Origin of the sequence: Streptomyces sp. MBT53 (assembly GCF_016654115.1) — a bacterium.
Lineage (GTDB): Bacteria > Actinomycetota > Actinomycetes > Streptomycetales > Streptomycetaceae > Streptomyces.
Window position 1 is genome coordinate 1 of the sequence record NZ_JAEQAZ010000039.1, and the last position, 56445, is coordinate 56445.

52 protein-coding genes and 1 pseudogene (1 of these 53 only partly in view) are annotated in these 56445 nt (G+C 69.0%); 19 read left to right on the forward strand and 34 right to left on the reverse strand.

Annotation, left to right across the window (positions count from 1 at the left end; translation table 11 throughout):
• Positions 1-11 precede the first annotated feature (11 nt).
• The 5 genes from JHN45_RS16595 to JHN45_RS16615 all read right to left on the reverse strand — a co-directional run bounded on the left by JHN45_RS16595 (position 12) and on the right by JHN45_RS16615 (position 4638).
• Entirely contained in the window at positions 12-887 is an 876-nt protein-coding gene (locus JHN45_RS16595; RefSeq protein WP_201049536.1) for an SCO1860 family LAETG-anchored protein, read from the reverse strand.
• 131 nt (positions 888-1018) lie between these two features.
• Positions 1019-2110 carry an amidohydrolase family protein gene (locus JHN45_RS16600; protein WP_201049537.1) on the reverse strand — a complete coding sequence of 364 codons (1092 nt, stop codon included), beginning with the start codon at positions 2108-2110 and terminating at the stop codon, positions 1019-1021.
• Positions 2111-2144: 34 nt separating this feature from the next.
• Entirely contained in the window at positions 2145-2951 is an 807-nt protein-coding gene (locus JHN45_RS16605; protein WP_200714956.1) for an amino acid ABC transporter ATP-binding protein, read from the reverse strand.
• On the reverse strand, positions 2948-3781 hold the full coding sequence (locus JHN45_RS16610) for an amino acid ABC transporter permease (RefSeq protein WP_200714955.1): 834 nt from the start codon (positions 3779-3781) through the stop codon (positions 2948-2950). The genes JHN45_RS16605 and JHN45_RS16610 overlap by 4 nt, the downstream gene beginning before the upstream one ends.
• Complete coding sequence (locus tag JHN45_RS16615) at positions 3778-4638, reverse strand: transporter substrate-binding domain-containing protein (RefSeq protein ID WP_201049538.1); 861 nt, start codon at positions 4636-4638, stop codon at positions 3778-3780. The genes JHN45_RS16610 and JHN45_RS16615 overlap by 4 nt, the downstream gene beginning before the upstream one ends.
• A gap of 193 nt (positions 4639-4831) precedes the next feature.
• Between JHN45_RS16615 and JHN45_RS16620 the strand changes: the two genes are divergently transcribed.
• From JHN45_RS16620 to thpD, 6 genes and pseudogenes are all read left to right on the forward strand, one after another.
• On the forward strand, positions 4832-5932 hold the full coding sequence (locus JHN45_RS16620) for an aminotransferase class V-fold PLP-dependent enzyme (protein WP_201049539.1): 1101 nt from the start codon (positions 4832-4834) through the stop codon (positions 5930-5932).
• A 64-nt stretch (positions 5933-5996) separates the two neighbouring features.
• A pseudogene (locus JHN45_RS16625) lies at positions 5997-6107 on the forward strand (DUF664 domain-containing protein); the annotation flags it as partial.
• Positions 6108-6362: 255 nt separating this feature from the next.
• Positions 6363-6872 carry a diaminobutyrate acetyltransferase gene (gene ectA / locus JHN45_RS16630; RefSeq protein ID WP_201049540.1) on the forward strand — a complete coding sequence of 170 codons (510 nt, stop codon included), beginning with the start codon at positions 6363-6365 and terminating at the stop codon, positions 6870-6872.
• Between the two features lie 46 nt (positions 6873-6918).
• Positions 6919-8190 (forward strand): diaminobutyrate--2-oxoglutarate transaminase, encoded by a 1272-nt coding sequence (gene ectB, locus JHN45_RS16635; RefSeq protein ID WP_201049541.1) that lies wholly within the window; start codon positions 6919-6921, stop codon positions 8188-8190.
• Between the two features lie 53 nt (positions 8191-8243).
• The gene (locus JHN45_RS16640; protein ID WP_201049542.1) at positions 8244-8648 is read left to right on the forward strand and encodes an ectoine synthase; all 405 of its coding nucleotides are present in this window, start codon (positions 8244-8246) and stop codon (positions 8646-8648) included.
• A gap of 5 nt (positions 8649-8653) precedes the next feature.
• The gene (gene thpD / locus JHN45_RS16645) at positions 8654-9550 is read left to right on the forward strand and encodes an ectoine hydroxylase (RefSeq protein ID WP_201049543.1); all 897 of its coding nucleotides are present in this window, start codon (positions 8654-8656) and stop codon (positions 9548-9550) included.
• A 16-nt stretch (positions 9551-9566) separates the two neighbouring features.
• On the opposite strand, the gene JHN45_RS16650 is transcribed toward thpD, so the two are convergent.
• The 4 genes from JHN45_RS16650 to JHN45_RS16665 all read right to left on the reverse strand — a co-directional run bounded on the left by JHN45_RS16650 (position 9567) and on the right by JHN45_RS16665 (position 12987).
• Positions 9567-10616 (reverse strand): aminotransferase class V-fold PLP-dependent enzyme, encoded by a 1050-nt coding sequence (locus tag JHN45_RS16650; RefSeq protein ID WP_201049544.1) that lies wholly within the window; start codon positions 10614-10616, stop codon positions 9567-9569.
• A 96-nt stretch (positions 10617-10712) separates the two neighbouring features.
• Positions 10713-11426 (reverse strand): DsbA family oxidoreductase, encoded by a 714-nt coding sequence (locus JHN45_RS16655; protein ID WP_201049545.1) that lies wholly within the window; start codon positions 11424-11426, stop codon positions 10713-10715.
• A gap of 77 nt (positions 11427-11503) precedes the next feature.
• A complete protein-coding gene (locus tag JHN45_RS16660; protein ID WP_201049546.1) occupies positions 11504-11995 on the reverse strand; it encodes a GNAT family N-acetyltransferase in 492 nt (163 codons plus the stop codon).
• Positions 11992-12987, reverse strand: a complete 996-nt coding sequence (locus tag JHN45_RS16665; RefSeq protein WP_201049547.1) for a GlxA family transcriptional regulator — start codon at positions 12985-12987, stop codon at positions 11992-11994. The genes JHN45_RS16660 and JHN45_RS16665 overlap by 4 nt, the downstream gene beginning before the upstream one ends.
• A gap of 70 nt (positions 12988-13057) precedes the next feature.
• On the opposite strand from JHN45_RS16665, the gene JHN45_RS16670 reads away from it, so the two are divergent.
• Positions 13058-14428, forward strand: coding sequence for an MFS transporter (locus JHN45_RS16670; protein WP_236583747.1), 1371 nt, complete (start codon positions 13058-13060; stop codon positions 14426-14428).
• On the opposite strand, the gene JHN45_RS16675 is transcribed toward JHN45_RS16670, so the two are convergent.
• Complete coding sequence (locus JHN45_RS16675) at positions 14388-14996, reverse strand: DUF1349 domain-containing protein (RefSeq protein WP_093625270.1); 609 nt, start codon at positions 14994-14996, stop codon at positions 14388-14390. The genes JHN45_RS16670 and JHN45_RS16675 overlap by 41 nt on opposite strands.
• A 131-nt stretch (positions 14997-15127) precedes the next feature.
• The gene (locus tag JHN45_RS16680) at positions 15128-16657 is read right to left on the reverse strand and encodes an aldehyde dehydrogenase (NADP(+)) (protein WP_201049549.1); all 1530 of its coding nucleotides are present in this window, start codon (positions 16655-16657) and stop codon (positions 15128-15130) included.
• A 142-nt stretch (positions 16658-16799) separates the two neighbouring features.
• Here JHN45_RS16680 and JHN45_RS16685 point away from each other — a divergent pair, with 142 nt between their 5' ends.
• The 3 genes from JHN45_RS16685 (at position 16800) to JHN45_RS16695 (ending at position 19599) form a co-directional block, all read left to right on the forward strand.
• Positions 16800-17573 (forward strand): IclR family transcriptional regulator, encoded by a 774-nt coding sequence (locus JHN45_RS16685; RefSeq protein WP_200678173.1) that lies wholly within the window; start codon positions 16800-16802, stop codon positions 17571-17573.
• A gap of 27 nt (positions 17574-17600) precedes the next feature.
• Positions 17601-18074, forward strand: a complete 474-nt coding sequence (locus JHN45_RS16690; protein ID WP_201049550.1) for a GNAT family N-acetyltransferase — start codon at positions 17601-17603, stop codon at positions 18072-18074.
• 64 nt (positions 18075-18138) lie between these two features.
• Entirely contained in the window at positions 18139-19599 is a 1461-nt protein-coding gene (locus JHN45_RS16695) for a penicillin-binding protein 2 (RefSeq protein WP_200713545.1), read from the forward strand.
• A 34-nt stretch (positions 19600-19633) separates the two neighbouring features.
• Here JHN45_RS16695 and JHN45_RS16700 read toward each other — a convergent pair whose 3' ends face one another.
• The gene (locus JHN45_RS16700) at positions 19634-21085 is read right to left on the reverse strand and encodes an NCS2 family permease (protein ID WP_201049551.1); all 1452 of its coding nucleotides are present in this window, start codon (positions 21083-21085) and stop codon (positions 19634-19636) included.
• A 267-nt stretch (positions 21086-21352) separates the two neighbouring features.
• Here JHN45_RS16700 and JHN45_RS16705 point away from each other — a divergent pair, with 267 nt between their 5' ends.
• From JHN45_RS16705 to JHN45_RS16715, 3 genes are all read left to right on the forward strand, one after another.
• Positions 21353-21919, forward strand: a complete 567-nt coding sequence (locus JHN45_RS16705; protein ID WP_200713547.1) for a SigE family RNA polymerase sigma factor — start codon at positions 21353-21355, stop codon at positions 21917-21919.
• The gene (locus JHN45_RS16710; RefSeq protein ID WP_200713548.1) at positions 21916-22776 is read left to right on the forward strand and encodes a hypothetical protein; all 861 of its coding nucleotides are present in this window, start codon (positions 21916-21918) and stop codon (positions 22774-22776) included. Before JHN45_RS16705 ends, JHN45_RS16710 begins: the two co-directional genes overlap by 4 nt.
• Positions 22777-22870: 94 nt before the next feature.
• Positions 22871-24553: a rhamnogalacturonan lyase B N-terminal domain-containing protein gene (locus JHN45_RS16715; protein ID WP_200713549.1), complete on the forward strand. Its 1683-nt coding sequence runs from the start codon at positions 22871-22873 to the stop codon at positions 24551-24553.
• A gap of 74 nt (positions 24554-24627) precedes the next feature.
• Here the strand turns inward: JHN45_RS16715 and JHN45_RS16720 are convergent, their stop codons facing one another.
• The 4 genes from JHN45_RS16720 to JHN45_RS16735 form a co-directional block, all read right to left on the reverse strand.
• Complete coding sequence (locus tag JHN45_RS16720; protein ID WP_200713550.1) at positions 24628-25197, reverse strand: GNAT family N-acetyltransferase; 570 nt, start codon at positions 25195-25197, stop codon at positions 24628-24630.
• 64 nt (positions 25198-25261) lie between these two features.
• Positions 25262-26203 (reverse strand): MerR family transcriptional regulator, encoded by a 942-nt coding sequence (locus JHN45_RS16725; protein WP_201049552.1) that lies wholly within the window; start codon positions 26201-26203, stop codon positions 25262-25264.
• An 81-nt stretch (positions 26204-26284) separates the two neighbouring features.
• Complete coding sequence (locus JHN45_RS16730; protein WP_201049553.1) at positions 26285-27064, reverse strand: DUF3592 domain-containing protein; 780 nt, start codon at positions 27062-27064, stop codon at positions 26285-26287.
• 163 nt (positions 27065-27227) lie between these two features.
• Complete coding sequence (locus JHN45_RS16735) at positions 27228-28382, reverse strand: right-handed parallel beta-helix repeat-containing protein (protein WP_201049554.1); 1155 nt, start codon at positions 28380-28382, stop codon at positions 27228-27230.
• Between the two features lie 237 nt (positions 28383-28619).
• Between JHN45_RS16735 and JHN45_RS16740 the strand changes: the two genes are divergently transcribed.
• On the forward strand, positions 28620-30839 hold the full coding sequence (locus JHN45_RS16740; protein ID WP_201049555.1) for a family 43 glycosylhydrolase: 2220 nt from the start codon (positions 28620-28622) through the stop codon (positions 30837-30839).
• On the opposite strand, the gene JHN45_RS16745 is transcribed toward JHN45_RS16740, so the two are convergent.
• A complete protein-coding gene (locus tag JHN45_RS16745) occupies positions 30832-31623 on the reverse strand; it encodes an HAD family acid phosphatase (protein ID WP_200713555.1) in 792 nt (263 codons plus the stop codon). The genes JHN45_RS16740 and JHN45_RS16745 overlap by 8 nt on opposite strands.
• 202 nt (positions 31624-31825) lie before the next feature.
• Here JHN45_RS16745 and JHN45_RS16750 point away from each other — a divergent pair, with 202 nt between their 5' ends.
• Genes JHN45_RS16750 through JHN45_RS16760 form a run of 3 tightly spaced genes read left to right on the forward strand, consistent with a single transcriptional unit; the run spans position 31826 to position 36973 of the window.
• Positions 31826-32188: a hypothetical protein gene (locus tag JHN45_RS16750; RefSeq protein ID WP_200713556.1), complete on the forward strand. Its 363-nt coding sequence runs from the start codon at positions 31826-31828 to the stop codon at positions 32186-32188.
• Positions 32172-36506 carry a DUF6531 domain-containing protein gene (locus JHN45_RS16755; RefSeq protein WP_374195622.1) on the forward strand — a complete coding sequence of 1445 codons (4335 nt, stop codon included), beginning with the start codon at positions 32172-32174 and terminating at the stop codon, positions 36504-36506. The genes JHN45_RS16750 and JHN45_RS16755 overlap by 17 nt, the downstream gene beginning before the upstream one ends.
• Positions 36506-36973 (forward strand): hypothetical protein, encoded by a 468-nt coding sequence (locus JHN45_RS16760; RefSeq protein ID WP_200713557.1) that lies wholly within the window; start codon positions 36506-36508, stop codon positions 36971-36973. Before JHN45_RS16755 ends, JHN45_RS16760 begins: the two co-directional genes overlap by 1 nt.
• Positions 36974-37021: 48 nt before the next feature.
• Here the strand turns inward: JHN45_RS16760 and JHN45_RS16765 are convergent, their stop codons facing one another.
• The 15 genes from JHN45_RS16765 to JHN45_RS16835 all read right to left on the reverse strand — a co-directional run bounded on the left by JHN45_RS16765 (position 37022) and on the right by JHN45_RS16835 (position 53804).
• Positions 37022-38134 carry a chondroitinase-B domain-containing protein gene (locus tag JHN45_RS16765; protein ID WP_201049556.1) on the reverse strand — a complete coding sequence of 371 codons (1113 nt, stop codon included), beginning with the start codon at positions 38132-38134 and terminating at the stop codon, positions 37022-37024.
• Between the two features lie 22 nt (positions 38135-38156).
• Positions 38157-39194 (reverse strand): pectinesterase family protein, encoded by a 1038-nt coding sequence (locus JHN45_RS16770; RefSeq protein WP_201049575.1) that lies wholly within the window; start codon positions 39192-39194, stop codon positions 38157-38159.
• A 2-nt stretch (positions 39195-39196) separates the two neighbouring features.
• The gene (locus tag JHN45_RS16775; protein WP_201049557.1) at positions 39197-40360 is read right to left on the reverse strand and encodes a pectinesterase family protein; all 1164 of its coding nucleotides are present in this window, start codon (positions 40358-40360) and stop codon (positions 39197-39199) included.
• A 48-nt stretch (positions 40361-40408) separates the two neighbouring features.
• Entirely contained in the window at positions 40409-41707 is a 1299-nt protein-coding gene (locus tag JHN45_RS16780) for a polysaccharide lyase family 1 protein (protein WP_200713582.1), read from the reverse strand.
• Positions 41708-41736: 29 nt separating this feature from the next.
• The gene (locus JHN45_RS16785) at positions 41737-42525 is read right to left on the reverse strand and encodes a rhamnogalacturonan acetylesterase (protein ID WP_200713560.1); all 789 of its coding nucleotides are present in this window, start codon (positions 42523-42525) and stop codon (positions 41737-41739) included.
• A 93-nt stretch (positions 42526-42618) separates the two neighbouring features.
• On the reverse strand, positions 42619-43956 hold the full coding sequence (locus JHN45_RS16790) for a sugar ABC transporter substrate-binding protein (RefSeq protein ID WP_201049558.1): 1338 nt from the start codon (positions 43954-43956) through the stop codon (positions 42619-42621).
• Positions 43957-44073: 117 nt separating this feature from the next.
• Positions 44074-45585: a glycoside hydrolase 43 family protein gene (locus JHN45_RS16795; protein WP_201049559.1), complete on the reverse strand. Its 1512-nt coding sequence runs from the start codon at positions 45583-45585 to the stop codon at positions 44074-44076.
• On the reverse strand, positions 45582-46427 hold the full coding sequence (locus JHN45_RS16800) for a PmoA family protein (protein WP_201049560.1): 846 nt from the start codon (positions 46425-46427) through the stop codon (positions 45582-45584). The genes JHN45_RS16795 and JHN45_RS16800 overlap by 4 nt, the downstream gene beginning before the upstream one ends.
• The gene (locus JHN45_RS16805) at positions 46427-47632 is read right to left on the reverse strand and encodes a Gfo/Idh/MocA family protein (RefSeq protein WP_236583748.1); all 1206 of its coding nucleotides are present in this window, start codon (positions 47630-47632) and stop codon (positions 46427-46429) included. The genes JHN45_RS16800 and JHN45_RS16805 overlap by 1 nt, the downstream gene beginning before the upstream one ends.
• A 49-nt stretch (positions 47633-47681) precedes the next feature.
• Positions 47682-48566, reverse strand: a complete 885-nt coding sequence (locus tag JHN45_RS16810; RefSeq protein WP_201049561.1) for a carbohydrate ABC transporter permease — start codon at positions 48564-48566, stop codon at positions 47682-47684.
• A complete protein-coding gene (locus JHN45_RS16815) occupies positions 48563-49498 on the reverse strand; it encodes a carbohydrate ABC transporter permease (RefSeq protein ID WP_200713566.1) in 936 nt (311 codons plus the stop codon). Before JHN45_RS16815 ends, JHN45_RS16810 begins: the two co-directional genes overlap by 4 nt.
• Positions 49499-49592: 94 nt before the next feature.
• Positions 49593-51323, reverse strand: a complete 1731-nt coding sequence (araD, locus tag JHN45_RS16820; RefSeq protein ID WP_201049562.1) for an L-arabinonate dehydratase — start codon at positions 51321-51323, stop codon at positions 49593-49595.
• Positions 51311-52219 (reverse strand): dihydrodipicolinate synthase family protein, encoded by a 909-nt coding sequence (locus JHN45_RS16825; RefSeq protein WP_200713568.1) that lies wholly within the window; start codon positions 52217-52219, stop codon positions 51311-51313. The genes araD and JHN45_RS16825 overlap by 13 nt, the downstream gene beginning before the upstream one ends.
• Positions 52216-52920, reverse strand: a complete 705-nt coding sequence (locus JHN45_RS16830) for a GntR family transcriptional regulator (protein ID WP_201049563.1) — start codon at positions 52918-52920, stop codon at positions 52216-52218. Before JHN45_RS16830 ends, JHN45_RS16825 begins: the two co-directional genes overlap by 4 nt.
• A gap of 134 nt (positions 52921-53054) precedes the next feature.
• Positions 53055-53804 (reverse strand): MBL fold metallo-hydrolase, encoded by a 750-nt coding sequence (locus JHN45_RS16835; RefSeq protein ID WP_200713570.1) that lies wholly within the window; start codon positions 53802-53804, stop codon positions 53055-53057.
• Positions 53805-53913: 109 nt separating this feature from the next.
• Here JHN45_RS16835 and JHN45_RS16840 point away from each other — a divergent pair, with 109 nt between their 5' ends.
• Positions 53914-54507, forward strand: a complete 594-nt coding sequence (locus JHN45_RS16840; RefSeq protein ID WP_201049577.1) for an HD domain-containing protein — start codon at positions 53914-53916, stop codon at positions 54505-54507.
• Positions 54508-54518: 11 nt separating this feature from the next.
• Here JHN45_RS16840 and JHN45_RS16845 read toward each other — a convergent pair whose 3' ends face one another.
• Both JHN45_RS16845 and JHN45_RS16850 read right to left on the reverse strand, forming a co-directional pair.
• Positions 54519-55106 carry a TIGR03086 family metal-binding protein gene (locus tag JHN45_RS16845; protein WP_200713571.1) on the reverse strand — a complete coding sequence of 196 codons (588 nt, stop codon included), beginning with the start codon at positions 55104-55106 and terminating at the stop codon, positions 54519-54521.
• A 24-nt stretch (positions 55107-55130) separates the two neighbouring features.
• Positions 55131-55556, reverse strand: a complete 426-nt coding sequence (locus JHN45_RS16850) for a DUF6010 family protein (protein WP_201049564.1) — start codon at positions 55554-55556, stop codon at positions 55131-55133.
• A 143-nt stretch (positions 55557-55699) separates the two neighbouring features.
• On the opposite strand from JHN45_RS16850, the gene JHN45_RS16855 reads away from it, so the two are divergent.
• On the forward strand, positions 55700-56445 hold the 5' portion of the coding sequence (locus tag JHN45_RS16855) for an MFS transporter (protein ID WP_201049565.1). The gene runs 541 nt beyond the window's last position; only the first 746 of its 1287 coding nucleotides appear in the window; it begins with the start codon at positions 55700-55702; its stop codon lies off the right edge, out of view.

The following is a 56445-nucleotide window of genomic DNA, read 5'->3' on the forward strand; positions in this document are numbered from 1 at the left end:
AGGTAGTTGCCTCAGCCACGACGGCGGCGCGCCATGATCACCGCTCCCCCACCCAGCGCCAGCAAGGACACCGCCCCACCCGCGATGTACGGCGTCATGGAGCTGCCCCCCGTCTCGGCCAACCCCTCCTCCACCGGAGCGCCCTGCGGCTTCACATCGGGGGCAACCTCGGGTGCCTCACACGTCGCCCGTGCCAACGTCACCGTCCCCTCCACATCGGCCACGTTCAGCTTCAACGGATTGACGGACACCTTGAGTTGGAGCGCGGTCGCAGCGGCCGTACGTGACGTGGTCGAGGTCTTGGACAGGTCGAGCCGCACCGACCCGACCCCCGGCACCTGAACCTCCGTAGGACCGCTGGCGGTCACGGTGACCCGCTTACCGAGCACCGTCACGGAACCCGGCAGATGCGACGTGGCGACCGGCGCCTTCCCCGCCTCGCACGTCGCCCTGGACGTGAGCGCGTCGACCTCGATGAGCGAGAGCAACGGCAACCCGGGGACATGGAGCCGGACATGGGCGAGATTCGTGTACCCCTCGGCCTTCGTCGCGGACACCGTCGCCTTCGCCGTGGCGACGTCCGCGCTGAGCACACTGAACGGCTGCCCACCGTTCACCCCGTCCAACTGGGCGGAGAGCGCGGTCTTTTCGGCGCTCTGCGGTGCCTGGACCTCGTTGAGGGAGACCGCGAGCGGGACGTCCACGGTCTTGTTGAGCAGGGACACGTCGAGCCCGGTACGGAGTACGACGGCGCTCGCGCGACCCTGGTCCGTGGTCGCGTGGGCGGACCCCGCGCCGGCCAGCGTCGCAGGACCGGCGGCGAGCACGGTGGCCGTGGCGACGGTGGCCCAACGGCGTGCGGGCATGCGGAAGTTGGTGCCGTTCAAGGTGTGGGACCCCCAGAAGAGACATGCTTGGGACCCGGTAAGAATTACCCACGAAGGGTGAACCGTCAGCGATCCCGCGTCACTTCACCCCATCGTGGGTTTTCCGTGAACGTATTCGAATCGGCTGGCGACTATTCGACCACCAGCCCGTTCAGCACCACTCGTCGCGGCGACACCAGGACGCGCACATCGGCGCGCGGGTCCGCCTCGTACACGACGAAGTCCGCCGGCGCGCCCTCCTCGAGCCCGGGCCGCCCGAGCCACCGCCGCGCGCCCCACGCGGTCGCCGACAGCGCCTCCACGGCCGGGATGCCGGCGGTGACGAGTTCGGCGACCTCGGCGGCGACCAGGCCGTGGGCCAACGATCCGCCGGCGTCCGTGCCGACGTACACCGGGATGCCCGCGTCGTAGGCGGCGCGCACGGTGTCGTAGCGCCGCTCGTACAGTCGTCGCAGATGGGCGGACCAGCGTGGGTACTTGGCGTCGCCGCCCTCGGCGAGCTTCGGGAAGGTGGCGATGTTCACGAGGGTCGGGACGATCGCCACGCCCCGTGAGGCGAACAGCGGGATGACGTCCTCGGTGAGGCCGGTCGCGTGCTCGATGCAGTCGATGCCCGCCTCGACCAGGTCGCGCAGCGCGTCCTCGGCGAAGCAGTGCGCGGTGACGCGCGCACCGAGCCGGTGGGCCTCGGCGATCGCCGCCTCCACGCTCTCGCGCGGCCAGCAGGCCGACAGGTCGCCGAGGTCGCGGTCGATCCAGTCGCCGACCAACTTGACCCAGCCGTCGCCGCGTTGGGCCTCCTGGCCGACGTAGGCGACGAGTTCGTCCGGTTCGATCTCGTGGGCGAAGTTGCGGATGTAGCGGCGGGTGCGGGCGATGTGCCGACCGGCGCGGATGATCTTCGGGAGGTCTTCGCGGTCGTCGATCCAGCGGGTGTCGGACGGCGAGCCGGCGTCGCGCAGCAGCAGGGTGCCGGCGTCACGGTCGGTGCGGGCCTGCGTCTCGGCGGTGGCCGCGTCGACGGGGCCGTGGGCGCCCAGGCCCACATGGCAGTGGGCGTCGACCAGGCCGGGGAGGGTCCAGCCGTCGACGGTCCGGATGTCACCGGCGTCGACGGGACGGTCGTAGGAGATACGGCCGTCGATGACCCAGAGTTCGTCGCGGATGTCCTCGGGGCCCACCAGGACCCGGCCCTTCACGTGCAGCACCGGTTGATCGCTCATGGGACGCACGATAGTTCGTCGGGTGCGGGTCCCCTCAAGGTGTGCTGTCCTCGTCCTGTACTTCAGCCATCGCGGGGTCCAGCAGGCGTGACAAGAAGTGGCGGGTGCGCTCGTGTGCGGGATCGGCGATGACCCGGTCCGGCGTGCCGTCCTCGACGATCACCCCGCCGTCCATGAAGACCACCCGGTCCGCCACCTCCCTCGCGAACGTCATCTCGTGGGTGACCACCATCATGGTCATGCCCTCGTTCGCGAGCATCCGCATGACCGCGAGTACGTCGCCCACCAGTTCCGGGTCGAGTGCGGAGGTCGGTTCGTCGAAGAGCATCACCTCGGGGTCCATCGCCAACGCCCGTGCGATCGCGACGCGTTGCTGCTGTCCGCCGGAGAGGGACGCGGGGTAGGCGGCGGCCTTCTCGGACAGTCCGACGCGTCGCAGGTTCTCGGCGGCCACCCGCTCCGCCGCCGCCTTGTCCCGGCGCAGGACCCTGCGTTGGGGCAGGGTGAGGTTCTCGGTGACGGTCAGGTGCGGGAAGAGGTTGAACTGCTGGAAGACCATGCCGATACGACGACGCACGGCGTCGATGTCGACATCGGGGTCGGTGACCTCGGTGCCGCCGACGAACACCCGCCCCTTCGTGGGTTCTTCGAGCAGGTTCACGCAGCGCAGTAGCGTCGACTTGCCGGAGCCGGACGGGCCGATGACGCACACCACCTCCCCCTGTCCGATCTCCAGGTCGATGCCGCGCAGTACCTCGTTCGTGCCGAACGACTTGTGCAGGCCGCGCACTTCGATCTCGGGGTTCCCGGGACTCTCGGAATTCCCTGACGGGGTGGTCATCGCACGGCCTCCCCGGTCTTCGTCTCCATGCGGCGCACCACGAAGCTCAGCGGGATCGTCACGAGGAGGTAGCACAGGCCCGCGACCAGGATGGGCGTGGAGTTGGCGGTCGTACTGGCCAAGTCCCGTCCGTATTTGGACAGTTCGCGCTCCTCCAGGGTGACGCCGAGGAACAGGACCAGGGAGGAGTCCTTGAAGAGGAGGACGAGTTCGTTGGTGAGAGGCGGCAGGATGATCCGGAACGCCTGCGGGACGACGATCGACACCATGGCCCGCGCCTGCGAGAACCCGAGCGAACGGGCCGCCTCCAACTGCCCCTTGGGCACCGCCTGGATGCCCGCCCGGATCGTCTCCGCCATGTACGCGGCCGACACCAGGCCGAGCGCGAGGGCGACCTTGCCGTACGTACCGCCGACGATCTCCGTGCCGGGGAAGGCGAGGGGCACGGCGACGCCGACGAAGATGAAGATCAGCAGGGCGGGCAGTCCCCGGAAGATCTCGATGTAGATCCCGGCGAGCCAGCGGTACGGTCCGACGGACGACAGCCGCATCAGCGCCACGACCATCCCCAGCACGAGTCCGAAGACGAAGCCGGAGAGGGTGTAGAGCACGGTGTTCTTCAACGCCAGCGTGATGACGTCGGGGAACATCTGCTTGGCGATGCTCCACTGCGCGAACTGGTTCTTCAGGCGCCCCCAGTCGGCGGTGACCGCGAAGGCGATCACCGCGCCGAGGAACACGGTGTACTGAACTCCCCTGGACAGCCTGCGCCGTTGACGACGCGTCAGACCCTTTGCCCTGGGATGGAGTTGGACATCGGTATCGGTCATGAGGCCGAGGGCGAGGCGGCCGAGGCGTCGTAAGGACCGATCCACTTCTCGTACAGCTTCTTGTACGTCCCGTCGGCCTTCGCGTCCTTGATCGCCTTGTTGATGGCGGCGAGGAGTTTCGTGTTGCCCTTCTTGACCGTGAAGCCGTACTGCTCACCGGTGTTGAGGTTGTCGACGACCTGGAAGGCGTCGGCGTTGGCCTTGGTCTTGAGCCAGCCCTGGACCACCGGGTAGTCGATGATGACGGCCTGGACCTGGCCGGTGCGCAGGCCGTTGAGGACGGCGTCGGAGGACTCGAAGGAGACGGGGTCGAAGCCCTTGCTCTTCGCGTAGTCCTCGCCGGTGGTCTGCGCCTGCGCGCCGAGCTTCTTGCCCTTGGTCTTCACGTCGGCGAGGGAGGTGATTCCGCTCTTCTTGTCGACGAGGACGGCCTGCGTGGCGTCGAAGTAGGGGTCGGAGAAGTCGACGTTCTTCTTGCGCTCGGCGGTGATGGTCATGCCGGCGGCGGCCAGGTCGCACTCGTCTGCGTTGAGGAAGGCGCCGGTCTTGAAGTTCTCGAAGGGGGTGTCGAGGATCTGCTGTTTCACGCCGAGGTCCTTGGCGACCAGGTCGATGAGGGAGACGTCGAAGCCCTGCACCTTGCCGTCGATCTCGGACTGGAAGGGCGGGTAGGGCAGGTGGGTGCAGGTCGTGAGCTGACCCGCCTTGACGAGTTCGACGCCACCGGCGGCGGTCTTCGAACCGCTGCCGCCGCTGTCGCTCGACGTGCACCCGGCCACGAGGACGAGTGCGGCCGTCGTGGCCGTCGCGGTGGTGGCGGCCAGGGTGCGGGTCCGGCGGCCGAGGAGCGTGTTCACGGAGGCCTCCTGTGACGGAACTGTGGCTTCCGATTATTCGGAGTGGCGGGGCGCCCCGCTCGTGGTGAGGTGTCGGCGAGGGGGCCGTACGGGCTAAGAAGTCGCCGGTCAGAGGGGCCCAGGGGCGCCGGTTACCCTCGTTCCCATCGATCCCCGGGACACCTTCGGTCCCCGCGAGTGAAAGAGCACCGCCGTGACGCACCCCTTCCTCGACCTGGCCCCGCTGAGCGCCGCGCACTTCGCCTCGATCGAGGACCGGGTGGCCCGGCTGCTCGGCACCGAGCAGGATGTCGTGATCATGCAGGGCGAGGCGTTGCTGCCGCTGGAGGGCGCGATCCGTTCGACGGCCGGTCCGGGCACGGTCGCGCTGAACGTCATCACCGGCCCCTACGGGCAGACCTTCGGGAACTGGCTGCGGGACTGCGGCGCCGAGGTGATCGACCTGGCGGTCCCGTTCCACACGGCGGTGACGGCGGACCAGATCCGGGAAGCCTTCGCCGAACGCCCGGAGATCGACTTCGTGTCCCTGGTCCACGCGGAGGCGGCGACCGGCAACACCAACCCGGTCGCGGAGATCGGCGAGGCCGTACGCGCGCACGGCGCCCTCTTCTACCTCGACGCGGTGGCCTCCATCGGCGCGGAGCCGGTACTGCCGGACGCGTGGGGTGTCGACCTGTGCGTGATCGGCGCACAGAAGGCGATGGGCGGCCCGGCGGGCGTGTCGGCGGTGTCGGTGAGCGCACGGGCATGGGCCCGTATGACGTCCAACCCCGGAGCCCCACGCCACTCCTACCTCTCCCTCCTCGACTGGAAGGCCCGCTGGGTGGACGCGGGCCGCAAGACCCTCCTCCATGCCCCGGCCCAGTTGGAGATGCTGGCCCTGGAGGCATGCGTGGAACGGATCGAGGCGGAGGGCCTGAACACGGTGATGCGCCGCCACGCGGTAGCGGCTGCGGCGACCCGGGCAGGCGCCCTGGCCCTGGGCGGCGGCCTGGAGCCGTACGTCAACAACGCGTCCGAGGCCGCCCCGGTCGCCACGACCCTCAGGACACCGCCGGGCGTCATCGCCTCGGAGCTGGTGACGAGCGCCCTGGCGACGAACCCGACCCTGCCGCTCGTGGCGGGCGGCGGCGCCCTGTCCAAGGAGATGATCCGGGTCAACCACTACGGGGTCGACGCGACGGCGGACGCGGTACGGAGCTCTTTGGCAGCGCTGGGCGCGGCGCTGACCGAGCAGGGGGCGCAGGTGGACTTGGAGGGGGCTCGGGCTGCCGTGGAAGGGGCGTGGCGGTAACCCTCGGCCGAGGCACCCCCGGGGGCTCCGGCCCCCGCCCTCGATGTCGAGGACATTGACCGGGATCGACGTCAGTCTGCGGTGGGTGCTCGTTCACACGGTCGAGGAGTACGCGCGGCACAACGGTCACGCCGATATCTTGCGGGAAAGCATCGGCGGTACGACCGGCGCCTAATTCGGCTCGGATTTCGGATGCAATTCCAGAATTCTTCTGCCCGATTTCCGCGCACCTAAACGCAAATAATTAGCGTAGATCTCGTGAGGGTTACACCCTTGTGACCCGTTACACAGGCGGCCCGTTCTGCCCTTTATCTGCGGGTCAAACCACCACATACCTTCCGCACCCGCCCGCGTGATAACACAGCACAGCCCCACACGTAACCCCATCCCTCCATGCAATTTCGAATTTCCCTCGGTAAATTCAATTTGCATGACCGCCACCCGAGCAGACCTGCACATAGACCGCCCCACGGTGGCCGACGGCGCCGCGCTCTGGCGTATTGCCAAGGACTCCAACGCCCTCGACCTGAACTCGTCGTACAGCTATCTGCTGTGGTGCCGGGACTTCGCCGGCACCTCCGCCGTCGTGCGGGACGAGCGCGGGGAGCCGGTCGGTTTCGTCACCGGGTACGTGCCGCCGGACCGGCCCGGCACCCTGCTCGTGTGGCAGGTCGCCGTCGACGCCGCGCAGCGCGGGCGCGGGCTGGCCGCCCGGCTGCTGGACGGCCTCACCGAGCGGGTCGCGGCCGAGCACGACGGGCTGACCGCGATCGAGACCACCATCACGCCCGGCAACACCGCCTCCGAACGCCTCTTCACCTCCTACGCCGAACGCCACGGCGCCACCGTGGAGCGCACGGTCCTCTTCGAGGCCGGTGACTTCCCGGACGGACCGCACGACCCCGAAGTGCTGTACCGGATCGGCCCGTTGAGTCTCTGAGGCCGCGGCCTCCGCAACCCCCCACACCCCCTTAGGAGCGATTCGCGTGACCATCACCCAGCCCGATCTCAGCGTCTTCGAGACCCTGGAGTCCGAGGTCCGCAGCTACTGCCGCGGCTGGCCCACCGTCTTCGACCGGGCCCGGGGCAGCCGTATGTACGACGAGGACGGCCACGCCTACCTCGACTTCTTCGCGGGCGCCGGCTCGCTCAACTACGGGCACAACAACCCTGTTCTGAAACGGGCGTTGATCGACTACCTGGAGCGCGACGGCGTCACCCACGGGCTCGACATGTCGACCGGTGCCAAGCGCGCGTTCCTCCAGACCTTCCAGGACCTGGTGCTGCGGCCCCGCGATCTGCCGTACAAGGTGATGTTCCCGGGCCCGACCGGCACCAACGCCGTTGAATCCGCACTGAAGTTGGCGCGGAAGGTGAAGGGCCGCGAATCGATCGTGTCGTTCACCAACGCCTTCCACGGGATGTCGCTGGGCTCGCTGGCCGTGACCGGCAACGCCTTCAAACGGGCCGGTGCCGGCATCCCGCTGGTGCACGGCACCCCGATGCCTTTCGACAACTACTTCGACGGCCAGATCCCCGACTTCCTGTGGTTCGAGCGGCTGTTGGAGGACCAGGGCTCCGGCCTCAACAAGCCCGCCGCCGTGATCGTCGAGACCGTGCAGGGCGAGGGCGGCATCAACGCCGCCCGCCCCGAATGGCTGCGCGCCCTCGCCGAGTTGTGCGAGCGCCAGGACATGCTGCTCATCGTCGACGACATCCAGATGGGCTGCGGCCGCACCGGCGCGTTCTTCTCCTTCGAGGAGTCGGGGATCGTCCCCGACATCGTCACCGTCTCCAAGTCCATCAGCGGCTACGGCCTTCCGATGTCCCTGTGCCTGTTCAAGCCGGAGCTGGACATCTGGGAGCCGGGCGAGCACAACGGCACGTTCCGCGGCAACAACCCGGCGTTCGTCACCGCGACCGCCGCCCTGGAGACGTACTGGGCGGACGGCTCCGCGATGGAGAAGCAGACCCGCACCCGCGGTGAGCAGGTCGAGCAGGGGCTGATCTCCATCACCGAGGAGAACCTCGCCGACATCAAGGAGTACCGGGGCCGCGGACTGGTCTGGGGCATCGAGTTCAAGGACCCCGAGCGCGCCGGACGGATCTGCGCCCGCGCCTTCGAACTCGGCCTGCTGGTAGAGACGTCGGGCCCGCAGGGCGAGGTCGTGAAACTGCTCCCCGCGCTGACCATCACTCCGGAGGAGTTGGACGAGGGCCTGAGCATCCTCGCCCGCGCCGTACGGGAAACCGTCTGACACCGCGCCCACCGACACCGTCTGACACCACATCAAGGAGGCGTCACAGCACCGTGATTGTCCGTTCGTTCAAGGAACTCGAAGGCACCGACCGGCACATCAGGGCCGCGTCCGGCACCTGGGAGAGCAAGCGCATCGTCCTCGCCAAGGAGCGGGTCGGCTTCTCGCTCCACGAGACCGTCCTCTACGCGGGCACCGAGACGTCGATGTGGTACGCGAACCACATCGAGGCCGTCGTCTGCGTCGAGGGCGAGGCCGAACTCACCGACAACGAGACCGGGCAGACGTACACGATCACGCCCGGGACCATGTACCTCCTCGACGGACACGAGCGGCACACGATGCGGATCAAGGAGGACTTCCGCTGCATCTGTGTCTTCAACCCGCCTGTCACCGGACGGGAGGACCACGACGAGAACGGCGTATATCCGCTGCTGCCCGAGCCCGAGGAGGTCTGACGAACATGACCACTGCCCCCACCGTCACCGACCTGTACCCCAGCCGCGGCACCACCGAGGTGTCCGTCCCGCGCAAGGACCCCGTCGTCTGGGGCTCCCCCGACGCGACCGGCCCGATCCCGACCGCCGACCTCCACTCCTTCGAGCGCGACGGCTTCCTCGCCCTGCCGGAACTCCTCCGCGACGACGAAGTCGACGTCTACCGGCGGGAGTTGGAGCGCCTCGTCGCCGACCCCGCGATCCGGGCCGACGAGCGGTCGATCGTCGAGGCGAAGTCGAAGGAGATCCGGTCGGTCTTCGAGGTGCACCGGATCAGCGAGGTGTTCGCACGGCTCGTGCGGGACGAGCGGGTCGTCGGGCGGGCCCGGCAGATCCTCGGCTCGGACGTGTACGTCCACCAGTCCCGGATCAACGTCAAGCCGGGTTTCGGCGCGAGCGGCTTCTACTGGCACTCGGACTTCGAGACCTGGCACGCCGAGGACGGTCTGCCGAACATGCGGACCGTGTCGGTGTCGATCGCGCTCACCGAGAACCACGACACCAACGGCGGCCTCATGATCATGCCGGGCTCGCACCGCACGTTCCTCGGCTGCGCGGGCGCGACCCCCGAGGACAACTACCGCCAGTCGCTCCAGATGCAGGACGCTGGCACCCCGTCCGACGAGGCGCTGACCGACATGGCCTCCGCGTACGGCATCAAGTTGTTCACGGGCAGGGCCGGTTCGGCGACCTGGTTCGACTGCAACTGCATGCACGGCTCCGGCGACAACATCACGCCGTTCCCGCGCAGCAACGTCTTCATCGTCTTCAACAGCGTGGAGAACAAGGCGGTCGAGCCGTTCGCGGCGCCGGTGCGACGGCCGGAGTTCATCGGGGCGCGGGACTTCACTCCGGTGCGGTGACCCGCCCCCTCCTGCCTCAGCCGGCGAGGACGTCCAGCAGTCGGTCGACGTCCTCCGGTGTGTTGTAGAGGTGGAAGGCCGCACGCAAGTTCCCCGCCCGGTTCGAGACTTCGACTCCCGCCGCGCTCAACTCCCCCTGCCGTCCGCCGAGTCCGGGCACCGACACGATCGGGGACCCGGGGGACGCGACGGGCTCGTGCCCGAGGGTGGCGAGGCCCGCGCGGAAGCGGTCGGCCAGGTCGAGGTCGTGGGTGCGTACGGCGGCCACGCCCAACTCCTCCAGCAGGGCGAGGGAGTGGCGGGCACCGGCGTAGGAGAAGAGGGCGGGGCTCTCGTCGAACCGGCGGGCGGAGTGGGCGAGTTCGGCGACCGGGCCGTAGCAGCTGTCCCACGGGGCCTCGCCCGCGACCCAGCCGGCGAAGACCGGGTTGAGGCCGCCGAGGTCTTCCGGGGTGACCAGGAAGGCGACTCCGCGCGGGCAGAAGAGCCACTTGAAGCCGACGGCGGCGACATAGTCGTAGGCGTCCGCGTCGAGGTCCAGCCAGCCGACGGCCTGTGAGGCGTCGACGTACGTACGCGCCCCGTGTTCGTGTGCCGCCGCCCGGAGCGCGGGCAGGTCGGCGATGCGGCCGTCGGCGGACTGGGCGGCGCTGACCGCGACGAGCGCGGTGCCGGGGCGTACCGACTCGGCGATCCGCTCCAGCGGGACGGCACGCACCTTGAGGTCGGCGCGCATGTGGAAGGGGTTCACGACGGAGCTGAAGTCGGCCTCGGCGGTGAGGACTTCGGCGCCGGACGGGAGCGAGGCGGCGATCAGTCCGCTGTAGACGGCCACCGAGGCCCCGGCCGCCACCCGGTCGACCGGTACCCGCGTCAGGCGGGCGAAGGCGGCGCGGGACGCCTCGACGTCGTCGAACATGTCGGTCGGTGTGCCGATCGAGGCCGCCTCGACGGCGGTGTGCATGGCGGTGACGGTGCGCCTCGGGAGGAGGCCGGTGCTCGCGGTGTTGAGGTAGGTGTTCTTCGGGGCGAACTCGGCACGGACGAGGCTCTCGAAGGTCTCCATGGCACCACTCTGCGGTGCCGTTCGGGCCTCGTCCATTGCGTATTTTTGCGTGAATCCTCTAAGCAACGCTTATGTGTCCACCCTGACCTGCGGCTTTCAGGCCTGCGGCACCGCGCAGCCGTCCGGGCCGCAGGCCTCCGCGTCACCGCTGTCGATCAGCTTCAGGGGCGAGTGCTCGCCCCACGCCTGGGTGAGGGCCTGGGCGAACACCTCGGCGGGCTGGGCGCCGGAGACGCCGTACTTGCGGTCGAGGACGAAGAAGGGGACGCCGTTCGCGCCCAGTTCGGCGGCCTCGCGCTCGTCGGCGCGGACGTCGTCGGCGTAGGCGGTGGAGTCCGCGAGCACCTTGCGGGCCTCCTCGGCATCCAGTCCGGCACCCGCGGCCAGTTCGACGAGGCGCTCGTCGTCGCCGAAGACGGACCGCTCCTCGGCGAAGTTCGCCTTGTACAGCGCCTGGATCAGCTCGTCCTGGCGGCCCCGCTCCTTGGCGAAGTGCAGGAGGCGGTGCATGTCGAAGGTGTTGCCGTGGTCGCGGTCACGGGTGCGGTAGTCGAGGCCCTCGGCCGCGGCCTGCGCGCCGAGGTTGTCCTCGCCCGCCTGCGCCTGCGCCTCGCTCATGCCGTACTTCTTGGTGAGCATCTTCAGCACGGGCTGGATGTCGCCCTTGGCGCGGCCCGGGTCGAGCTCGAAGGACCGGTGGACGACCTCGACGCCGTCGCGGTGCGGGAACGCGTCGAGGGCCTTCTCGAAGCGGGCCTTGCCCACGTAGCACCAGGGACAGGCGATGTCCGACCAGATCTCGACGCGCATTCTTCGGCTCTTTCCAGGACGTGTGCGGTTGACGGAGAGTCCCTCCGTTTCCCCCGTGAACGTTCCTTCGGTCCGCTTCATTCCCTGCCGAGGTCCAGGCGCATCCCCAGATGATGACCACCGTCGTCCGGATCGGCGACCCAGCCCTGACGGACGTAGAAGGCCTGCGCCCGTTCGTTGTCGACATGTACATCGAGTACGGCGGTGCGCCGGGCGTCGGCCCGCCACTGCTCGACGCAGGCCCTGTGCAGGGCCGTACCGAGGCCGGAGCGCCAGCGGTCGGGGTCGACGTGGAACTGGAACAGCGTGACCGTGTCCACCGGGTCGCCCTCCGCGGTGCGGAAGGAGGCGATGGCGACGATACGGCCGTCCTCGACCGCGCACAGCACATGGCCGTCCGGGCGTTCGACGGAGGCCAGCCAGGCGGCGCGCCAGTCGAAGTCCGACGGCGGGAGACCGTCGGGGTAGTAGGTCGACCGGGCGCGCAGGTGCAGGTCGGCGATGGCGTCGACCTCGGCCGGCAGGGCCGTGCGGATCATCAGGGTGTCGGTGTCGCGATCACTCGTCATGCGACCGATGACGTGATGTCCGCCGCTTCGGTTCCCAGGTGGCTGAACTGCGTCCGGTAGGCGCTCGGGGTCAGACCGGTGCGGCGGACCAGGTGGCCGCGCAGGGAGTCCGCCGTGCCCAGGCCGCAGGCGCGGGCCACCTGGTCCATGGGCAGGGCGGTGGTCTCCAGGAGTTCCTTGGCGCGTTCGACGCGCTGGTGGAGCAGCCACTGCAGGGGGCTGACCCCGCTCTCGGCGTGGAAGCGGCGGGTGAGGGTGCGGACGCTCACGCCCGCGTGCCGGGCCAGGTCGGTGAGGGTGAGCGGCTTGTCGAGGTTGCGCATGGCCCAGCCCCGGGTGTCGGCGCAGGCGGTGCCGCGTTCGGGCGGCAGCGGGGTCTGGGTGAACTGCGTCTGGCCGCCCGGCCGTACGGGTGCGACGAGGGCGAGGCGGGCGACCTCGTTGGCGACGGCGGCGCCGTAGTCGGTGCGGATGATGTGCAGGCAGAGGTCGATGCCGGCGGCGTACCCGGAGGCGGTCAGAACCTGGCCGTCCTGGACGTAGAGGACGTCACCCCTGAGGTCGAGGGCCGGATAGCGCTCGCGCAGCTCGTCCGCCATTCCCCAGTACGTGGTGGCGCTGCGGCCGTCGAGCAGCCCGGCCTCGGCGAGCACGAAGGCGCCGCTGCAGATCGAGGCGATCCGTTTGCCCGCTGCGGCGGCCTCACGGACGGCGGTGACCGCGGCCGGGTCGGGGTCGTAGCGCTCGCCGGTGCCCGCGAGCACCACGGTGTCGGCGGTGCCCAGCGCGTCGAGCGCCTGGCTCACCTGGAGTTTCAGCCCACCGGTCGTCACCACCGGACCGCCGTCTGAGCTACAGATGGTCACCTCATAACCAGGGGCTCCGTCGACCTCGACCTTGTCGAAGAGCATCTCCGGGACGGCCAGGTTGAACATGGAGACGGGGGACGGCGCGACGATCGCGACGCGGTGCGGGGGCCGTTTCCTCGGCATGGCCAGAACCTCCGGCTGTATGGCGTTCCGGCCACTACTCTATGCCGCCACGGTTCCGCAGCATGGGTACATGCCAACGACCACCACCCGACTCACGCCCCGCACCGGCCGTTCGACCCCGCCGTCCCCCGCGCTCACCCTCACCGCCGCCCTCCTCGGCTTCGCGCTGATCACCCTCGACGCATCCGTGGTGAACGTGGCGCTGCCGTCGATCGGACACGCGCTCGGCGGCGGGATGTCGGGCCTGCAGTGGGTGGTGGACGCCTACACCCTCTCCTTCGCCGCGCTCATGCTGTCCACCGGCGCCTTCGCGGACCGGGCCGGGGCGAGCCGGGCGTACGCGATCGGCGTCGCGGTGTTCACCCTCGCGTCGGCGGCCTGCGGCCTGGCCCCGAACCTGCCCACGCTGATCGCCGCCCGCGTGCTCCAGGGCGTGGCCGCCGCAGTGGTGCTCCCGGCCTCGCTGTCCCTCGTCCGGCAGGCCTACCCCGAACCGGCCAAGCGGGCCCGGGCGGTGGCCACTTGGGCGGCGGGCGGCTCGATCGCGGTGGCCCTCGGCCCGGTGGCCGGGGGCGCGCTGACCACGGCCTGGGACTGGCGCGGCATCTTCTTCATCAACCTGCCCCTGGGCGCGGCGGCACTGGCCCTGCTGATCCGCTCACCACGCTCGGAGCGCCGCCCCGCGCCGCTCGACCTGCCCGGCCAGGTGCTGGCGGTGGTGGCACTCACCGCCGTGACCTTCGCGGTGATCGAGGGCGGGACGACGGGAGTTGCGGCGTCGCTGATCGCCCTCGTCGCGGGCGCGCTCTTCATCCGGGTCGAACTCCGCCAGGCACACCCCGTGGTGCCCCTCGGCCTGTTCCGCAGCCGCACGGTGTCCGTGGCGGTCGCGGCGGGCGCGGCATGCAGTGTCGCCTTCTACGGCGTGGTCTTCCTCTTCTCGCTCTTCTTCCAGCAGGTACAGGGCCGTTCGGCGCTGTACGCCGGGCTGATGTTCCTGCCGATGGCCGGCCTGATCTCGGTGACGAACGTCGTGTCGGGCAAACTTGCGGGCCGCTACGGAGCCCGACTCCCCATGCTGATAGGCCAGTTGCTCGCCGGAGCCGGCGCACTCGGCCTGCTCTACGTCGACGAGCACACGCCCCCACTCCTCGTCGCCGTACTGCTCGTGCCGATGGCCCTCGGCTGCGCCCTGACGGTCCCGCCACTGACCGCCGTGATGATGGACGCGGTACCGGCCGAGCGGGCGGGCCTGGCGGCCGGGGTCCTCAACTCGGCGCGGCAGGTGGCCGGCGGGCTGGGCATCGCCGTGTTCGGGGCACTGGTCTCCGACGGTTTCACGACGGGCCTGCGGGAGAGCCTCGCGATCAGCGCGGCCCTCTTCGCGGTGACGGCCTCGCTCAGCTTCCGTCTCTCAGGTCGTCCGGCCAACTCGCCCTGAACTCAAGGTGGTCGTACGTCACGACACACCCCTCCCCCATCGGCGACTGCGTCATGAACCCGACCAGCGCCGCGTCCGTCTCCTTCTCGTCCCCGAGCGTGAAGAGCCGCACGAAGACCCACCGCTCACCGTCCCGCGAGGCATGAAAGGCAAACGCCCGCCCGGTCCGACTGACCCGCAACCACACCGAACTCCCGTCGACGGTGAAGGAGTTGGCATCGTCAGAATGCCCCCGGGTGACAACTGTGCAGACGGTAGGCACATCGGGCGAGTACTCCAGACACAACTTCGCCCAGGCCCGCTCCCCGACATGGACGTAGAGGACACCCGCGTCGAACGACCCCGCGAACCCGACGGTGACGCGGGCGATGAGCTGAAAGTCGCCATGCGGCGCCCCGAGCAGCCGGGGCGCGTCGGAGGCGGGGTCCAGCCCTTCCCCGGTAGGCGGCACAAACCGATCCTGCCGGGGCCCGGCCCACCCGGTGAGCACACCGTCCTCGTAGGACCAATGCCCATCGGGGCCATACGTACGGAGGGGAAAGGGCAGTTCGGGGAGTTCCAAGTCCATCCACTAACTATCTCAGGCCCAGGCGAAGGCTTTTCAGGGGCGCGGGGCTGTATCGATATGCGGCTCCGCCGCGTGGGCGCGACCAGCCACAACGGACCGGCACTCCGCACTCAACCGCACCCCCAATGGCGCTACCGCTCCAAACGCCCGTCATAACGCCGAGGCAGCCCAAGGGAGTTCTCGTCCCTCAACTCCAACGGCAGCAACGCTTCAGGCGTGTTCTGGTAAGCAACAGGCCGCAGCCACCGCTCAATAGCCGTACCACCAACGGAAGTCGACGTAGAAGTCGTAGCCGGGTACGGCCCCCCGTGATGCTGAGCCGCCGCCACCGCAACACCCGTAGGCCACGCATTCACCAACACCCGCCCGGCCAACGGCGTGAGTTCGGCCAGGATCTCCGCCCCACGCCCCTCTCCCGCCGCTTCCTCCGCCGACAGATGAACAGTCGCCGTAAGATTCCCGGGCAGTCGCGACAGCACGGCATTCGCCTGCGCGTCGTCGTCATAGCGGGCCACCACAGTGACCGGCCCGAAGCACTCTTCGAGCAGCAGGTCGTACGCCCCCTCAGCCGCGAGCTTCTCCGCAGGTACCGTCAGGAACCCCGGGCTCACGGTGTGCTCGCTGCCCGCGCCGGGCGTCACAGGCGAGTCCACATCGGGGAGTTGAGCCCGCTCGGCGACACCCGCGAGGAAGTTGTCCCGCATCCGGTGGTCGAGCAGCACCCCGGAGTCCGTGTCGCTGACGGCGTCGGTGAGCGACTTGACCAGTCCGTCCCCGGCGGAGCCGGACGGCACCAGCACAAGACCGGGCTTCACACAGAACTGCCCGACACCCAGGGTCATCGACCCCGCGAGCCCCGTGCCGATCGCCTCGGCCCGCTCGGCCGCGGCCGCCTCGGTGATCACGACGGGGTTGAGGGAGCCCAGTTCGCCGTGGAAGGGGATCGGCACGGGCCGGGACGCGGCCGCGTCGAAGAGGGCACGGCCACCCCGTACCGACCCGGTGAAACCGGCCGCCGAGACCAGCGGGTGCTTGACGAGCTCCACGCCCGCCTCGAACCCGTGCACCAGGCCGAGGACGCCGTCCGGGATGCCCTGCTCGGCGGCGGCGCGGCGCAGCACCTTCGCGACCAGCTCGGACAGGCCGGGGTGGTCGGGGTGGGCCTTGACGACGACCGGGCAGCCGGCGGCCAGCGCGCTCGCGGTGTCGCCCCCGGGTACGGAGAAGGCGAAGGGGAAGTTGGAGGCCGAGTAGACGGCGACGACGCCCAGCGGCACCTTGTAGCGGCGCAGGTCCGGGATCGGCGGGGTGGCCGTGTCGTCGGGGTGGTTGATGACGACGTCGAGGAAGGCGCCCTCGTCGACGATGTCCGCGAAGGCGCGCAACTGGTAGCAGGTGCGGGCGAGTTCGCCGTTGAGCCGGACCGGGCCGAGCGCGGTCTCCGCGTCGGCGACCTCGACCAACTGGTTCTTGGCCGCTTCGAGCTGGTCGGCGGCGCCGCGCAGGAAGGCGGCGCGGACCGTGCGGTCGGCGAGCGAGCCGCGCGCGGCGTGGGCGGCGCGGACGGCGGCGTCCACCTCCTGGGCTGTGGCCTCCACCGCAACCTGTTCCCGCTGCTTCCCGGTTCGGGGGTCGACACTCCAGACTGGTGCTGCTGCCACCGCGGGTCCCTCCACATGTAATGCCGCAGTTCTGGGTCATTCACCAGGCTCGTTCGATATGCTGAACGCTGTCTCTGATGATGAATATGCTCGTGGAGACGATAACTCAAGGTTCTCGTCGAACGAAGGGGTGTCAAGGGCGATGTCGGCAGGCGAGACAGGCGGCGGGGCACAGGTCAAGTCCGCGGTGCGGACGGTGGAGCTGCTCGAATACTTCGCGGGCCGGCCCGGTATGCACTCCCTCGCGGCGGTCCAGGAGGCCGTCGGTTACCCCAAGTCCAGCCTCTACATGCTGCTGCGCACGCTGGTGGAGCTGGGCTGGGTGGAGACGGACGCGACGGGCACGCGGTACGGCATCGGCGTACGGGCGCTGCTGGTCGGCACGTCGTACATCGACGGCGACGAGGTCGTGGCGGCGGCCCGCCCCACGCTGGACCGGCTCTCGGACGACACCACGGAGACCATCCACCTCGCCCGCCTCGACGGCACGAACGTGGTCTACCTGGCCACCCGCCAGTCCCAGCACTATCTACGGCCCTTCACCCGCGTCGGCCGCCGCCTCCCGGCGCACTCGACCTCACTGGGCAAGGCGCTGCTGAGCACCTACTCGGACGAGCAGGTCCGCAAGATGCTCCCGGAGACCCTGCCCGCGCTCACCGAGCACACGATCACCGACCGCGAGAAGCTCATCGAGGAGCTCCACACGGTCCGTGAGCAGGGCTTCGCCGTGGACCGCGAGGAGAACACGCTCGGGCTGCGCTGCTTCGGCGTCGCGATTCCGTACCGCACCCCCGCGCGGGACGCGATCAGCTGCTCGGTGCCGGTGGCCCGGCTGACGCCCGCGCACGAACAGATGGTGAAGGACGCCCTGTTCGACGCCCGTGACCGGCTGACCCTCGCCACCCGCAGGCTCTGACCCGTGACGTCACGCATGGAGGTATTCATGGAGGTCGCGCTCCGTCCTGTCCACGACAGCGATCTGCCGGTCTTCTTCCGGCAGACGAACGACCCCGAGTCGCTGCGCATGGCCGCCTTCACCCACAAGGACCCGGCCGACCGGGACGCCTTCGACGCCCACTGGAGGCGCATCCGCGCCCAGGCCGGCGTGGTGAACCGCACGGTCCTCGTCGACGGTGACGTCGTGGGCAGCGCCGCGGTGTACGGCGAGCCGGGCGAGCGCGAGGTGACGTACTGGATCGACCGCGCCTACTGGGGCAAGGGCATCGCGACGGCCGCGCTGCGCGACCTGCTGGCAGAGGTGCCCGAACGCCCGCTGCACGCGCGCGTGGCGGCCGACAACGCGGGTTCGCGGCGCGTGCTGGAGAAGTGCGGGTTCGTGGTCACCGGGCACGACCGGGGGTTCGCGAACGCTCGCGGCGAGGAGATCGACGAGCTCCTCCTGACGCTGACTTCATGAGCGCTCGATGAGAAAAGCGGCGTAAGGGAACGATTCCGTCCCGCCCGCTCGTCCTCCATGCGGGATGAACAAGACGATCAGGCGCGCCTCCGTCTTCGCACTGCTCCTGGTGCTCACCCTCCTGGTGAGGGCGACCTGGGTGCAGTTCTACGAAGGCCAGGCGCTGGCGGACGACAAGGACAACCGGCGGAACGTGATCGCGACGTACGCGGACCCGCTCGGGAACATCATCGTGGCCGGGAACGCGATCACCGGCTCGACGCGGACCGGAGGCGACAGCGACCTCGCGTACAAACGCACCTACACGGACGGCAAGCTCTACGCGGCGGTGACGGGCTACGCCTCGCAGAGCTACGCGCCGACGCAGCTGGAGGGGATCTACGCGAACCTCCTCGACGGCACGGACAGCGGCCTGAAGACCGTCATGGACACGATCACCGGCGAGCGGGCCGCCCCGGGCAACGTGGTCACGACGATCGACCCGGATGTGCAGAAGGCGGCGTACAGCGCGCTCGGCGACAAGAAGGGTGCCGCGGTCGCGATCGATCCGACGACCGGAAAGATCCTCGCCGTGGTCTCGACCCCGTCCTACGACCCCTCGTCGCTGACCGACGCGAACACCGCCGCCACTGCCTGGAAGCAGCTCAACGCGGACGCCGACAAGCCGCTGACCAACCGCGCGCTGCGCCAGCCGCTGCCGCCGGGCTCCACGTTCAAGCTGGTCGTGGCGGCGGCGGCCCTGGAGGACGGGCTCTACTCCTCGGTGGACGAGAAGACGACCAGCCCCTCGCCGTACACGTTGCCGGGAACGGTCACCCCGCTGAAGAACGAGAGTTCCTCCGCGCCCTGCACGAACGCCTCGATCCGGGTCGCGCTCCAGTACTCGTGCAACACCGTGTTCGCGAAGATGGCCGTGGACCTGGGACAGGACAAGGTCAAGGCGATGGCCGAGAAGTTCGGCTTCAACGACGACAAGCTGGACATCCCGGTGCGGGCGTACCCGAGCGTCTACCCGTCGAACATGAACCAGTCGTCGACGGCCCTCACGGGTATCGGCCAGTACGACGTGACCGCCACCCCGCTCCAGATGGCCATGGTGTCGGCCGCTATAGCCAACGACGGCAAGCTGGTCTCCCCGCACATGGTGTCGGAGACCACCGACAGCGGCGGCGATGTGGTCCACAACTACGACGACAGCACGACGACGAAGGAGATCGTCAGCTCGCGCACCGCCCAGCAGCTCCAGTCGGCGATGCAGACGGTCATCACCGACGGCACCGGCACGAACGCGCAGATCGCCGGTGTGACCGTGGGCGGCAAGACGGGCACGGCCCAGCACGGCGTGAACAACGACCAGTCCCCGTACGCCTGGTTCACGTCCTACGGCAAGTCCGACGACACCGGGAAAGAGGTCGCCGTGGCTGTCGTGGTCGAGCAGTCGGACGCGGCGAGGTCCGAGATCAGCGGCAACGGCCTGGCCGCCCCGGTGGCCAAGGCGATGATGAAGGCGGCGCTGAAGAGTTAGCGAGCGGCCCCGGCCGGGTGGCCGGGGCCGACGTTCACTTGACGCCCAGGATCTGCTCCACGGGGTCGATGGCGAAGTACACGAGGAACAGTGCCGACACGCCCCACAGCAGCCAGTTGACCTCCTTCGCCTTGCCGAGCACCGCCTTGATCACGACGTAGGAGATGAACCCGGCGCCGATCCCGTCGGTGATCGAGTACGTGAACGGCATCGCGGCGATGGTGAGGAACGCGGGGATGGCGATCTCGTACTTGTCCCAGTCGATGTGCTTGACGTGGGTCATCATCAGGAACCCGACGGCGATCAGCGCGGGCGCGGCGGCCTGCAACGGCACGATGGTCAGCAGCGGGGTGAGGAAGAGCGCGAGCCCGAACAGACCGCCGGTGATCAGGTTCGAGAACCCGGTACGCGACCCCTCGCCGACACCCGAAGCCGACTCGATGTAGGCGGTGTTGGAGGACGCGGACCCGATCCCACCGGCGACGGCGGCGGCACCGTCGATGAACAGGACGCGGCCGATGTTCGGCACCTGCCCCTCCTCGTCCAGCAGTCCGGCCTCCGCGCTGATGCCCACGATCGTGCCCATGGCGTCGAAGAAGTCCGACAGGATCAGCGTGAAGATCAGCAGGATCACGGTGATCGCGCTGGTCTCGCCGAAGGCCCCGAACAGGCTGAAGTGACCGATGAGTCCGAAGTCGGGCGCGGCCACGATCTTGTCCGGCACCTTGGGGGTCATCAGGCCCCAACTCTTGATGTCGGCGGCGGAGTTGATGATGATCGCGAGGACGGTCATGGTGACGATGCTGATCAGGATGGCGCCCTTCACCTTGCGGGCGACCAGCGCGATGGTCAGCAGTACGCCGAGACAGAACACCAGGACGGGCCAGCCGGCGAGATGGCCGACGGCGCCGAGCTGTACGGGAACCGTGGTCTGCGCGGCGTCCGGTATACGGCTGACGAAGCCGGCGTCGACGAAGCCGATGAACGCGATGAACAGCCCGATGCCGACGCCGATGGCCTGCTTGAGCTGTTGCGGGATCGCGTTCATGATCGCCTCGCGCAGCCCGGTGAGGACCAGGACGCAGATCAGAACGCCCTCGATGACGACGAGGCCCATCGCGTCGGGCCAGCTCATCAGCGGCGCCAACTGGAAGGCGACGACGGCGTTGAGGCCGAGGCCCGCGGCGATGGCGAGGGGCAGGTTGCCGCCGACGCCCATGATGACCGTCATCACACAGGCCACCAGGGCGGTGGCGGTGACCAGTTGGCCGGTGTCGAGCGAGTGCCCGAACTTGTCCTTGGCACTGCCCAGGATGATCGGGTTCAGTACGAGGATGTAGGCCATCGTGAAGAACGTGGCGAAACCACCGCGTATCTCACGACCGAAGGTGGATCCCCGTTCGGAGATCTTGAAGAACCGGTCGACACCGTTCGCCGCCGGTGGTTCGGCACTTGGCCGGTCGGCCACCTTCTGTGACTCGGACATGCGGGTACTCCTCGTTTTGCCTCAGTGATCGGTGCGCGGATGCTGGCTGGATTGTTCCCGCGTTGAACCTGTTTCAGGTTTTCCCCGTGTTACGGAATCAGGGTCGACCCGCCGACTTGTGGCCGACCCGTCAAACAGCGTTCGAAGGCCTGTACCAATCCGGCCAGTTGATCACTGCTACGCTTCCGGATCTCGCCGGGGTCACCTCCGGATGATCACGTGTCATCTACATGACACGCACAACCACGCAGCGAGGAGAGGTCCGCCGTGGGCACAGTCGTCGACGACGCCGCCTCCGTGGAGTTCCACGCCTTCTTCGAACGCCACTACGCCGAACTGTCCCGTCTCGCCCACCTGTTGACGGGTGAGGCGGACGCCGCCGACGATCTCGCGGCCGACGCGCTGCTCGCGCTCTGGCACCGCTGGGACCGTGTGCGCGCCGCCGACCATCCGGCCGCCTACGCCCGTGGCGTCGTCGCCAACCTGGCCCGCACCCGGATCCGCAGCGCGGTGCGTGAGCGGCGGCGGGTCGCCCTGTTCTGGTCGCAGCGCGAGGAGAAGACCGAGAACCCGGACGTGGCCGGCGTGGTGGACGTCCAAGAGGCCCTGCGCAGGCTGCCGTTCCGCAAGCGGGCCTGTGTGGTGCTGCGGCACGCGTTCGATCTGTCGGAGAAGGACACCGCGCTCGCCCTCGGTGTTTCCGTCGGTACGGTTAAGAGCCAGACGTCGAAGGGCATGGCCGAGTTGCAGCGTCTGCTCGGCCCGCAGAGCCCTCCGCTGCAGATGCACGCGGCGATGGCGCGCGGCGGCGAGACCGGAGGGAGGAACCGATGAGGCACCAGGACGTCCACGACGACGAGTTGAGCGCCCGGCTGCACGAGGCGGCCGAGGGCCATGAGCCCGACCGGGCGCGCATCCTGGCGCGGCTCGAACGCGGCATGGTCGCGCAGTCGCGTCCCGACCACCGGGCCACCCGGCCGCCCGTGTTCGGCTGGGTGCGGGTCGTCAGCGCGACGGCGGCGGTGGCGAGCGTCCTCGCGATCGGCGGCTACGCGGTGGCGTCCGCGGTGAAGGGCAACTCCCCCGCCGAGCAGACGGTGTCCGTCTCACCGACCCCGACGCCCACGCCGTCGCCGGACGCGACGAGTCGTACCCCGGTCAAACCGGTTGCCCCGACGCACAGTTCGGGCTCCGACGACGCCTCGCAGAAGTCCCCGAAGTCCAGCACCTCGCCCACGGCGAAGTCCCCCACGGCGTCCGCTTCCACTCCCGTGCTCCCGCCCGCCTCCGGTACGCAGGACGGCCCGCTCTGGTCGGACGGTTCGATCGACCCCGGCAGCAACGACTTCTGGGCCCAGAGTGACGTCACCCTCAAGACGACCAAGCAACTCACCTCCCTCACCGTCCAGTTGAAGGTCAAGCTGACCGGCGGGGTCACCTCCGCGGGCGCCTGGCGCTCGCTGCCCGAGCAGGACTTCACGCAGACGGTGACGGAGCAGGACGGGTTCCTGGTCTACACCTGGGTGCTCAAGGAGGGCCGTACGGTGGCGGTCGGGGAGTGGGTCTTCGCCGGGCAGTACAACCACGACCGCGGCGGCCGGGACGCCAAGGACGACAGCTACTCGGCGGCGGGCACGGCGGTCGGCCAACAGCTGTCCGTGAAGGGCGACTTCGCGGCGACGAAGTCGTAGTCAGAAATCTCGGGACAGACGGCAACCCTTTCTCCGTCCGTGGCGACAAGGAAGCGCAAGGTTCCTCTCGCACGGAGCACACGGAGCAAGTCGCTTGAGCACGCACAAGAAGCACCTCACCCGCAGGCGGGTGCTCGGGGCCTCCGCGATCGGTGTCGCCGCCACCGGCGCGGCCGTCGCGGGCGGCACCGGCCTCCTCCCTTCCGCGTCCGCCGCAGCCTTCGGCTACACGGACGACGGCTCCAACTACGTGATCACCACGGGCGCTTCGCTCGTGTTCAAAGTCTCGAAGTCGACAGGCGATCTCACGTCCCTCGCCTACAAGGGCAAGGAGTACGAGGGCTACGGCGGCAAGCACTCGCACGTCGAATCCGGGCTGGGCGCCTCCACGGTCACGATCAAGCAGTCGGGATCGACGATCCTGGTGAAGGTGGTCCACGGCCCGATCACCCAGTGGTACGCGGCCCGCAGCGGCGAGAACAACGTCTACCTGTGGACGAACAAGGCGGACGCCTCCTTCACCGCGACCCGCTACATAGTGCGGGTGAAGCCGGGGGTGTTCCCCAACTCAGGCTCGGACGCCTGGAATTCGACGACGGACACGATCATCGAGGCGGGTGACGTCTGGAAGCACCCCGACGGCACGACCCGTTCCAAGCACTACTCGGGCAAACGGACCATCGACTACGACCACGTCGGCTTCACCACCGGCTCGGTCGGCCTGTACCTGGTCCGCTCCAACCACGAGAAGGCGTCCGGCGGCCCGTTCTATCGCTCCCTGTTGCGCCACTCGAACGAGGGCGGGGCGGGCCTGTACGAGATCCTGCACTACAACGAGGCCCAGACGGAGCCCGAACGCTTCGGCCTCCAGGGCCCGTTCGTGGTGGCCTTCACGGACGGCGGCACACCGTCGTCCTCCCTCTTCGCGGCGAACCTCGACACGTCGTGGGTGGACTCGCTGGGCATCACGGGCTGGGTGGGCAAGGCGGGCCGCGGGAAGGTGGCGGGGGTCGGCCTGAAGGGCATGGACCCCAAGTACCCCTACACGGTGGGCTTTTCCAATCCGGACGCCCAGTACTGGACGAAGGCCGCGGCCGGGACCGGCGCCTTCTCCTGCAAGGGGATGCTGCCGGGGACGTACACACTGACGGTCTTCAAGGGCGAACTCGCCGTGTACACAGGGGCGGTGGCGGTGACGGCGGGTGGTACGACGTCGCTGCACACCCTGACGATCACGGGTGATCCGTCCACCGCGGCGACGGTGTGGCGCCTGGGCAACTGGGACGGCACGCCAGGGGAGTTCAAGAACGCGGAGCTGATGACGTACGCGCATCCGTCCGACGCGCGGGCGGCGAAGTGGACGGGGAACGTCACGATCGGGAGCGGAGACGAGGCCGCGTCCTTCCCGGCGTATGTGTGGAAGGACATCAACGACGGCGTCCTGGTCTACTTCAAACTGACGGCGGCACAGGCAGCGGCAGCGCACACACTGCGGGTGGGTGTGACGACGGCATACATCAACGCCCGCCCCCAGGTCACCGTGAACGACTGGGTCTCCGCCGTCCCCACGCCTCCCACGCAGCCCTCGACGCGCGATCTCACCACGGGTTCCTACCGTGGAAACAACCACACGTTCGTTTTCAACGTCCCTTCCAGTGCGTGGAGTTCGGACGCGACGAAGTACAACGTCCTGAAGATCAACGTGGTCAGTGGTTCGACAGGCTCGGCGTTCCTCAGCCCGGGCACGTCGTTCGACTGCATCGACCTGCTGACCTGAGCCCCCCTCGGTCAGCAGAGCGACGCCCCCGCCGGTGACGACCGGCGGGGGCGTTGTCCATCGGGTTCGGGATCTCAGCGGTCCGCGCGCCGCCGCACGTGGAGGTGACCGTCGCGGGGGAAGGCGGGCGGCGCGGCGGGCAGCACACTGTCGAACTCGTACCGCCCCTTCTCCGCGACCCGGCACGAGGCCAAGTTGTCCACCTGGTGCAGGAGTTCGAGCCGCTCCAGCCCGTCGGCGGCCAAGGTGTCGAAGGCCCAGTCACTGACCGCGTCGAGGGCACGGGGCGCCACTCCCCGCCCGCGAGCGTGTGCGACGGTCCAATAGCCCACCTCGACAGCCGGCTTGCCGGGGGTGAACTCCTTGAGAACCATGTTGCCCACCAACTGCTCCTGAACCGAACCGGATCGGGCCTCAAGAACGGCGAACGCGAACCGCTCCCCCGCCGCCCAGCCCCGCTCCTGCTCCCGCACCCACCGCGCCCCGTCGACCTCGTTGTCGACGATGGAAGTGATCCACTGGCGCAAGAGGGGATCCTGGCCCGCCTCGACCAGCGCGGGAACGTCCGCGAGACGCCAGGGCCGAAGAACGAGAGCGGGGGCGGTCGGCGTCGCGGCTACGTGAAGTACGACGGGAACAGTCATGAACTGATCATATGCAGCGCCGATTTCACCCTGCCGCGTCTCATGTCTCATGTCTGCTCAGTCATCACGGTGCCCGGACCCGCAGAGCCTGAACGGACCAGTCGAGCGCAGGTGCCAGACTCTCCGGGGCGGGCCAGCCGTTGACCACGGCGAGCAGTTGGAGATACCGCTCCCGGCGGGGGTCGTTGACGCGCTCCAGCCGAGCGGTCAGCCGACGGCGAAGCGCGATGTCGTCGGGACGGCCGAAGAGGTACGCGTAGTCCGCGGTGAAGGCGGCAACGAACGGATCGGCCTGAGACGAGGCCGGGTCGATACCGGCAGCGAGGGCCGGCCCGACCTGGTCCCGCACGACTGCGGCGATATCGCGACGCGGGCCCGCCGTCGCACCGCTTCGAACCTGCTCGGCGACCTGCTCCTCGGCCAACTGCCGTACGGAGGCGCGGAATTCCGGGTCCAGGGACAGTTCGGCCAACTCCACCCACGCCTGGACCTGTTCCGGATCCGGGTTGTCGGGCAACTCGGGGGTCATCGAGCGCATGACCCCGGCGAACGCGGGAGTGGCGGCGACAAGGCCACCGAAAACCGCATCAAGGAACTCACCGACCAGAAGCCGCCGTTCGTCCTCGGACAGCCGGGCCAACCGATGCATGAGTTCCATCTCCTCAGGTGTCGACCCACGCGCGGCCACCGCTGCCAACACCGCATGCCGCAGACGCAGAACGCGAATCTGCACCACCAACGCTTCGGCATGCGCCGCGGCAACCTCGGGAAGCGAGAGCTCCCGATCCACGACCTTCCGAACCGTCGCGAGGTCAAGTCCCAACTCCCGCAAGGTCCTTACGAGGTCGAGGCGTGCGACGGCATCGATGCCGTACAGGCGATAGCCGGCCGGGGTGCGGTCCGTAGGCGCCACGATCCCGCGATCGGAGTAGAACCGGATGGTCTTGACCGTGAGCCCGGTCCGCCGGGCCAGTTCGCCGATCGAGTAGAGGGTGTCGCCGTCCATGCCGCCCACCTTTGCGTCTCCCCCGGCTGGAGACTCAAGACCCTTCACCTGCCGGAAGCAATCAGCTTGCGAGGCCGATCTCTAAAACGGCAGCGCCAACAACTCCATCAGCCAGAGAATCGCCGGGATGCTGAAGACAACGCCCCAGAAACCGGTCAGCATGAATGCGGCCAGGGCGACCCCCAGCCAGGCCACACGGGTCGGCGCGAGTACGCGTGAGGGGTCCTGAGGGTCGTATCTGATCTCGTCGCGGCGTCCTCGCAGCGCCGGATGCGCCGTGACCTGCCGGCCGTCAAGCGTGTGGAAGTGGACGACGCAGTTGTTGGTGGCCTCGCTGTAGGGGTCCGCCTCGTACCTCGCGCGGACGGTGATGCCCCGCCGCCACATCACCCATCGCGTGTCCAACTCGGCCATGCCCACCCACATGCGCAGCAGAGCGACGCCTGCGGGAAGCAACAGCCAGGCGAAGAACCCCAGAAGGGGCTCCACCGGCAGCCACACGGCCAAGGGAAGCCCCAGGACCACATACCAGAGCGCACGCCGCCACCACGGGCTGCCATGCAGTACCCGATCGCGAAGATCAGCCAGCGCACGCACAGGCCACACCTGCACCGAATGCCGCTGCAGAGGCTGCCGGTTCCCCGACGGGTCGGCGTCACTCATGATCGCTTCGATCTCCGTGCCGAGCGCGGCGACCATGTCCCTATTGCGGTGCCGGACCGTCATGGCGGTGTCGACCTGCGCGTCCTCGAAGAGGAGCACGGCCAGCGACTTCTCAGCGGCCTCGACCTGTCGGATCCGCGTCCCGGGCACGACAACGGTCGCTCGTCCCCGCTTCCAGTGCAGTGCCCCCTGCTCCACCCATACCCGGGTACGGCCGCCGGCCAGGACAACCCCTGTTGCAGACCCAGTGTTCGATTCCCCCATGACAGTGGATCGTAGACGCGTCAAACGTCGGACGCGTCTACGAGCGGGACTGCCTTGGCCGAGCGTGGGGGGGGGCGGACACTTGTCGGAGGACACCTCAGTCCATCGTCGCCCCGACAGCCGTAGACCCCGTCGTCAGAAACGTCGTCGCCGGCAACGTCCCGCTCGAAGACCGTGCCCCATACGCCGATGTCGCGTCCACAGACTTGAAGGCCGGAGTAGCAACCCCGCCGTCCCAGTTGTTCGCCGCGGACACCGTCGACGAACCCAGCTTGTCCTGGCCCCCCTTGTTACCGACAGCCAGATTGCGAGCAAGCCGGGACTTGCTGGTCGCGAAGAAGAAGCCCGCCGCCGAGTTCGAGTACGCGGTGTTGCGGTTGAGGATGATCGCGCCGGTGTTGGAGTTCTCGGTGAAGCCGTTGAGGCTGTTGTCCCAGGCCGCGTTGTCGTTGACGACGTGGGCGACCGCTACGCCTCCGCCGCCGAGTTTGAAGCCGTTGCCGTTGCCCTCGAAGGCGGAGTCGTTCCAGCGGTTCTTGCCGTTGCCGAAGGCCCAGGAGTGTTCGATGGTGACCGGTGAGGAGAACTGCCACAGGTCGAGGCCGTCGTCGGAGTTGTTGTAGAGGCGGGCGCCGGTGACCTTGTTGCCGGTTCCTGAGCCGAACTTGATGGCTATGCCGTCGGCGTTCTGACCGTGCCCGGCGGCGTCGTAGTTGCCGTAACTGTCCAGGTTCTGCATGAGGTTGTTGGTCGTGCCGTCGCCGCGCAGGGTGAAGCCCGAGTCGCCGTTGTTCGCCGTGACCAGGTTCTTGAAGATGCCGCCGACGGAGGATGTGGCTACGAAGCCCTGGGCCGGGGAGTTCTGGAAGGTCAGGTTCTGGACCGTCCAGTAGTCGCCGTAGATGCCGGCCAGCCACTGGCCCGCAGGCAGCTTCGAGCCGTCGACCTTCACCTTCTCCGTGCCGTACGGCTCCAGCGTGATCCGCGCCGAACTGGTGCCGTTCGCCGTGGACTTGAGGGTCGCGGACGGAGTGTAGGTGCCCGCCCTGACCTGGATGACCGTCCCCGCCGTGGCGTTGGCGACGGCCGACTCCAGTTGGGCGGTGGTGGACACGGTGACCGTCGACGAAGCGGCTTGTGCGCCACCGCTGTTGAGGCCGAGGTAGACGCCGCCCGCCCCCGCGGCGACGGCCACCGCGGCGGCGATCGAGAGGGTGCGGGTCCTGCGGTGGCGTCCGGTGCTCGTACGCACGGCGTTGGTTCCTTTCCTGGGTGACGAGGACGAAACGGGCCGGAGGGGCCGCCCCGGCCCGTTTCTGGTTCCTGGTCGCCGCCGTGGCCGGAAAGGTTGCCCCGACCCACGGGAAGGGGACCGAAAGTTTCGATCTGCCCGGTCCCACCCGCACCGATTGACGCACCGCACCCCACTGGTGACACTCCGAAGGCACAGCCACTCAACAGAATCCCCCACACCCCCACAGGATGTGCCATGCGACCCCGCACCGCCCGCACCCTCCGGCTCCCCTTCCTGGCCCTTGTCACCCTCCTCCTCAGCCTGCTCGCCGCCCCGCCCAGTACCGCGCACTCAGGAGCACCGCCCGTGACCCACCCCAAGTACGCCGGCTATCTCTTCGCCTACTTCACCGGCGAGGGCACCGCCGACGGCGAGCAGATCCGCTACGCCCTCAGCCGTGGCAACGACCCGCTGCACTGGCGGGAGTTGAACCAGGGCAAGCCGGTGCTGACCTCGACGATCGGGGAGAAGGGGCTGCGCGATCCGTTCGTGATCCGTTCGCCGAAGGGCGACAAGTTCTATCTGATCGCCACCGACTTGCGCATGTACCGGAACAGCAGCGGGAGTTGGGACGACGTCCAGCGGCACGGCAGCAAGTCGGTGATGATCTGGGAGTCGACCGACCTGGTCCACTGGACCGACCAGCGGCTGGTGAAGGTGGCCCCGGACAACGCGGGCAACACCTGGGCGCCGGAGGCCTATTGGGACGACTCACTCGGTGAGTACGTCGTCTTCTGGGCATCGAAGCTGTACGCCGACGACGACCCCGACCACACCGGCTCGACGTACAACCGCATGATGTACGCGACGACGAAGGACTTCCGTACCTTCAGCGCGCCGAAGGTCTGGGACGACCCCGGCTACTCGGTGATCGACTCAACCGTGGTGAAGTACAAGGACACTTACTACCGCTACACCAAGGACGAGCGCGACCCGTCCTCCAGCTCCCCCTGCTCGAAGTTCATCACCGGCGAGAAGTCGACCTCGCTGACCTCCACGTCGTACGACTTCGTCTCCGAGTGCATCGGCAGCGGTGCGATCGAGCGGGGCGAGGGGCCGACGGTGTTCAAGTCCAACACCGAGAAGAAGTGGTACCTGTTCGTCGACGAGTACGGGCTGCGCGGCTACGTCCCCTTCGAGACGACCGACCTCGACTCCGGCAAGTGGACCCCGTCCACGGACTACCAGCTCCCCGCAAGTCCCCGGCACGGCACGGTACTTCCGGTGACGCAGGCGGAGTACGACCGGCTGCTGGCCGCGTATCCGGCGACCCCGACATCGGTCGTGGACGCGACGGCGCGCGGGCAGAAGGGGTACGCGATCGTCACGGAGGCCTCGTCGAAGGTCGTGCTGCCCATGCAACCGGGCGCTGATCCACGGCACTTGGCGCCTTCGCTCGCCGTCGGCGCGGGCTCCACGGTCAGCCCGGCGTCCGGCACGCGACGGGACTTCCGCAAGCCGCAGACGTACACGGTGACGGCGGCGGACGGGACCAGCCGCGTCTGGACGGTGGAGGCGGTGCCGACGCGAAGTCCCGTGCTGCCGGGGCTGACCGCCGATCCGGACGTGCACTATCTCGACGGCCAGTACTGGATCTATCCGACGAGCGACGGCTACGCGGGATGGGGCGGAACGAGCTTCAAGGCCTACTCCTCAAGGGACTTGGTCCACTGGCAGGACCATGGAGTCGTCCTCGACCTTGGGCCCGACGTCTCCTGGGCCGACAAGAACGCGTGGGCGCCGGCGGTCGCGGAGCGCGACGGGAAGTACTACTTCTACTTCTGCGCCGAGCAGCAGATCGGGGTCGCGGTGGCGGACTCGCCCGCCGGCCCCTTCAAGGACGCGCTCGGCAAACCCCTTGTGGCGAAGGGGGGTTCACTCGGCGGCCAGATGATCGACCCGGCCGTCTTCACGGACGACGACGGGCAGTCGTATCTCTACTGGGGCAACGGGCACGCGTACGTGGTGCCGCTGAACGCCGACATGACGTCGTACGACGCGACGAAGGTGAAGGACATCACGACGGGCGACTTCCGTGAGGGGTCGTTCGTGGTGAAGCGCAAGGGCACGTACTACTTCATGTGGTCCGAGGACGACACCCGGAGCGAGAACTACCACGTGGCGTACGCGACGGGACCGTCCCCGCTCGGTCCGTGGACCAAGCGGGGCACGATCCTGTCCAAGAACCCCGAGTACGGCATCCTGGGCACCGGCCACCACTCCGTGGTGAACGCCCCGGGGACCGACGACTGGTACATCGTCTATCACCGGTTCGCCCTGAACGGGCCAGGAAAACCTGGTGGGGACGGCACGCACCGGGAGACCACGATCGACCGCCTGCGGTTCGCGGCGGACGGGACGATCCGGCCGGTGGTGCCCACCCTCGGGTCGGTCGGCCCCGTACGAACTAGCTGACGAAGTAGGTCGGGTTGGGGATCTTGTACGTCTTGTCGGCGTAGCCCCCGTCGAGGTCCGAGTACTGGTCGCCGAAGTTGGCGATGATGTCGTACCCGAGGTCCTCGATGTGCTTCCGGGTGCCGGACTTGTACTGCACGGTGGTGCAGGTCCAGGTGCCCGGAGTGGCGCAACCGCTCAGGTACGACGGCGGGTTGTCCGCGTCCTTGAGGAACATGTGGTCGGCGTCGAGGTTGACGTCCGCGCCGACCTTCTTCAGGTTGTCGACCGCGTAGGTGCGCTGCGACTCCTTCAGGCCCGAGTTGTAGAAGACCGTGACGCCCTTGGACGCGGCGTACTTGACCAGCTCGGGGGTGCCGAAGACCTCCGGGCGGTTGGCCTGGGCGACGTACGCGGCCCAAGTGGCCGAGCTGTAGCCGTAGTTGTTCTTCTTCTCGTAGTCCAGGCTGAGCAGCAGCGTGTCGTCGATGTCGAAGACGACCGCGGGCTTGGCGCCCTTGTGGTGCTTGCGGGCGGCCTGGTCGATGTACTTCTTGGCGGACGCGTCGATGCGCGCCAGGTCCTTGGCGTAGGGGCTGGTCGCCGAGGCCTGGTAGACGCCGTTGGCGTCGAGCGTGGTGCCGTAGTAGGTGTCGATGTCCTTCGTCAACAGGCCGATGTTGTACGGCTCGTGGGTCGAGTTGGCCGTCGACTGGCCGGCGGTGGCGACGCCCGTGCCGTAGAGGGCCGCACCGGCGACGACACAGGCGGCGCCGACGGCGGCCGCTCTGAGGGACTTCCGCATGGAATCTCCGGATCTGGTTGTTTGGGGTGATGCACCAGGTCAGGGACTGTCTACGCGCATCACACCATGGAGGCGAGAGTCTTTATCCGATCGATACATAACCCACAGGCCGCGGAATTACCCCGCCATGGGATGTACTTGACCCTCCCTTGGCAGGCTTCTCCTAGGGTCGTGAACGCGACTGCGAACGGGGGAACGCGCGATGGGTGACGGAAAGGACCCGGCCAAGGTCCTCGACATCAAGACGGCCGACCTGAAGCGGACGGCACCGGACTTCCAGACGGCGGCGGTTGATCTGGGCAAGGCGCTGACCGCGCTCGTGAAGTCCCTCGACGGTCTGGGTGAACCCTGGGGGAACGACAAGCAGGGCAAGGAGTTCGGGGACTCCTACAAGCCGTTGCAGAAGAAGATCGAGGGCGCGGCGGGCACGCTGGTGCTCGGGCTGACGAGCATTCACGAGGCCATGGTGGACATGGCGGACGGGCATGTGGACAACGACGAGTTGATCGCCGGGATGTTCACCGAAGTGAAGGTCACCAAGTCGGACGGTGCCGGTGAGCGTTGAGGACGAGGCCCGGAAGATCCTGCTCGATCTGGGCATGTGGTGGCCGGAGGCCGACTCGGGGAAACTGCGGTCGGCGGCGACGGCCTGGCGCACCTTCGCCGGCGCCGTCGACGATCTGCGCGCGCCGGTGCAGCAGAGCGCGTCGTCGATCATCCACAACAACACGGGTGAGTCGATCGAGGCGTTCGGGAAGTTCTGGGGCCGCTACGCCAAGAACGCCGAAGGAAAGGACAGCGGCTGGCTGAAGGACCTGGCGGACTCCGGGCGTGAAATGGCCACCGCGCTGGAGAAGTTCGCCGACGCGATCGACGACGCGATCAACAAGCTCTGGACGCAGATCGGCATCGACGCGGCGGTGATCGCGGGCGGGGTGGCGCTGGCCTTCTTCACCGCGGGCCTGGCCTCCGGCGCGGCGGTCGCGGCGGCCGACCTGGTCATCGAGTTCGGTGCCGGGCTGGGTGTCGCGGTCTCCACGACGATCGCCGAGATCGCCGGGGGCACGCTGGTCGCCGCCGCGTTCGGCGGTATCGAGTCGGTGACGGTCGACCTGGCCGTGGCCCAGCCGCTGAAGATGGCGACCGGACTGCAGCAGGGTTTCAGCCTCGACGAGGTCAACCAGGCCGCCAAGGACGGCATGCTGTTCGGCGGTGCGCTGGGTGCCGGCGGCGGGGTCGTCAAAGCGGGCATCGAGGGCGCGTTCAGCGATACGACGCCCGTGTTCCTGCGGCCCGCGTCGCTCCGCCCCGACCTGGTCGAACTCGGCCCGGCCGCACGCACCGCCGACGGTACGCCCTGCGTCGGCGAGCCGATCGACGTGGCGACCGGCGCGATGCTGATGACCGCGACGGACCTGGCACTGCCGGGCGCGCTGCCTCTGGAGTTCACCCGCACCCACCTCTCCTCCTACCGCGGCGGTGTCCGCTTCGGCCCGACCTGGATCTCCACCCTCGACGAATGCCTCCAGATCGACGGGGAGGGCGTGGTGTTCGCGGCGGCGGACGGCATGCGCCTGGTCTACCCGGTCCCGGAACCGGGCGTCCCGACCATGCCGGTGAAGGGCGCGCGCTGGCCGCTGGACTGGGACGGCAAGCCGGACAGCGCGATGACCGTCACCGACCCTGCGACCGGTGTGGTCCGCACGTTCGGCGCCCCGGCCCCCTCCCCCACCTTCGGCGTCTTCCACCTCGCGCTGGACTCCTGGAGCGACCGCAACGGCAACCGCATCGACGTCGAACGCGACGACGAGGGCGTCCCGTTCGGCATCCGCCACTCCGACGGCCACTACGTAGCCGTCGACACGACCGGCCCCCGCATCACCGCGCTGCGCCTGCTCGACGAACCCCCGTCCCGCTACGGCCCCGAGGGGCCGGTGGGCGAGGGCACGGTCGTCACGCGCTACGGCTACGACGGCGCAGGCAATCTCACCGAGGTCGTCAACTCCAGTGGGGAGGCGCTGCGGTTCGCGTACGACGAGCAGGGCCGGATCACCAAGTGGACGGACCGCAACGGCACTTGGTTCGGCTACGTCTACGACGAGCGCGGCCGGGTCGTGCGCACCGAGGGCGTCGACGGCATCCTGTCCGGCACGCTGGCCTACGACGACACGACGCGCACGACGACGTACACCGACTCCCAGGGCCGCGTCTCCACCCACCGGCACAACGCGGAGGGTCTGGTCGAGGAGGAGACCGACCCGCTCGGCAATGTCATCCGCACCCGGTGGGACGAGTACGGCTGCCAGCCCCTCACGGTCACCGACCCGCTCGGCCACACCACCCGGTACGAGTACGACGACGCCGGGAATCTCACCGAACTTGCCCTGCCCGACGGGTCGTTGACGCGGGCGGTCCACAACGCGCTCGGTCTGCCGACGGAGGTCGTGGAGCCGGGCGGAGCGGTGTGGCGGCACACGTACGACGAGCGGGGCAACCTGCTGACGACGCTCGACCCGACGGGTGCCGAGACCCGTTACGCCTACGACCCGCACGGCCGCCCGACGGCGGTCACCGACGCGCTCGGTCACACCCGCACGATGGCGTACGACGCGGCCGGTCTGCCGGTGTCCCTGACGGACGAGTCGGGCCACACGACATCCGTCCGCCGCGACTCCTTCGGCCGGATCATCGCGGTGACCGACCCCCTGGGCCGTACGACCCGGATGGGCTGGACCCCGGAGGGCAAGCCGTCCTGGCGCGAACTGCCCGACGGAGCAAGGGAGTCGTGGACCTGGGACGCGGAGGGCAACCTGAGTGTCCACACCGACGCGGCGGGCAATGTCACCCACCACTCCGCCACCCACTTCGACCAACCCGCCGCACGCATCGACCCCGACGGGGCGCGCTACGAGTTCGCGTACGACACGGAGCTGCGGCTGACGGAAGTGACCAACCCGCAGGGGCGGACGTGGTCGTACACGTACGACGAGGCCGGACGGCTGGCCTCGGAGACGGACTTCAACGGCCGGACGCTCACCTACGAACACGACGAGGCGGGGCGGCTGAGCAGCCGTACGAACGGCGCCGGGGAGACACTGCGCTTCACCCGCGACGAGGCGGGGCGCGTGGCTTCGCAGCACGCCGACTCGGGCGAGGTCACGACATACGCCTACGGCCCGGACGGCAGGTTGGCCCGTGCGGCCAACGCCGAGGCCGACGTCGTACTGGAGCGCGACGCGCTGGGCCGGGTGCTGGCGGAAACGGTCAACGGGCGCCGCACCACGCACACTTACGACGCCCTCGGGCGACGCGTCCGGCGGGTGACACCGTCGGGCCTGGCCTCGGACTGGTCCTACGACCCCACCGGCCGACCGCTTGCCCTGCGCACGCCCTCGGGTGCGCTGGACTTCTCCTACGACGCGGCGGGCCGCGAGGTCGAACGCCGCATCGGTACGGAGGTGACGCTGACGCAGAGTTGGAGCACGCGGGATCAGCTCACCGGGCAGTCCCTGGCCGCCGCGTCGCGAGCCGCCGGTGTGGAAGCGCTGCTGCAGCACCGCACCTACACCCACCGTGCCGACGGATACATCACCGAGATCCGCGAACTCACCTCCGGTACCCGCCACTTCGACCTCGACTCCATGGGCCGGGTCACCGGCGTGCGCGCCCACGGCTGGACCGAGACCTACGCCTACGACGCGGCGGGCAACGTGGTGAGCGCGACCGCTCCCGGCCGACCCGATCCCGCCGCGCACGACATCGACGGCACCCTCGTCCGCTCGGCGGGCCACGACACGTACGAACACGACGCACAGGGCCGCCTCGTACGCAGAACCCACAGGCTGCTCAACGGCCGGCACCGTACGTGGACTTACTCATGGAACACCGAGGGCCGGCTGACCGAGGTGGGCACTCCGGACGACGGTCGATGGCGGTACGCCTACGACCCGTTCGGCCGCCGAGTGGCCAAGTACCGGGTGGCGGCGGACGGTTCGGCCGTCGAGCGCACCGGGTTCGCGTGGGACGGCACCTGTCTGGCCGAACAGACCGGCGCCGACGGCCTGGTCACCACCTGGGACTACGAGCCGGGGACTCCGCGCCCGGTGGCCCAGACCCTGCACGAGCCGTCAGCCTCGGTCCCCAACTCGTCCTTCCTGGCCCGGCTGGCGGAGGAGACGCACCCCGCGCGGACGGCCCGCTTCCATGCGGTGATCACGGACACCGTCGGCACGCCCATGGAACTGGTCTCCGCGAGCGGGGACTTGGTCTGGCAGCACCGCACCACCCTGTGGGGCACGGGCTTCCCACCACCCGGAGACGGTGACGTCACGGTCGACTGCCCGCTGCGCTTCCCGGGGCAGTACGCCGACCCCGAGACGGGGCTGCACTACAACCTGCACCGCTACTACGACCCCGGGACCGCCCGGTACCTCAGTCCGGACCCACTGGGGCTTGAGCCGGCGAGCAACCACCACAGCTATGTGCACGCCCCGCTCACCTGGGTCGACCCGCTGGGTCTTTCACCGTGCAATTACGGCACGGACGACCTGTATTCGAGCGCCACCACCATCAAGAAGGGCCAACTGTCGCCGGCGGGCCGGGCCCTGCAGAAACACGGCGACCCGAGCCCCGGAAACCTGGCCAAACGAGGCCAGGCACATGTCGACATGTACAATTTCGGCAAGGTCACCAATAGCGAACGCACCGAGATCGCCAACGAAATGATCCAGGACATCCTGACGGATCCGAACGTGGTGGAGAAAGTAAACACATCAGCCTCGGCCCAATACGGCGGAATCACCAGGGATTTCCGGGTCCCGGGCGGCTGGGGTGCACGATGGAGCTGGCGCGGAGGTCAGCTCACCTTCGAAGGGTTCCTGTAATGGCGGGGCAGCACGAGAGCGAACCGACGTACCGGGCGCAAGACTTCGTCGCCGACGGGTCCCTGCGCGACGTATGCGTCCTCGACACCGCGCTCGACGACTGGCAGCACATGTTCGACGGACTGCGGAAACCGCCGGGACGGCATGTCCTCACCTGGACGCTCGCCGACACGACGGACACCGGTATTCCCGAGGCCTCCGCCGTGTGGTCGAAACTCCGGGACGACCCCGAGGAATCGGTGAGCCTGGCGATCGAGATCGGCGGAATCTGGTTCACCTCCTACTTCTTCGAGATCGAGGAGATCGAGTTCAGCTTCGATCCGTCGGACGTGGTGGACGCGGAAACCTTCGCGCCGGTCCGTGAATTCGTGAAATGGCTGGGGAATTCCACGGGCCGGGAGGTCGTCGTCACCATGGAGGGAAACGACCACGCCGCCATGCCCGCTCTGCTCCGGTGGACGTCCTGACGGGTGCGGGCCCGGTCCCGGTCTCCCGAACCGGGCCCGCGGAGTGGGTCAGTTCATCGTCGCCCCGATGGTCGTGGACCCCGTCGTCAGGAACGTCGTCGCCGGCAAAGTGCCGCTCGACGAACGGGCGTTGTACGTCGTCGACGCGTCCGTGGAGATGAAGGACGGGGTGGAGATGCCGGAGTCCCAGTTGTTGCCGGACGAGGTCACCGCGGAACCCTTGCTGACCGAGCCGCCGCCGTTGCTCACCGCGAGGTTCTTGCCGAGCTTCGCGGAGCTGGTGGCGAAGTAGTAGCCCCACTTGCTGTTGGCGTACGCGGTGGTGCGGTTGAGGACGAGGGCACCGGTGTTGGAGTTCTCGGTGAAGCCGTTGCCCGCGTTGCCCCACGCGGCCGAGTTGTTGATGACGTGTGCGACGACCTCGCCGTCACCGCCCAGCTTGAAACCGTTGCCGTCACCCGCGAACGCCGAGTCGGACCAGCGGTTGACGCCGTTGCCGAAGGACCATGTGTGCTCGACGGTGACCGGCGTGGAGAAGGACCAGAAGTCGATCCCGTCGTCCGAGTTGTTGTAGAGCCGCGCGCCGGTGACGAGGTTCCCGCTGCCGGAGCCGAACTTGATGGCGACGCCGTCCGCGTTCTCGCCATGGGTCGCGGCGTCGTAATTGCCGTACGAGTCAAGGTTCTTGACCGTGTTGTTGACGGTGCCGTCGCCGGTGAGCGTGAAGCCGGAGTCGCCGCCGTTGATGGTCTTGACGTTGTTCCAGTTGGTGCCGGTGCAGGACTGGCAGACGACGGCGCTGTCCGGGGAGTTCTGGAAGGTCAGGTTGGAGACGTTCCAGTAGTCGGCGGTCAGCTTGAAGATCCAGGAGCCGGACGGCAGCGAGGAACCGTCGATCTTGACCGTCTCCGAGCCGTACGCGGTCAGGGTGATCGGCGCGGACGAGGTGCCGTTGGCCGTCGACTGGAGGGTGGCCGTCGGGTAGTAGGTGCCGGCCCGGACCTGGATGACCGTGCCGGCGGTGGCGTTCTTGATGGCGTTGGTCAGGTCGGTGGAGTTGCTGACCACAACGGTCGCCGCGTGCGCCGGAGTTGCGAGCACGGCGAGTCCGAGCGAGGCCGTGGTCACGGCGAGTGCGGTGAAGGTGCTGATACGACGCATGACGTGCGGGTCCTTTCGTCGATCAGAGCGAGCGGACGGGTTCCCAGCCGCCGAGGTAGGTCGCGGGGGTGTGCAACGCGGCTTCGGCGGGCGTGAGTTGGGGCCGGTTCTCCGGGACGGTGATCACGGAGCCCGGTCCCGTGTTGCGGTACTCGTGGAAGCGCATCGACTGCCAGGGGTAGGCGTCGCGCATGTTCGTGTAGGGCGCGACCGGGTCGATGCCGGGCCCGATCCGGGTGTCCCGCACGACGAGGGACGGCCAGGCCGTCGTCTCGTACGACGGGACCCACGGCCGGGCCAGCTTGTACGCGGCGTCCTCGGCGCCGGAGGTGATCCGGGAGCGGACCGCGAGGATGCCGTACGGGTTGGCGCGGGCGGTGGACGGGGCGAAGACCATGCCCTTCGGTGTGAAGGCGACGTCCCGTTGGAGGGTGTGGAAGTGGCAGTCCGTGAAGACGGCGGTGGCCCGCCCGAAGACGAAGTCGACGTCCCCCTCGATGTAGCAGTGGGTGAAGTACTGCCGGTCGAAGGCGTCCAGCGCCGAGGTGTCGACGAAGAGCGTGTCCTGGTGGGCCAGCAGCCTGACGCGCGAGAACCGCGAACGGTCGCCCGTCACATACGCGGCCACGGCCTGCGTGCCCGTGATCTCCGGGTGGTCGGCGCGCAGCCAGTCGTTGGCGAGGGTCAGGTCCCGTACGGTCAGCCCGGGCGCCGCCGAGGTGAAGGTCGCGGAGCCCGCCGTGCCGTACGTCCCCGAACCGTCGGGCTTCTGCGTCCCGTTGGCGTTGTCGTAGACGATGACGACGTCACGCGGGTCGTGCCCGCCGCCGCGCAGGGTCAACTCGCCTTTGTCCGCAGGCACGTTGACGACCTCGCGATACGTCCCCGGGTGCACGACGATCGTCCAGCCGTCGCCGTCGACCGCATCCACGGCCGCCTGCACCGAGTCGCCCGGCCGGACGTGCAGGACGCGTCGCCGGTCGAGAGCGAAGGCGGGCGCGGCACCGGCGGCCACCAGTCCCCCGGCGGCGGTCCCCGCCAGGAACGTGCGTCTGCGCAGGGTCATCTCCGCCCCGGTTTCCAGTCGCCGAGATAGACCTCTCGCGTCGCCGACTCGGCCTGTTCGACGGTGAGTTGGGGGCGGTTCTCCGGGATACCGATCACGGCGCCGGGGCCCGTGTTGCGGTACTCGGCGAACCGCTGGCTCTGCCAGGGATAGGTGTCGGACATGTTGGTGTACGGCGCCACCGCGTCGATCCCCGGACCGAGCGCCGTCTCCCGCACGGTGAGCATCGGACGGGCGGTGGTGTCCGAGCCCGGCACCCAGGGGCGGGCCAACTTGTAGTAGCCGTCCGGGGCTTGGCTGCTCACACGGCTGTGTGTCACCAGGTATCCGCGTGGGTTGGCGACCGCCGTGGAGGGCGCGAAGACGAAGCCGTACGGTGCCGTCGCCAGGTCGGTGCGGTTCAGGGTCCGGAAGTGGCAGTGGTCGTAGACGGCCGTCGCCCGCCCGAAGACGAAGTCGACGTCCCCCTCGATGTAGCAGCGCGTGTAGTACTGCCGGGCGAAGACGCCGAGGGCCAACGAGTCGGCGTACAGGGTGTCTTGGTGTCCGAGGAAGTGGCAGTCGAAGAACGCCGAACGGTCGCCCTGCACCTTGATGGCGACCGCCTGTGTGCCGGTGATGCCGGGGTGCTCGGCGCGCAGCCAGTCGTTGGCGAAGGTGATCCGACGGGCGGTGAAGCCGTCGGTGCGGATGAGGGTGGTGGCCGAGCCGGAGGTGCCGTAGGTGCCCGAACCGTCGGGTTTCGGGGTGCCGTTGGCGTTGTCGTAGACGATGACGACGGCACGCGGGTCCTCGTCGGCGCCGAGCCATGTCATCTCGCTTGCCGCGTCGGAGAGTTGGCCGGTCGCCGGGTCGGTGACGCCTGCGGTGACCGTCTCGCGGTAGACGCCGGGCGCGATGACCAGGGTGTACCCGGCGCCGGTCGCGGCGGTGACGGCGGCCTGGACGGTGGTGAAGTCGCCCCGGCCGTGCGGGTCGACGTACAGGGTGAGCGGGGTGAGGCGCGCGGCCGGTGAACCGTAGCGGCCGAACGGGCGGGGCCGGGTGGCGGCCCGGGCGGGGCCGGCAGCGAGGCCGAGCGCGGCGCCCACGGCAACGGTGCCGGTCGCGAGGAACCCCCGTCTGGACAGCGGACGTCGGAGGTGCTCGTGCAAGGGCATGCGGGTGCTCCTTATGACGAGATGGCGGGGTGACGAGATGACGAGGGGTCAGCGCAGGCGGCCCGCACCCGCGTTGCGGTCGACGATGAACGGCACGGCCCTCGCGGGGTCGATCTTCGTGCGCAGGGTGGGTGTCCAGCCGGCGCCGGACTGGAGGATCTCGGTGGGCACACCGGCGTTGTGGACGGCGATCAGGTCGGTGAGGGTGCCGTTGACGTAGTTGTCGTCGGCGGTGAGCGGCGCCTCGGACCACTTCTTGAGGACGGTCGCCTCGGAGATGCCGGCCGGGACCGTGAACGCGTTGTGTTCCGCGACGAGTTGGGACTCCTTGCCGATGCCGTAGCTGTAGCCGTATCCGGGTTCGGCGACGAAGTGGTTGTTGTAGGAGTCGACCTGTCCGAAGCGGACGCGGGGCGCGCGCTCGACGAGGTTGGAGAAGAGGTTGTGGTGGAGCGTGACCTTCAGATGTCCCCGGTCGACGGCGGCAGTTGAGGCGCTGTCGCTGTTGCCGATGAGGATCGTCTTGTCGTGGTCGGAGAAGACGTTCCAGGAGGCGGTGACGTAGTCGGCGCCCTTGACGATGTCGAGTTCGCCGTCGTGCTGCTCGAAGATCCGCCCGTAGTAGGTGGGCAGCGAGCTGTCCGGGTGGGCGCCGTCGGTGAACGTGTTGTGGTCCAGCCACACATGGGTGGAGCCGTAGATGACGGCGCTGTCGTACTCGGAGTTCCAGTTGCCGGTGTCGCCGTCGGTCGGGTCCCACTGCGGGAAGCAGTCGAGCGGGCTCTCGAAGGCGAGGTTGCGGATGATGACGTTGTCCACGGCGGTGATCTGCAGGCTGGCGCCCTTGAAGCCGGCGTTCTTGCCGATGCCGATGATGGTGGTGTTGGCGGGGACGGCCGCCTTGATGACCTTGTTCTGGTTGGCGGCCGAGACCCGGCGAAGGCCCTCGGGGCTGTCGGCGGGCTCGTTGTCGAGGTTCTGGTCGTAGCCCCAGACGGCGGGGTCGTAGGTGGCGAGGTACTGCGCGAAGTCGTAGCCGGGCGCGGCGAAGGAGTCGCAGCCCTCGGCGTTGGCGTCGATGGTCCCCTTGATTCTGATGACCTTGGGCGCGGTGCCGCCATCAGCCAACGCGGCTTTGAAATCGGCCCAGTTGGAGACGGTGTAGACGTGGTCGGGGGTGGCGGCGGCACCGCCGCTGGTGCCGGTGCCGTAGGAGGCCCAGCCGTCACCGGCGCCGAGGGTCTCACGGGCGAGGCTGCGCGGATGGGCCTGGGCGGTGGTGCTGGTGAGGGCGAGAGCCAGTGCCGTGCAGCCCACCAGCGAAGTAATGACGCGTGCATGACACATAGATATACGCACGGTGCGGGTCTCCTTGCTCAGAGGAGGTCCGAGGCGTCCGTCGCCTCGGGCCAGGTGATCCAGGACGTGGGAATCTCGTCGCGCAGCCGGATGAGGTCATGCGGTGCGAGCACCCGGGTGCGCGCCAACTCCCGTGCCACGAGCCGCGCCACGGCGATCGCGCCGGGCGGATTGAAGTGCGTGTTGTCCTGCTCGGTGTCGGTCCAGTTGAAGTAGACCTTCGTCTCCTCGACCCCGAGCCGCTGCCACAACGCCAGCGACAACGCCTCGATGTCGAGCAGCGCGACGCGTTCCTGCTGGGCGAGCGCGCGCATCGCGGCCGGGTAATCCCCGTGCGTCGGCAGGGCGTTGCCGTCGACATCGAACCTGCGGCGCTCGACGGGGGTGGCGAGCACGGGCCGCGCACCGCGGCTGCGGGCCCCGTCGAGGTACAGCCGCAGATAGTCCTGGTACGTCGTCCAGGGCTCGGTGTAGCGGGTCGGGTCGGCGGTCTTCTCGTCGTTGTGCGCGAACTGGACGAGGAGGAGGTCACCGGGCCGGATGACGGAGAGAATCGCCTCCAGCCGCCCTTCGTCGACAAAACTCTTCGAACTCCGCCCGTTCACCGCATGGTTGGCGACTCTCACTCCCTTCCGCAGAAAGAAGGGAAGCGCCATTCCCCACCCGGTCTCAGGCGCTTCGGGGACATATTTCTGGGCGGCAGTGGAATCACCAGCGATGTAGAGCGTGCGATCTCGCCGCCGATCGCCTCGCAAGGGAACGGCAACAAGAGCACCTAACGCGACTTGTCTACGGGTAAGGGACACGACAGGTTCACCTTTCCAACCTCTAGGGGCGCGGGGAACTGCGCGACCGGCCCCCACCGGCCCGCAGCCCCCCACAAACCGAAACACCCAATCTCAGTGGTTCTGCTTCCAGTCCGCCTGAGCCTTGTTCAACTGATCGGCCAGCGTGTCCAGAAACTCCTTCGCCGTCATCTTCCCCAGCAGCAGCTTCTGGAAGTTCGGCTCGTTGTCCGCCTTGGAGATCGTGTTCCAGTCCGGCAGGTAGTACGGCAGCTGCACAATCTTCGTGGACGCCCCGTTCAGCGCCGCCGCAGCCAACTGCGTGGGCTCGGACTTCTGAATCCACGCCGCATTCGCCGCGTCCGTGTTCGCCGGAACCTGCCCCGCCGACTCGTTGTACTTGGAGTTCTCCGCCGCGGAGACCGCGAACTCGATGAACTTCCAGGCCGCGTCCTTGTTCTTGCTGGACTTGAAAAGACTCAGCCCGTCAACGGGGTTGGAGATCTGCACCCGAGTGCCGTCGTCCTGCGTCGGATTGGGAATGCCCTTGAACTTGTCCGCTCCGAGCGCCTTCAGGTGATCCTGATACGACCCGAGGTTGTGACTCAGCATTCCGATCGTGCCGCTGTCCCACTGCGCGACCATCTTGGTGAAGTCGTTGTTGAGGTCGGCGGACGGCGTGTCCTTCTTGAACAGGCTCACGTACTTCGCCAACGCGGCAACGTTCTTCGGGTCGTTGACGGTCGTCTTGTCGCCGTTCCAGAACGAGGTGATCCCGGTCTGCCCGTACACCGCGTCGAGGGCCGGCGCGATGGACCCCTCACCACCGCGAATCGTGAAGCCGAACTTGTTCTTGGCCTTGTCGGTGAGCTTGTCGGCCGCGGCGTAGAACTTCGACCAGGTGGTGGGCGCGTCCAGACCCGCCGCCTTGAACAGGTCGGTGCGGTACCAGAGCGTGCCGTTGTTGGCGGAGGTCGGGATCTGGTACAGCGTGTCCCCGCCCCCGGCGGACTTGCTGACGTCGAGCAGGTTCTGGCTCAACTTCCCGTTCAGCGCACTGGACTTGAGCCGGCTGTCCAACGGCTCCAACGCTCCCTGCACCGCGACCTCGGCGAGCACCGCGGTCCCGACCCCGCCGACGTCGGGCAGCCCGCCGCCCTGGATCGCGGTGTCGTACTTGGACTGGGCGCTCGCGGCCGGTATCCCGACGTACTTGACCTTGATGTCGGGGTTCTTCTTCTCGAAGTCCGCGATGATCTGCTTCCAGATGTCGGTGCGGACACCGCCGTTGTTGTCCCAGAAGGTGATCGTGCCCTTGCCGGAGCCCTCGTCGCCCTTGTCCCCCGCGCCGCCACTGCCGTCGTCGCCGCAGGCGGTGGCGGTCAGCGCGAGCACGGAGCCCAGGGCGACGGCCATCGCGGCCCGCCGGCTTCTGCGGATGCTGGTCTTCATAGGTCGGCTCTCTTCTTGTGGATCCAACGGGGTGGTGAGGTCACGGGCAGCGACCGGCAAGCGCTTGCTACGGAGGTGCGTCATTGCGACTCCCAACAGGCGTACGGGCAGGGCGAGTTAGTGGAGGGAACTGATCCGGAACCGCGTGAACACGGCCGCGCCGGCATGTCCCGCACCGGCGGGCGCGAGCGCGAAGAGCCCGAGCAGGGCACCGACCCAGCGCCAGGGGGTGGCGGCGAAGACCTGGCCGCTCGGACGCGGCCCGTCCCCGACGTCGTAGAAGAATCGGCAGCGCGCCCCGGCGCCGATCTCGATCCGCAGCCGGACGCGGCCCTCGGGTGCGGGGCAGGACTCCCCCGCGTCCCGTTCGCGCTCGGCGACGGGTTCCGCGAAGCGGTGCACGAACCGCGCCTCCCCGCCCGGGCCCCGCTGGAGTCCGATCCAGTTGTACGCGTCGCCCAGCACGGCGAGCCCGGCCCGCGCCCCCGACTCCTCGCTGTGCAGCCGCAGTTCGACCTCTACGGCGACGGGTGTGCCGGGGAGGCGCTGGGTGAGGAGGTTCGGGAGCCCGCGCAGGTCGTGCGCGTTCGCCGTACGGGCGCAGGTCAGTCGTAGGCCGTCGCCGGAGTGGTGGGTGGCCCAGCCGTCCTGCGGGTTCGCCGTCCACTGCCACTGGCGGCCGTACCGTCCGCCGGGGAAGTCGTCGTCGGTGGCGGGCGCGGCGGGCGGCTGCGGCGGCAGGTCCGGTTTCCGGTGTACGGCTACGGGGGCGCCCGCGTCGCCGATGACCGGCCAGCCGTCGTCTCCCCAGCGCATGGGCTGGAGGTGGACCAACCGGCCGTAGGGGCCGCGCTGTTGGAAGTGCAGGAACCAGTCCTCGCCGGACGGGGTGCGCACCCACGCGCCCTGGTGGGGGCCGTTGACGTCGGTGTCGCGTTGCTCCAGGACGACCTGCTCCTCGTACGGGCCGAAGAAGCCGCGGGAGCGGAACGCGCCCTGCCAGCCGGTCCCGACTCCCCCTGCGGGCGCGAGGATCCAGAACCAGCCGTCGTGTCGGTGGACCTTGGGGCCCTCCAGGGTGAACCAGCCGGGAAGGTGGTCCGCGTCGACGATCACCTTGCCGTCGTCGAGCAGGGTCGTGGCGTCGGGGTGCATCCGGTGGCCGGTGAGGCGGTTGTTGATGCCCGCGCGGGACTTGGCCCAGGCGTGGACGAGGTAGGCCTCGTCGTTGTCGTCGTCCCACAGGGGGCACGGGTCGATCAGGCCCTTGCCCTCCTTGAGGAGGTGGGGGCGGGTCCAAGGGCCCCTGATCTCGGGGGCGTTGATCTGGAAGATGCCCTGGTCGGGGTCGCCCCAGAAGATCCAGAAGCGTTCGTCGTGGTATCTCAACGCGGGGGCCCAGACACCGCAGTCGTGCCGTGGGGTCCTGAACTCCCGTGCTGGTTCCAGGCGTTGGAGGGCGTGGCCGACCAGGGTCCAGTTGACCAGGTCGCGGGAGTGCAGCAGCGGCAGGCCCGGTACGCGGCCGAAGCTGGACGCGGTGAGGTAGAAGTCGTCGCCGACGCGGATGACGTCCGGGTCGGACCAGTCGGCGTTCAGGACCGGGTTCGTGTACGTCTCGGGCGTCACTGGCTGACCGCCTTCCGCACCAGCACCGCGGCCTCTCCCCGGTCCAGGGTGCCGTCCGCGACGACGGTGACGATCCGTCGTACGACCGTGTCGCCCGGAGGGATCGGCAGCCGTTCGTCCGACGCCAACGACGCGCCCACGCCCGGGTATTCGGCGGTGCGGACGAACCACGGGTCCTGGCGGGAGCGGTCGGTGGCACCGGCGAAGACCAGGGTCCAGCCGGTGCCGGCGAGGGCCAGCCAGTCGGCGCGGGTGCCGTGGACGGCCGGTTCGCCCTCGCGGTCGGCGGTGAAGGCGCGTGGGGTCTCCGCTTCCTTTCGGGCCCGCCAGAAGAAGCCGCCGTACGCGGCTCCGGGGCGGCCGTTGGTGGCGGGGCTGCCGATCGACAGGGGGTCGGGCGTCACGTTGGTGAGCGAGAAGGTGAAGTCCAACGCCCAGGCGGTGTCGGTGAGTTCGGTGGCGGCGACCGTACGGCGTTCGCGCAGCAGCTCGGCGCCGGAGGCCACCCAGCGCAGCTCCTCGACGAAGCCGTCGGGGTCGCGGAGCTGGAAGGCGGAGTGGCGTTGGGCGCCGTGGTTGTCCAGTTCCGTGGGGCCCTGGTCGCGGACGTAGGTGCGCCCGCCCCAGAAGTTGTGCCCCTCGACGTCGGGAACGGCGACACCGACGCCGAGGTGGTGGGTGTGGTCGGCGGGGCTCAGTTCGGTGACCGCCGTGCCGGACAAGGTGGTTACGGGGTGCAGATAGGGGCGCGGGGAGAGCCGGGCGGGCAGCTCGGGCCGGGTGACGTACCGGGCGACCGGGCGGCCCGCGACGCGGAGCACCGGCGTGTCATGGGTGATCATCAAGGGCTCACCTCTTTCGGTGGGGCCCAGGGGGCGCCCAGCTCTGAGTAGAGGGCGAGGGTGTCGGCCGCGGCCGTGACCAGCGCGTCGATGCCGGGGACGACCCGGCGGTTCTCGGTTGCGATCAAGTGCCATGCACTGGAGGGCAGTTGGGCCGGGTCGGGGGCCTGGCGGATCGCTTCGACGACCTTCATGAAGGCGCCCGTCGCGTCCGGTTCGACCAACAGGGCTTCGCCGTCGACGAGATGGGCGACCAGGTTCTCCAGCAGGTCCGTGCTGCCGTACTCGAACTCCTCGGGGCCGTGGCCCGCCCGCTGGAGCAGTGCGCGGTCCTGCTTGTACCAGTAGGTGATCCGGCCCTCGCTGCCGTGCACCAACACATAGGGCTCGCCGGGGTGTTCGGCGCACAGGGTGACGGCGACGGTGACCGGGCGGTCCTGGACGGTGGTGACGCGGACACAGGAGGTGTCGTCGGACTCGATATCGTTGGCCCGGACGAGTTCGGTCTCGATACGGGTGACGTCCTCGGCGCGGGTCGTGCCGTTGAGGGCGAGGGCGGTGGCGACGGCGTGCGCGAGGGGGTTCGTCAGCGCGCCATCGATCACGTCGACGCCGTTCAGGCGCCGCTTGCCCGCCCAGGGGGCGCGTCGGTAGTAGGCCTCGTCACGCGCCCAGGCACCGGCCCCGCCGACCCCGGCCAGGGTGCCGATCGCGCCTTCGGCGATCAGCTTCCGGATCGCGGGCACGGCGTGCGAGCCGAGCGACTGGAACCCGATCTGGCAGACCACTCCGGCCGCGGCGACCCCGTCGGCCATCCTGCGGAACTCGGCGTACGACGGCGCGGGCGGCTTCTCCAGGAGCAGGTGCACGCCTCGCTGCGCGGCGGCCAGGGCGAGGTCCGTGTGGGTCGGGATCGGGGTGCAGATCACAGCCACCCGGGCGCCCGTCGAGTCGAGGAGCGCTCCGAAGTCCGCTGACTGGGCGGGGAGTTCGGCGCCGAACTCCTCCTCGGTCAGCGGGGTCAGCTCACAGAGTCCGACGAGGCGTACGAGGCCCTTGTCCTGGAGCCGGCGGATGTTCTCCACGTGCCAGCGGCCGTGGCCTCGGGCACCCGCGAGGACCACGGGGACGGGCAGGGTGACGGGCGCGGGGGCGGTCGTGGCCGCGGATGCGGTGGCGGTCGTAGGGCCGGTCTTGGATGTCATGGGATTCTCCCTGCGTCGACGATCTTCGCCAGCAGGGTAAGCGGTTGCCTCATCCCTTCACCGCCCCCGCGCTGAAGCCGGTGATCAGCCACTTCTGGATGAAGGCGAAGACGATCACCACGGGTACGGCCGCGACGATGCCGCCGGCGGCGAGCGCGCCGAGGTCGACGCTGTCCGCGCTCATCAGGGTGTTGAGGCCGACCGGGATGGTCTGCTTGCTCTGGTCGGAGAGGAACATCAGGGCGAAGAGGAAGTGGTTCCAGGCGTGCACGAAGGCGAAGGAGCCGACGGCGATCAGCCCGGGCCGCAGCAGCGGGAGGACGACGATGCGGAACGCCGAGAAGCGGTTGCAGCCGTCGACCCAGGCGGCCTCCTCCAGGGACTGCGGGACGTTCCGGATGAAGCCGCTGATCAGGATCATCGACAGCGGGAGCTGGAAGACGGTCTCCGCGATGATGACGCTGCCGAGCGAGTTGATCATCTGGAGCTTGGCGAAGATCTGGAACAGCGGGACCAACAGCAGGGCGCCCGGCACGAATTGGGAGCAGAGCAGGGCCAGCATGAAGGTGCGTTTGATCCTGAACTCGAAACGGGCGAGCGCGTAGCCGCCGGCCAGGGCGACGACCGTGGTGAGGATCAGGGTGGCGACGCCGACGTAGACGCTGTTCTGGAAGTAGACGCCGAAGCTGCGTTCGGTCCACACCTTCTGGAAGTGGTCGAGGGTCATCGGCCAGGGCACGAGGGAGGTCGAGCCGGCCGGGCGGAACGCGAAGAGCAGGATCCAGTAGAAGGGGATCAGGGTGAAGACGAGGTAGATGCCGAGGGGGACGTAGATCTGCCAGCGCGGGACCTCGTCCCAGGCGCGGCGGGCCTTGCGCGGCTGGTGCGGTGCGGCGGTCTCCCGCTCGCGGGCCGGGGCGATCTCGGTGATCACTTGTCGCCGCCTCCGAACTTGCTCAGGCGCAGATAGATGATCGAGAAGAAGAGAAGAATGACGAAGGCGACCGTGGTGAGGGCCGACGCGTAGCCGAAGTTGTGTGCTTCGACGCTGGTGTTGGCGACGTAGAGCGGGAGCGTGGTCGTCTCGCCGGCCGGGCCGCCGCCGGTCAGGGTGTAGAGGAGGTCGACGTTGTTGAACTCCCAGACCGCGCGCAGGAGTGTGGAGAGGACGATCGCGTCCTTGAGGTGCGGCAGGGTGATGTGGAGGAACTGCTTGAAGCGGCTCGCGCCGTCCACCTCGGCGGCCTCGTAGAGGTCCTTCGAGACGGACTGGAGGTCGGCGAGGATGAGGATCGCGAAGAAGGGGACGCCTCGCCAGAGGTCCGCGACCACCGCTGCGGAGAAGACGGTTGAGGGGTCGGAGAGCCAACTCGTGCCGTACTGGCCGATTCCCATGTCGGCGAGGTAACGGGTCACGCCTGTCTGGGAGTTGTAGAGCAGCACCCAGATCGCGGAGGTCAGCACGCCCGACACGGCCCAGGGGGAGAACACCAGCGCGCGGCCGATGGACCGGCCCACGAAGGTCTGGTTGACGATGAGCGCGAGGGCCAGTCCGAAGAGGAGTTGAAGGCCCACCTCCACGACGACCCACTTGGCGCTGAACGTCAACGTGTCCCAGAACTGCGGGTCGTTGGTGAAGGCGTGGGTGAAGTTGTCGAGGCCCGCGAAGCCGTTGCGCCAGGGTTTGGTGGGGTTGTAGTTCTGCAGGCTGTAGTAGAAGACGCTGATGACCGGGTAGGCGATGAAGCCCAGCATGAGCAGCGCGGCCGGGGCGATCAGCAGGTACGGGAGCCTGCGCGGGGTCGCGGAGGCACGGCGCCGCCGGGGTGGCGCGGGCGGTTTCGCCACGGCTGCGGCTTGGGCCATGACTGTTCTCCGTTCAGTACGGGACGCTCGGTGCAGGAAGCTGTTTCGATCACAGGAAGCGCTTGCTCGACCGGCGTGCGAAGAGAGGGCGTGCTCAACCGGCGTACGGGTCGGGCACCTTGCCCGGCCGGGCCAGGAACTCGAAGTCGCAGCCGGTGTCGGCCTGGGTGATCTGGTCGTTGTAGAGCGCGCCGTAGCCGCGCTCGTACCGTGCGGGCGGCGGGGTCCACTCCGCCCTGCGCCGCGCCAACTCCTCGTCGTCCACGTTGAGTTGGAGGGTGCGCGCCTCGACGTCCAGGGTGATGGTGTCCCCGGTCCGGACGAGGGCCAGTGGTCCGCCGACGTACGACTCGGGCGCGATGTGCAGCACGCACGCGCCGTAACTCGTGCCGCTCATCCGGGCGTCGGAGATGCGGACCATGTCCCGGACGCCCTGCTTGAGGAGGTGGTCGGGGAGCGGGAGCATGCCGTACTCGGGCATGCCGGGGCCGCCCTTGGGGCCGGCGTTGCGCAGCACCAGCACGCTGTCGGCGGTGATGCCCAACTCCGGGTCGTTGATGGTGCGTTGCATGGTCCGGTAGTCGTCGAAGACGACCGCGGGGCCGGTGTGCTTGAGCAGGTGGGGTTCGGCGGCGATGTGCTTGATGACTGCGCCGTCGGGGCAGAGGTTGCCGCGCAGGACGGCGACTCCGCCCTCGCTCGCCACCGGGTTGTCGCGCGTACGGATCACGTCGTCGTTGTGCACCCGCGCGCCCGCGAGCTGTTCGCGCAGGGTGTCGTGGGAGACGGTCGGGCGGTCCAGGTGAAGCAGGTCGGTGATCCGGGAGAGGAAACCGGGCAGGCCGCCGGCGAAGTGGAAGTCCTCCATGAGGTACGTCCGTCCGCCGGGGCGTACGTTCGCCAGGACCGGGACCGTGCGGGCGATGCGGTCGAAGTCGTCGAGCGTGAGGTGGACGCCGGCGCGGCCGGCCATGGCGATGAGGTGGATCACGGCGTTGGTGGAGCCGCCGAGGCCGAGGACGGTGGTGACGGCGTCCTCGAAGGCGTCCTGGGTGAGGATCGACGAGAGAACACGTCCCTTGTGGACTTGTTCAACGATCCTCATGCCGGATTGCGCTGCCATCCGATCGTGCCCCGAGTCCACGGCGGGGATGCTCGACGCGCCCGGCACGGTCACGCCCAGCGCCTCGGCGGCGGCCGTCAGCGTGGACGCCGTCCCCATGGTCATGCAGTGGCCGGGCGAGCGCGCGAGCCCGCTCTCCAGTTCGGTCATTTCGCAGTCGCCGATGAGGCCGGCGCGCTTGTCGTCCCAGTACTTCCACATGTCGGTGCCGGAGCCGAGGATCTCGTTGCGCCAGTGGCCCGGGAGCATCGGTCCGGCGGGGACGAAGACGGTGGGCAGGTCGACGCTGGCGGCACCCATGAGCAGGGCGGGGGTCGACTTGTCGCAGCCGCCCATGAGCACGGCACCGTCGACCGGATAGGACCGCAACAACTCCTCGGTCTCCATCGCGAGCATGTTGCGGTAGAGCATCGGGGTCGGCTTCTGGAAGGTCTCACTGAGCGTGGAGACGGGGAATTCGAGGGGGAAGCCGCCCGCCTGCCACACTCCCCGCTTGACCGCCTGGGCTCGGTCACGCAGGTGCACATGACAGGGATTGATGTCCGACCAGGTGTTGAGGATCGCGATGACGGGCTTGCCGAGGTGTTCCTCGGGGAGGTAGCCGAGCTGGCGGGTGCGGGCCCGGTGGCTGAAGGAGCGCAGCCCGTCGGTGCCGTACCACTGGTGGCTTCTGAGCTCTTCCGGTGCCTTCATATGGACCATCCGGCGGCTATCGCGGCGACCTCGGCGCGCTCGCTCTCGGGCAGGGGCTTGCTGGGGGGCCGTACGTCGCGACGGCACAGGCCGAGAGACGCAAGCGCTTCCTTGACGATCGTGACGTTGTTGGCCGAGCCGTTTGCTGCCCTTAGTTCCTCGAATCGGCGGATCTGTTCCCAGACCTTCATCGCCCCGGGGTAGTCGCCCGATCGAAGCGCTTCGATCATGTTCAGCGAGACGGACGGGGCGACGTTCACGAGTCCTGAGGTGAAGCCGGTGGCGCCCGCCGAGAAGTAGGAGGGGGCGTACGGTTCGGCCAACCCGGCCACCCATACGAAGCGTTCGAGGCCCGCGTCCCGGGCGAAGGCGGCGAAGCGGGCCGCGTCGGGGACGGCGTACTTGACGCCGATGACGTTCGGGCAGTCGTCGGCGAGTTCGGCGAGGCGGGCGCCGAGGAGCTGGGCGTTGCGGATGTACGGGACGACGCCCAGGTCGGGCACGGCCTCGGCGATGGCGCGGTGGTAGTCGACCCAGCCGTCCTGCGAGACGTAGGGGTGGACGGGCTGGTGGACCATCACCATCCGGGCGCCGTGGTCGCGGGCGTGCCGGGCGGAGGCGATCGCGGTGGGCACGTCGTGACCGACGCCGACGAGGACCGCGGCGCGTTCGCCCGCCTCCTCGATGGTCAACTCCGTGACGAGCTGGCGTTCTTGAGGGGTGAGGGCGTAGAACTCGCCGGTGTTCCCGTTCGGCGTGAGGATGCCGATCCCGCCGTCGAGCAGGCGGCGCAGCAGGGTCCGGTGGGTGTCCTGGTCGACGGTGCCGTCCGCGGCGAACGGGGTCACCGGGATCGCCACCACGTCGGCCAGGGCGGCCCGTTGGGCCTCGAACGCCGCTGTCATGCCTGACCTTCCTCTCCCTGGGTTCCCGACCCGGCGCCGGGTGCCTGCCATTGCCCCTGTCCCAACTCGGTGTCGGGGAAGGCCCGTTGTACGAACGACGCGATGTGGGCGTGCAGTGCGGTCGCCGCGGCGTCCGCGTCGCCGTCGAGGGCGAGCCGCAGGATCTCGCGGTGTTCGCCGGCCTCCCGTTCCCAGGAGGGCGAGGCGGCCCAGGCCACGGCGGAGACCAGGGCGGCCTGGTCGCGGACCTCGTCGAGCATCCGGCCGAGCAGCGGGTTGCCGCACGGCAGGTACAGGGCGCGGTGGAACTCCCGGTTGGCGAGGGAGCGTTCGGCGGTGTCGGTGGCCTCGTCGGCGCGGGTCAGCGCTTCACGTGCGGCTTCCAGGGAGGCGCCCAGTCGTACGGCCCGGCGTAGCGCCTCGGGTTCGAGGAGCAGCCGGACGTCGTACACCTCGCGCGCCATGTCCGCGTCCACCATGCGCACCGTGACGCCCTTGTACTGGTTCATCACGACGAGCCCGGTGCCTGCCAGGGTCTTGAGCGCCTCGCGCACCGGAGTCTTGGACACCCCGAACTGTGCGGCGAGCTCGGTCTCGACCAGTGGCTGACCCGGCGTCAACTGACCGGTGAGGATGCGGTGTTTGATCCCCTCCAGCACGAACTGCGTGCGGGACGGGATCGGCGTGGGCACAGAGGTCATGCGCGCCTCTCGGATCTGACATATGGCGTCTCATATATGACGTACGAAGTACGACGCGTTGAAGGTAGGAGCGGCCCCGTGTTTCGTCAATGCTTCTGACAGAAGAACCAGAAAGCGCTTCACATGACCTTGCTTCACATGGTCTTGGTGACGCCTTCGAGCGCGGCCGAGGTCCGGCCGGGGAAGATCGCGGCGGCGCGTTCCAGCGCCGCTTCCCTGGTGAGGGTGGGTCCCACGTGGGTGATGAGGAGTTCGCGCGCGCCCTTGGCGCAGGCACCGGCATCCTCGGGCGTGAGGTGGACCTGACGTTCGCCTTCGCGATGCCGGTCGATGTCGGCCTCGCAGAGGAACACGTCGGCGCCGCCCGCGAGTTCGGACAGCGCCTCGCAGGGTCCGCTGTCCCCGGAGTAGCCGAGGACACTCCCCTGGCACTCGGCGCGCAGCCCGTAGGCCTCGGTGTCGTGGACGACGGCGCGTGCGGTGAGGCGGAGGTTCCAGTGCCGGACGGCGTGTCCGTCGTAGAGCGGGCGGAAGTCGAAGACGCCGTTCAGGAAGCGGACGTCCGGCTGTCCGAAGAAGCCGGCGAGGCGGCGGGCGCAGTCCTGCGGGGCGTAGAGCGGGATCGGGGCGGCCGGGGTCATCCCGCCGAAGGCGAACGCGTAGGCCGCGGCGAGGAGATCGGCGCTGTGGTCGGCGTGCAGGTGCGAGATCCAGATGGCGGTGAGCCGCGCCGGGTCGGTGTGCCGTTGCAACTCCGCGAACGTTCCGGTGCCCGCGTCCACCCACACCTCGGCGCCGCCGCCGCGCAGCAGGTACCCGGAGCAGGGGCGGCCGGGGCGTGGATGCGGGGAGGCGGTGCCGAGGATCGTGAGACTGAGAGGCATGTCGGGGAAGAGTACGGTTCCGGGGCCCGCGGTACTCACAGTTCGGGACGTTCCACCACTCCCGGCCGTCCGGGGACGAGAATGCCGCGGTCAGTACCCTGACGCGGTGATGGCCAACACCCCCTTGTCCAGGGCGATGAGCGGCACGGTCGACCCGCCGCTGCTGCCGCTGCCGGACCGTGTCGTCGAACTCCTGTCGGAGCTGGGCAGCCCGCCGCGGCTGGCGGCCCACCTGCGAGCCGTCCACGACGTCGCGCACCAGCTGGTCGACTGGGTCGAACAGCACTGCCCCGCCGCGCTGTTCGACCGCGAGGCGGTGCTCTTCGGGGCGGCGACGCACGACGTGGGCAAGACAGTGCACGTCGCCGAGCTGTCCGGGCCGGGGGCGGCGCACGAGGAGGCGGGACGGGATCTTCTGCAACGCCACGGCGTCGGCCCGGAGTTGGCCCGCTTCGCCGCGACGCACGCGTCGTGGGGACGCCAACAGGTGGGCCTGGAAGACCTGTTGGTGAGCCTCGCCGACAAGGTGTGGAAGAACAGGCGCGTTCCCGAGCTGGAGGATCTCGTCGTGGCCCGGCTGGCGGAGGCGAGCGGCCGGGCGGTGTGGGAGGAGTTCATGGCGCTCGACGAGATTCTGGCCAGGATCGGTGACGGGGCGGACGAACGGCTGGCGTTCCAGGCGTCGTTCCCCACGCAGGGCTAAGGGGCACCGGTCTACGGCTTCCAGCCGGGGTCCCGTCCGCTGAGGCCCACCGCGCGGTCCAGGAGCGGGGCGTCCTCCGGTACCGGCACCACCGGTCCGAAGATGCCTCCGCCGCCGGCCGGGTCCTCGGCCACCGCCAGCAGGAAGGTGTACGAGGCCTGGAGCGCCGTGGGGTCGGGGTCGTAGGGCTGGCCGGTGGCGCGGGCCAGGTCCCAGCCGTGGACGACCAGTTCGTCGGCCACGACGGCGGCGGCGATCTCGCCGGGGAGGTCGATGCCGCCCGCGCGGGTCATGCCGGTCCAGGCGGCCGGGTCGCGCCAGGCCTCGGCGAGGCCGTCGAGGATCTTGGGGAAGTCCTCGCGCCAGCCGGGACCGATGTCCGAGGCGGCGGCGTCCGGTGCGGTGTCCGTCATGACGCCCAGATCCTTGCGCGCGGCGTCGCGGAAGGCGACGGACAGGCCGAGCAGATGGCCCAGCATGTTGCGTACGGCGGTGCCGGGGCACGGGGTCGCGTCTCTGAGCTGCTCGTCGGTGACTCCCTCGACGAGCCGGGCGACGACACGGGTCTGCGGGCCGAGGTCGAAGATGCTGTCGGTCATGCGCTTCCCTTCCGGAGATCGGTCTCACTCAGGGGGTAGACCGACGGCGGCCCGGGAACTCATCGCCCGGCCCCGGATCAGTTCCCGCGCGGACGGTCCCTGGCGCAGGCACCACAGCGCGATCACCGGGTCGCAGATCGCGCAGCCGAGCGAGGAGTCGTGGGCGAACGGGACGATGGGGTGCCCTTTGAGGTGGTGCACGATGTCCCACCCGGTGTGCAGCAGCCAGCCGACGCCGATCCAGTTCCACGATTCCAGGCCGCGGTGGGCGACGTAGGTGGCGAGCGCGGTGAACGCGAACTCCCAGCCGCCCAGGCCGCCTCCGCTGAGATACGCGGCGCCCGCTCCCGCGACCGTCACGGCGTTGAGGCGCCGCCGGTGCGCCTCGGGGACGAGGGACATGAGCAGCACGTAGAGGAGGCCGATGACGATCGGCATGAGGTAGCGCATGCGGCGACGCTAGAACCGTACCGTCCGCCGCCCCAGGGGTATTGACGACAGCTTGCGACGGATTCCCGCCCGCGCCGTGCGACGCGTTTCTAGGGCACCTGCCCGATGCCGCACCCCCGGCCTTAGACCCACGATGACCAGGCATGACGACGAAATGGACGGTGACCCGCATCCTGCGGAACCGCAACGCGGGGCTGTATTTCACGGGGCTGGTGGTGTCCGCCTTCGGCACGTCCGCGCTGGGGCTTGCGGCCGGTGTGTGGGTGAAGGACCTCAGCGGCTCGAACGGTCTGGCCGCGCTGTGCGTGTTCGCGGTCTGGGCGCCGACCCTGGCCGGCCCGGCCCTCGGCACGATCGCCGACCGCGTCCGCCGCAAGCCCCTGCTGATCCGGACGAACCTCGCCCTGGCCGCACTCCTCCTCACCCTCTTCACGGTCGACTCCCGCGCCGACCTGTGGCTCGTGTTCACCGTCCTGTTCGCCTACGGCACCGTCATGGTCGTCCAGGACCCCGCCGAGTCGGCCCTTGTCGCCGCCGTCGTGGACCGGGATCTCCTCGGCGACTTCAACGGGCTGCGGATGTCGGCGGTGGAGGGCATGAAGCTGGTCGCGCCGCTGACGGGCGCGGGCCTGTACACGGCGTTCGGCGGGCCCGCGGTGGCCTGTCTGGACGCGGTGACGTGCGCACTGGCGGCGGGCCTGTGGCTGTTCGTGCGCGCGCACGAGGAGCGGCCGCGGCGCCCGGCCGGCGACTGGCGGGCCCAGACCGCGGAGGGTGTCCGGGAGTTGTGGGGGAATTCCCGGCTGCGCCCGCTGGTCCTGGCGGGCGGGACCATGATGTTCCTCGCCTCCCTGAGCAGCTCGTCGAACTACGCGATCATCGAGGCCCT

Excerpts from the sequence above, each read along its gene's own strand:
- JHN45_RS16780 (WP_200713582.1), bottom strand. The coding sequence starts at position 41,707 with ATGTGTCATGCACGCGTCATTACTTCGCTGGTGGGCTGCACGGCACTG.
- araD (WP_201049562.1), bottom strand. The coding sequence starts at position 51,323 with ATGGTCCATATGAAGGCACCGGAAGAGCTCAGAAGCCACCAGTGGTAC.
- JHN45_RS16840 (WP_201049577.1), top strand. The coding sequence starts at position 53,914 with ATGGCCAACACCCCCTTGTCCAGGGCGATGAGCGGCACGGTCGACCCG.
- ectA (WP_201049540.1), top strand. The coding sequence starts at position 6,363 with ATGACCGCCACCCGAGCAGACCTGCACATAGACCGCCCCACGGTGGCC.
- JHN45_RS16695 (WP_200713545.1), top strand. The coding sequence starts at position 18,139 with ATGAACAAGACGATCAGGCGCGCCTCCGTCTTCGCACTGCTCCTGGTG.
- JHN45_RS16685 (WP_200678173.1), top strand. The coding sequence starts at position 16,800 with ATGTCGGCAGGCGAGACAGGCGGCGGGGCACAGGTCAAGTCCGCGGTG.
- JHN45_RS16670 (WP_236583747.1), top strand. The coding sequence starts at position 13,058 with ATGCCAACGACCACCACCCGACTCACGCCCCGCACCGGCCGTTCGACC.
- JHN45_RS16610 (WP_200714955.1), bottom strand. The coding sequence starts at position 3,781 with ATGACCGATACCGATGTCCAACTCCATCCCAGGGCAAAGGGTCTGACG.
- JHN45_RS16850 (WP_201049564.1), bottom strand. The coding sequence starts at position 55,556 with ATGCGCTACCTCATGCCGATCGTCATCGGCCTCCTCTACGTGCTGCTC.
- JHN45_RS16665 (WP_201049547.1), bottom strand. The coding sequence starts at position 12,987 with ATGCCGAGGAAACGGCCCCCGCACCGCGTCGCGATCGTCGCGCCGTCC.
- JHN45_RS16760 (WP_200713557.1), top strand. The coding sequence starts at position 36,506 with ATGGCGGGGCAGCACGAGAGCGAACCGACGTACCGGGCGCAAGACTTC.
- JHN45_RS16710 (WP_200713548.1), top strand. The coding sequence starts at position 21,916 with ATGAGGCACCAGGACGTCCACGACGACGAGTTGAGCGCCCGGCTGCAC.
- JHN45_RS16800 (WP_201049560.1), bottom strand. The coding sequence starts at position 46,427 with ATGATCACCCATGACACGCCGGTGCTCCGCGTCGCGGGCCGCCCGGTC.
- JHN45_RS16600 (WP_201049537.1), bottom strand. The coding sequence starts at position 2,110 with ATGAGCGATCAACCGGTGCTGCACGTGAAGGGCCGGGTCCTGGTGGGC.
- JHN45_RS16835 (WP_200713570.1), bottom strand. The coding sequence starts at position 53,804 with ATGCCTCTCAGTCTCACGATCCTCGGCACCGCCTCCCCGCATCCACGC.
- JHN45_RS16740 (WP_201049555.1), top strand. The coding sequence starts at position 28,620 with ATGCGACCCCGCACCGCCCGCACCCTCCGGCTCCCCTTCCTGGCCCTT.
- JHN45_RS16700 (WP_201049551.1), bottom strand. The coding sequence starts at position 21,085 with ATGTCCGAGTCACAGAAGGTGGCCGACCGGCCAAGTGCCGAACCACCG.
- JHN45_RS16660 (WP_201049546.1), bottom strand. The coding sequence starts at position 11,995 with ATGACGAGTGATCGCGACACCGACACCCTGATGATCCGCACGGCCCTG.
- JHN45_RS16605 (WP_200714956.1), bottom strand. The coding sequence starts at position 2,951 with ATGACCACCCCGTCAGGGAATTCCGAGAGTCCCGGGAACCCCGAGATC.
- JHN45_RS16745 (WP_200713555.1), bottom strand. The coding sequence starts at position 31,623 with ATGCGGAAGTCCCTCAGAGCGGCCGCCGTCGGCGCCGCCTGTGTCGTC.
- JHN45_RS16825 (WP_200713568.1), bottom strand. The coding sequence starts at position 52,219 with ATGACAGCGGCGTTCGAGGCCCAACGGGCCGCCCTGGCCGACGTGGTG.
- JHN45_RS16775 (WP_201049557.1), bottom strand. The coding sequence starts at position 40,360 with ATGCCCTTGCACGAGCACCTCCGACGTCCGCTGTCCAGACGGGGGTTC.
- JHN45_RS16650 (WP_201049544.1), bottom strand. The coding sequence starts at position 10,616 with ATGGAGACCTTCGAGAGCCTCGTCCGTGCCGAGTTCGCCCCGAAGAAC.
- JHN45_RS16805 (WP_236583748.1), bottom strand. The coding sequence starts at position 47,632 with ATGACATCCAAGACCGGCCCTACGACCGCCACCGCATCCGCGGCCACG.
- JHN45_RS16790 (WP_201049558.1), bottom strand. The coding sequence starts at position 43,956 with ATGAAGACCAGCATCCGCAGAAGCCGGCGGGCCGCGATGGCCGTCGCC.
- JHN45_RS16655 (WP_201049545.1), bottom strand. The coding sequence starts at position 11,426 with ATGCGCGTCGAGATCTGGTCGGACATCGCCTGTCCCTGGTGCTACGTG.
- JHN45_RS16725 (WP_201049552.1), bottom strand. The coding sequence starts at position 26,203 with ATGGACGGCGACACCCTCTACTCGATCGGCGAACTGGCCCGGCGGACC.
- JHN45_RS16675 (WP_093625270.1), bottom strand. The coding sequence starts at position 14,996 with ATGGACTTGGAACTCCCCGAACTGCCCTTTCCCCTCCGTACGTATGGC.
- JHN45_RS16765 (WP_201049556.1), bottom strand. The coding sequence starts at position 38,134 with ATGCGTCGTATCAGCACCTTCACCGCACTCGCCGTGACCACGGCCTCG.
- thpD (WP_201049543.1), top strand. The coding sequence starts at position 8,654 with ATGACCACTGCCCCCACCGTCACCGACCTGTACCCCAGCCGCGGCACC.
- JHN45_RS16690 (WP_201049550.1), top strand. The coding sequence starts at position 17,601 with ATGGAGGTCGCGCTCCGTCCTGTCCACGACAGCGATCTGCCGGTCTTC.
- JHN45_RS16830 (WP_201049563.1), bottom strand. The coding sequence starts at position 52,920 with ATGACCTCTGTGCCCACGCCGATCCCGTCCCGCACGCAGTTCGTGCTG.
- JHN45_RS16750 (WP_200713556.1), top strand. The coding sequence starts at position 31,826 with ATGGGTGACGGAAAGGACCCGGCCAAGGTCCTCGACATCAAGACGGCC.
- JHN45_RS16720 (WP_200713550.1), bottom strand. The coding sequence starts at position 25,197 with ATGACTGTTCCCGTCGTACTTCACGTAGCCGCGACGCCGACCGCCCCC.
- JHN45_RS16845 (WP_200713571.1), bottom strand. The coding sequence starts at position 55,106 with ATGACCGACAGCATCTTCGACCTCGGCCCGCAGACCCGTGTCGTCGCC.
- JHN45_RS16815 (WP_200713566.1), bottom strand. The coding sequence starts at position 49,498 with ATGGCCCAAGCCGCAGCCGTGGCGAAACCGCCCGCGCCACCCCGGCGG.